Below are 54,487 nucleotides of genomic sequence, written 5' to 3' on the forward strand. Positions count from 1 at the left end.
AAAGTGCTCAAGTACACTGAACAGCTGGGAGAAGGTGTTCTGTCGGGGGAGCTTACGTTCGGGGGCAATGATGAGATCAGCAGACTCGGCCATTCACTTGATAAAAGCGCAGCCCAGATCAAGTCGCTGGTTTCCGGCATTGCGGACATTTCAGGCAACATCAATGCGGCCAGCTATGAGCTGATGGCATCAGCCCGTAATTCATCCGCAAGCGTGAATACCATACATACAACTTCATCGACCCTGGCGGAGGATGCCTTAAGCCTGCTGCATTCCACCCAGGAAGCTAACGTTTCTTTTGAACAGATTAATGAACAAAATCGTCTGCTGCTGGCGAATGCCGGATCGGCCTTAACCTCTGCGGATGAAATGGAAGATAGGGCGTCGCAGATGAGCCAGCGGGTGATAGCCTCGCTTGAGCAGGCCGACCAGACCTATAGGGAGAAGCAAGACAATATTCTAAAAGCCATTGAAGCCGGCGCAATCGTCGAGGAAATCAGCGTTATCTCCCACAGCGTCAAGGCAATTGCCTCACAGACCCATCTGCTGGCCCTAAATGCATCTATTGAAGCTGCCAGAGCGGGTGAGCAGGGCAGAGGGTTTGAGGTGGTGGCGGGAGAGGTGAAAAAGCTGGCCGACCAGTCCACCCAGGCGATCTCCGGAATTGAGGAGCTTGTGACGCAGGTGAGGGAGGTTTTTGACCATCTGTCGCGCAGCTCCCAGGATGTACTGGAGTACATTGACCATAATGTAAAAGCGGATTATGAGCTCCTGCTGCACACCGGCAGGCAATACCAGTCAGACGCAGCGCTGATCCACCGGATTTCCACGGAGGTGAACGGGTCTGCGGCCAAAATGAATGCCTCCATCAAGGAGATTACCAAGGTTATAGACACCGTAGTGGATACCTCCGGCAACACCTCTGCCTATACGGCAGAGATTAATGCCAGCCTGTCCGACATTAATGTGGTGATGAATGAGGCGGCAGTATCGATGGAACAGCAGTCTGCGCTGGCGTCACAGTTAATCGAGTCAGTAAAAAGGTTCACCTTTTAACAGGCCTCGGGCCGTACCCTTCGGACACTTTCAAAAGATGCCTTTCTGCCGCTATGCAGAGCGCCTTTTGGAGGTGTTTTTGATCTGACGGGAGCCCGCGGGTCTAAGTCCGCGCATCCCCGTAACATCATTTTCATCTAACGTTCAGTTTCAGTGTTTATAATGCGCTTATCACTACTCCGCAAGAGGAGGTTCTCATGGTCAAGGGTATTCACAAATCACTTTATATCATCCTTAGCTTGTTCATCGGACTGTTCATTGCTTCCTCGTTTTTTATCAGGGCAAAGTACAGTTATTTCGTATACGGAGACACACCGGTACTGGAAAAGCAGCAGCTCGGCCTGTTCATTCTGGTCATTGCGCTGGTGCTGGCCTTAAGTGCCGTACTCTATAAAATAAGCCTGAAGCTCAACCGGTTCAGCAGACGCATTGTCATTCCCGCCGTTCTGGCGGTTTCTTTTGCCATTCAGCTGGCTATTATTTTTCTGTTCCCCCGTCTGCCGACGGATGATTCCGAGACGGTGCTTAATCTTGCGCTGGATATGCTCTACCGCGGCGATTATTCTTCCTTTGAGACGGGCGGGTATCTGCATATGTTTCCGTTTAACTTTTCGACTGTCCTTTACCTGAAGACGCTGCTGTATCTTTTTCCGGATAATTATCTGACGATTAAGCTGTTTAATATCTTTTTCACACTGTTAACGACATTAATGATTTACCTGCTATATAAAGAGCTCAACGATAAATCCCAAGAGTGGGATTACGGGGTTCTGGTATTTGCGGCAATTTATTTACCTGCATTGTTTATGAGCAATTTTATTTATAATGATGTGATTGCTACAGCGTTTTTGACGAGCGCACTCTATTTTGCCGCGAAATTTATGAAAAGAAAATCCTTAAAGGACATTCTGTTTGCAGCAATCCTGCTGGCCCTCGGGAATTACTTCCGGAGCATTGGTGTCATTGTGCTGATTGCGGTGCTGCTTAGTCTGCTGCTGGGTCTTCGTAAGCTGGGTGTGCGTAAGACGCTGGCGGCGTTGTTCATTACGGGTGCGCTGTTTAATGTACCAGGCTGGACTCAGAATGCGGCGCTTCAGGCGGCGGGTGTGGTGGATGAATCCGTGAATACCAATTCTGCACCGGTCTACATGTGGCTGAACATGGGCATCAATCTGGAGACGTTCGGCTTCTGGGACAACCGGGAGAGCTATACGATCTACCAGCAGGATGCTGATTATAATAAGGCGGCAAGTACAGAATTGTTCAAGGAAGAGATCAGTAACAAACTGGCGGACGCAAGCGCAGGCGATCTGGTGAAAATGTATTATAAAAAGCTGATCTGGACCTGGACGGAAGGCACCTACCAGATGGAGCGTTACGGAATCGGCAATGACAGCTCCTCCGGTGACAGAGGCAGAATGGTTGGCATGGTCATGGACCGGTACAGCTATACAAACGCAGCCACTGATCTTTTTAAAGGAGACTCCGGCTTCAGAAGCGGGCTGCAATGGATGATGTATGTGCTGAATTTGCTGATGTACGGCGGCATCCTGGTCCGGCTGATCGGCAGCGTAAGGGCTAAACGTTTCGGGGAGACCCCGCTGGTGCTGGTTCTGCTTGGATTTATCGGATTTTATCTGCTGTGGGAGATTAAGGCGCGTTATATTTTCCCGGTGTATCCGCTGCTGATCGTGTTCTCGTACATGGGCTTTAAAGATGTGTATGATTATTTTGCCGGAAGGAAGGGATGAGGTATGCGAACCAGACGTTATGCCGCTCTGATCATAGCTGTACTCAGCTGCTCTATAGTGCTGACCTCTTGTGATGCTATTACCGCCCAAAAAATCTCCAGTGACGGCAGCAGCTCGGGCTCGCGGATGAACGGGGGACCAGGCTTTGGCGGCGGACGCGGTACAGATGGCGGGTTCCCCGGGATGAACGGCGGCATGAGACGAAACGGAGGGCAGGGCAGCGATAGAAGCGGCGGGCAAGGCGGGCAGAACTAAGCAATCCGCACCGGGGTGCCGGCCGGATTTTCCCCGCAATACACAAATTGAACATGCAGGTTCAATTTGTACATCAACCATACGCAGGGATCGTGCTATCATTGATAATGTACAAAAAGAGTAGCTGTACAAAAAGAACAATGAGGCAGGGGATCCCTATTGGCTTGGATGCGGGGAAAATTCACGCGGAGTGTAGCTTATCGCTTATTTGTATCTTATGCTGTGATTCTATGTATACCGGTCATACTCAGTCTTATCATATACGGCCAGACCCGTGAGATCGTCAAGCGTGAGATCGTGCTGGCCAGCGGGGCCATGCTTCAGCAGGTCAGGTACATTGTGGACGGGGAGCTGCTGCAGACGGAGAGTCTGGCTGCCCAGCTGGCGATTCATTCGGATGTGCGCAAATTAATCTCTTCTAAAACAGAAAGCGCTTACGGTGTATATGAGATGAAGCAGGAGCTGAACAAGCTGTTGTCGGCGAATGATTTTATACAGGGCATCTACTTGTACTCAAAGCCGCTACAGACTGTACTCTCAAGCGAAACCTATGTGAAGGAACAAGACTTCTATGAAATGAAGCTGCAGACGGACACGTTCAGCTATGACAGCTGGCAGGAGCTGATTAACGGGGAGCAGACGCGCGGATATGTGATGCTTCCTGTAGAGAATCAGGGGAATGTCGTCTACACTCCGGCGTATGTCCGGTCGCTGACGAAGCAGGGGAGCTCGGAAACGGCGGGGACGCTGATCATTGCACTCAACTCTGAGAAAATTATGACCATGCTGGGCAATATCGACTGGGTAGACCGCGGCCAGGTGTTCATTATGGATACGAACAATCAGGTGCTGATTCAGAATGCAGGCGGGAATACAATCGCTCCTCCTCTGTACCGGGAGTGGAGTGACCGCGGGACCGGGACGTTTACGGGTTCTTTTGAGGAAGTGGAATCGATGATTACCATTGAATCCTCAGACACCACGGGCTGGAAGTATATCAGTGTGTTTCCGACAAAAGTGTTCTGGGAACGGGTCGGCACCATCCGTAACCTGAACCTGCTCGGACTACTGCTGTGCTTTGTGATTGGGGGCGCGGTGATCACTTATTTTGCCCGGAAGAATTATGATCCGATCAGGCAGCTGGTAAGTGTCTTTTCCCGTAATACGATGCCGCGCAGCGGAGCGTATCTGGATGAATACACCTTTATCCGCAGCAGTGTGCTGGAGACGATCCGCGAGCGCGATGATATGAACAACAAGCAGGCCCAGCAGCTGCGGGTGCTGAAGGATTATTATCTGGTCAAGCTGCTGAAAGGGCAGACGGACCGCAATGTTCCGCTGACGGAGCTGGCGAAGGCTTATCATTTGCCCTGGACGGGGGACGCTTTTGCCGTAATGCTGTTTTATATTGAGAGCAGTGAGGACGGAGTAACCGATCTGGCCCTGTCCCAGTTTATCGTTTCGAATATTGTTGCGGATACGGCGGGTGACGGGGTGATGCTCCATTTTACAGATGTGGACGGTATGCTGGCAGCGGTGGTTAATGTACATCCCGAGTTCACAGAGCAGTGGAAGGATGATCTGGAGCAGGATTTGGCGAAGGCCGGGGAATTCATTCTCGAGCGGTATAAGCTCCGGTTCACCGCAGTGGGAAGTGAGCTGCAGAGCGGACTGGACGGGATTCATCAGGCCTTTGTGCAGGCGCTGGAGGCGCAGGAGCACCGGATTATGCTAGGGGAGCGGGCGCTGATCTGGTACGGGGATATCAAGCCCGGGGAGAGCAGCTATTTCTTCACTGTGAATGATCAGATGATCCTGATCAACTTCCTGAAGGCGGAGGAATTCGGCAAGGCGCAGCAGATGATCAGCAACGTGATCGGGCAGGCGTTCCAGTGCGAGGCTTCCCATGAGATGGCCAAATGCGTATTGCTGGATCTGGCGACGACGATGATCAAGACCATTCCCGACTCGGAGCAGGCCGGTATCGCCTGGGAGGAATGGCGTCCGCTCAAGCGGCTTCTATCGTGCTCCACCAAGGCGGAGTTTGAGCAGGAGCTGCTGGATATTTTTGAACGGGTATGCGGGCTGCTGAAGAGTAAGCAGAATAATCAGGCCAACACCGGCATCAGCGAGAAGATTATTGATTTTGTGCAGAAGAATTATAATGACAAAAACCTCAGTGTTGCTCTCATCGGCGATGAGTTCCGGCTGACTCCGCAGTACGTATCCCGCCTGTTTCGTGAGCAGACAGGAGAGACAGGACTGCACGACTATATTAACCATACCCGGGTGGAAGCAGCCAAGTCGCTGCTCGTGGAGGGAGTCAGTATCGACGAGACAGCGGCCAGGGTCGGATTCGCCAGCAGCCATGCGCTGATCCGGGTGTTCAAGAAATACGAGGGGATCACCCCCGGCAAGTACAGGACGATTCAGGAGCAGGCTTAAGTTTTTATATAGAAAAAAGATGGTCACCGAAGCAGACCGGGGCCATCTTTTTTTAGAATAAGAATGTATATGTTTCCGGGGTACCCACAAAGTACCTGAGTCAACTTCCATGTTAAGGCCCCACTTTGTGGGGTTATTTTGCGTTCGTACAAGTGCTATTCGTCAAAAAGTCCATCATATTCAAAATATCAACCGCCAAATCACGGGTTTCGTACATCATTTTGCTTAATGAACATTGTTGCATAGGGGGAGGACGGGTTACATTCGGAATGTAAACGGATTCAAATTGGACAGGATGAATTTCTATTAAGGAAGTGATCGCATAATGGCAGCTCAGCCGCAAATCACTAGGGCAGCCCGCAAGCAGCTTAAGACGAAGGGCCAGGTACCGCTGTGGAAACACGTTAAGCAGGAATGGAAGCTTTATTCGTTCCTGGTCATTCCCGTACTTTATTTTCTGATTTTTAAGTACGCTCCGATGCTGGGGAATATTATTGCGTTCCGCAAGTACAGAGGCGGGCCGAATATTTTGGGGACGGAATGGGTCGGCTTTACTTACTTTGAGATGTTTATGAAGGACCCGACCTTCTGGCGGGCGTTCTTCAACGATCTGACGCTAAGCGTGAGCTACCTGGTGGTTAAGTTCCCGCTGACTCTGCTGTTTGCGCTTCTGCTAAATGAAATCCGCAGGCTCAAATGGAAAAAGTTCGTCCAGACCGTATCCTATCTCCCGCATTTTATCTCCATGGTTATCGTGGCCGGAATGCTCAAGGAGATTCTGTCCTTAACGGGGCCGGTCAACAGTCTGTTAGCAGGAATCGGACTTGAGAAAATAGCCTTTATCTCCCTTCCGGAATGGTTCACACCGATTTATGTTACCTCCGGGGTGTGGCAGGGGCTGGGCTGGGGAACGATCCTCTATCTTGCGGCGATGACCAGCATCGACCCGGCTCTGTATGAAGCAGCCAAAATGGACGGGGCCAACCGGATGCACCTGGCTAAGCACGTTACGATTCCCGGCATTCTGCCGACGGTGATGGTGCTCCTGATTCTCGATATCGGCAGCATTTTAAGCTCTAACTTTGAAAAAATCCTGCTCCTCTACAATCCGCTCACCTATGAAACGGCAGATGTCGTCTCCACCTATGTGTACCGGATGGGGATCACCGGCGGCAATTTCAGCTACGCGACCGCGGTGGGGCTGTTCGAGGGCATTATCGGGCTGATTCTGGTAACGACGGCCAATGCGGTGTCCAGGCGGACTACGAAATCAAGCTTATGGTAGAAAGGAGCAAAGAATATGAAACGTAGCCCCACCTTCAGTTTGTTTAACATCATTAACAGTATTTTTATGATCTTGATCGTGATCTTTACCCTCTATCCGTTCGTCTATCTCGTGGCCCAGTCCTTCAGCTCGGAGGCGGCTATTTATGCAGGTAAGGTGTCGGTTTTTCCAGTGGAGTTCACTGCGAATACGTATAAGGTCATTTTGAGTAAGCCTGACTTCTTCTTATATTACTGGAACACGATTGTGTATTCTGTAACGGGTACTTTTATAGCTGTAGCTGCAACCGCTGTCATGTCTTACCCGCTCTCCAAAGATAAGCTGCGGCTGAATAAGTTTTTTATACCCTTCGTGCTGTTTACGATGTATTTCGGCGGCGGGCTGATCCCCAACTACATTCTGGTCGCCAAAACCTTAGGGATGAGAGACTCCATCTGGGCCATCGTCATTCCGGGTGCGATCAGCGCGTTCAATGTCATTCTGATGAAAACGTTCTTCGCCGGTCTGCCGGGTGAGCTGGAGGAAGCGGGGCGTGTAGACGGGCTGGGGGTATTCGGGATTTTTATGCGGATTATTCTGCCGCTGTCCAAGCCGATTTTGGTCACCATTATGCTGTTCGTAATGGTTGGGATGTGGAACAACTGGTTCGGACCGTCCCTGTACCTGCAGAGTAAGGAGAAGTGGCCGGTCGCGCTATATCTGAAACAAATAATTGATAATGCGATCAGTCCGACGGAAATTGGAGCGACCTCCGATCAGACCAGCCAGATTGCTGCAAGTGTAAAATCGACTGCCATGGTGCTTACGTCACTGCCAATTATTTGTATCTATCCTTTTGTCCAAAAATATTTCGTGCAGGGCATGATGATCGGGGCCGTCAAAGGATAACGGTATAACCGGAAGCGCGTGCTGCGTTTCCGTACTATACAAAGCTTGAACCATAAAGGGGAGGCACAATATGAAATTTACAAAAACAGTTGGCATGGGGATGATGGCACTGCTGCTTGTTGTTTCAACAGCCTGTTCATCCGGTAACAACGGCGCATCGAGTACAGAAAAGCCTGCGGGGACAACCGCTGCAAATGCAGGCTCGTCTAATGCGGAAGCGGGTGCGGCGGAGGATTATACTTTTGGCGCAGGCCAGACGTTCCATTCCAATGAGCCTGTCAGCTACTCGATGATGTACAGCGACCATGAGAACTATCCGTATAAAGCGGACTGGAGACTGTGGAGCGCGATTCAGGAGAAAACGAACGTAACCTTCGACCTGTCGATTACAGCCAGAACCGAATACGAAAATCAGAAATCCCTACTGGTTAACAGCGGTGACGCGCCATACATTATTCCTAAAACCTATGATGAATCCGCGTTTGTAGCATCCGGCCAGATCGTTCCGGTCAGTGACTGGGTCCAGTACATGCCGAACTATACCAAGGCGGTCAAGGACTGGGGCATGGAAGAGGATCTGAAGATGAAGCTGCGGGATGACGGCAAGTATTACCTGCTTCCGGGTATGTGGGAGATTGCGGGCGGAGGTTACTCGTATATTATCCGTAAGGATGTTTTTGAGGCAGCCGGAGTGGATGTAGAGGGTGAGCAGGGCAACTGGACGTATGAGGAGTTTGCTGCAGCCTTGAAAAAGGTAAAAGATTTCACGGGTTCCCAGTACGTCATTTCCGACCAGTTCAAAGGTGAGTCTGCCCTGAATATCGCAGCTGTACAATATGGCGTGACCGCTGGTTGGGGGATTTCCAACGGACTGACGTTTGATAACGACAAGCAGCAATTTGTTTTTGCCGATAACTCGGATGATTTCAAAAGCTTCGTCGGCTACTTCAGCAAGCTCGTGAGCGACGGCATTCTGGACCCTGAAACGTTCACCCAGGAGGACGATGCGGCGCAGGCGAAGTTCTTCAAAGGTGACACCTACGCGATCAGCGGCGTGTACCAGGTACTGGCCGACTTCAAGAGCAAGATGCAGGACCCGAATGCTGAATTGTATATGATTACTCAACCGGGCGGGCCGAAAGGCAAGCTGCAGATCGAGAACTCACGGCTGGAGAACGGGATCATGATCAGCCAGAATGCGCTGGATGACCTGGGTGAAGAGGAATTCATCAAAATGCTCCGTTTCATTGACTGGTTCTGGTATTCCAATGAAGGCCAGATGCTGAGCCTGTGGGGTGTGGAAGGCGAGACGTACACGCTTGATGCAGACGGCAATGTGGTGCTGAATCCGGATATTTACTATAACGGAATGAACGAAGGCGCTCCTAAGCAGCTGAACGTTGATTACGGCTTCGCCGGAGGGATGTTCGCTTACGGCGGCTCGGAGAAGCTCCGCTTGTCCAAAATGACCGAAGGCGAGCGCGACTTCATGACCCGCATCCAGGAGACGCGTGAGACGCGCAAGCTGATCCCGCCGATTATGGCGACGGCTGAGGAAAGCGAGCAGATGAAGCTGATCTCCACCCCGCTCATGGACTACGTCAAAACGATGACCCTGAAATTCGCCACCGGCCAGGAAAGCCTGGACAACTGGGATAACTACAAAGCCCAGGTAGAGGCTAACGGCAGCACGCGTTATACGGAGCTGGCGAACGAGATTTTTGTGAAGACTAAGAGTTTGTTGGGATATTAGAATTATTGGATTGTGAAAGGCCAGGCGCCGCTTCCCAAGGGAGGGGCGCTTGGCCTTTTTTTGATGGATATGTGGGGGAATAGAGGGAAAAGAGGATTAAAGGAATGGTTAAAAGGGGGAGGTATAGGATTGGCGTTTAGGTGGCGGGATTTGCGGAGTGAGGGGAGTGGGAGTAACAAGAGTAATAAGAATAGCGGGAAATGAGAGGCAAAAATGCCTTTGATTTGGGCGAAGTTGGCGGAATGTGTGAAATGAGAGGCAAAAATGCCTTTGATTTGGGCGCAGATGGCGGAATGTGAGAAATGAGAGGCAAAAATGCCTTTGATTTGGGCGTAGACGGCGGAATGTGAGAAATGAGAGGCAAAAATGCCCTTGATTTGGGCGCAGATGGTGGAATGTGCGAAATGAGAGGCAAAAATGTCTTTGATTTGAGCGCAGATGGCGGAATGTGTGAAATGAGAGGCAAAAATGCCTTTGATTTGGGCGCAGGTAGGCGCAAGCGAGCGAGCCGGTAACCGACTCAGTCCGTGCCGATCCCATCAGTATCGCCCCCCCCACGGATGCAAAAAAAAGCGGATACCCCCAAAAGGGGAGTATCCGCACTACCTACAAAGTAAACTCTAAGCTTCCATCTTCTGCGCCGTGTAGAGCCGGTGGTAAAGGCCCTTACGTGCAAGCAGCTCCTCATGCGAGCCGCTTTCGGCGATACCCTTGTTGGCCACGTACATAATGCGGTCGCAGTTCTTCACGGTCGACAGGCGGTGCGCGATGATGAACGAGGTGCGGCCTTTGAGCAGCTCGTTCAGTCCCTTTTGCAGCAGCCGCTCGGTCTTGGCATCGATCGAGGAGGTCGCCTCATCCAGAATAAGAATGCGCGGGTCAGCCAGCAGCGTTCTGGCGAACGAGATCAGCTGGCGCTGACCTTGCGAGAGCTTGGAGCCGCGCTCGTTGACCTCGGTCATATAGCCCTGTTCGAACTCGCGGATGAATTCATCGGCGCAGACGGTTTTGGCTGCGGCGATCACTTCCTCCTCGGTGGCATCCAGCTTACCGTAACGGATATTGTCCAGGATCGTTCCCGAGAAAATAAAGCTGTCCTGCAGCATGATGCCCATCTGGCTACGCAAGGACTTCATGGTTACCCCGGCAATGTCCTCGCCGTCGATCAGAATCCGGCCGCCTGTTAGGTTGTAGAACCGGGAAATCAGATTGACGACGGTGGTTTTACCGGCACCGGTTGGTCCAACCAGAGCCACACTTTCGCCGGCCTTGACGTCAAAGGAGATGTTCTCCAGAATGTTCAGCCCCGGATCATAGGCAAAGGTTACATCGTCGAAGGTCACCTGACCGCGGGCTGGCGGCAGCGCTTTTGCGCCCGGAAGGTCGCTGACCGTAACCGGCTCATCCAGCGTTTCGAAGATCCGCTCCAGATAAGCGACGGCGTTGATGAAGCTGTTGTACAAGTTGGATAAGTTAAGGATCGGCTGCCAGAAACGGGCCGCATAGCTGCTCATTGCGAGAATGACCCCGAAGGTGACATCCTGCGGGCTCAGCGTCAGTAGGCCGACCAGATAGATCAGCGTCATAACCGTTGTAGCCAGATTATCGACGGTGAACGGGATCAGCGAGTTATACCGCAAAGCCCGCATCCACTCCATCCGGAAATTGCCGGCGAGCTTGGTGAAGATGCCTTCATTGCGCTGCTCGCGCGAGAACATCTGGGTAACACCAATCCCGCTGATGCTCTCTTGCAGATAGGCATTTAGATTAGAGCTTTTATTGGAAACGGCTTGCCAGGCACGGCGCTGCTTGTTTTTGATCAGCAGCATGATGCCGAGGAACACAGGCAGCCCGGCCAGCGTAACGAACGAGAGCCGGACATCGACCGCGAACATGAAGGCGGCGATGAAGATCAGGTTCACAATCTCCAGAATAAAGTTGATAATCCCGTTGGACAGAACGTCGGAAACGGCGTTGACGTAGTTGACTACCCGGATCAGGATTTTACCCTGCGGACGGTCATCATAATACTTGAACGGCAGCTCCTGCAGATGCTTGAACAGATCCGTCCGGATATCAAAAATAATATCCTGCCCGACCTTGGTCATAATCCGTGAGCGGACCGTTGCCAGCACAACGCTGACCACAATCGTCAGCAGCATGAGTGCCGACCAGCCGATCAGCGCACCCTTGGCTTTGGCCGGGATCGTTACGTCAACCACATGCTGCATAATCAGCGGTGCTGAAAGGGAGATAGCCGCGGACACGGCGCTCAGGATGAATGCGATAATCATCGGTTTCTTTTTACGCCGGATATAGATCATGGCCCGCCGGAAATGCTTGATATTAAACGGCGACTCCAGATTCTCATCGACGTCGAATCTATTCCTTGCCACTCGGGCTCACCTGCCTTCCAATACCTTCGTTTTGCAGCATAAATACATCGTAGTAGTAACCCCGCTTCGCCAATAACTCGGCATGGGTGCCTTCTTCAATCAAACGGCCGCGGTCAATAATCAGGATACGGTCCGCTTCACAGGTAGTGGATACCCGCTGGGCGATGATGATCTTCGTGCAAGGGTAATCCAGTTCACGCAGACTGCGCTGGATATGCTCCTCTGTCTCCAGATCGACCGCAGAGGTTGTATCATCTAGAATCAGAATCGGACGGTGTACAGCGAGTGCCCGTGCCAGTGCAATACGCTGCTTCTGTCCGCCGGATAGGCCGACGCCGCGTTCACCGACTACCGTATCGTAGCCTTCCGGCATTTTGGTAATGAAATCGTGGGCGGCAGCTTTTCGTGCATACTCCATCGCATCCTCTTCAGGCAGATCAGGGTCGCCGTAAGCAATATTGCCGTCAATCGTATCCGAGAACAGCAGCACATCCTGGGTAGCCATTCCGATATTGCCCCGCAGCTCATCCAGCTCCAGATTGCGCACATCCACGCCGTCCACCAGCACTTTGCCAGAGGTTACGTCATAGAAACGGGGGATCAGATTGATGATCGTTGTCTTGCCCGCACCGGTTGAACCCATGATAGCGACAGTTTCACCAGGCTCAACAGTAAAGCTCACATCGTCCAGGACGAGAGCGCTGTCATATTTAAAACGGACGTTCTGAAATTCAATGCGTCCTTCGTACCGGCGCTTCTGCACAGGATTATGCTCATTGGCAATCGCCGGCTTGGCATAGTAGATGTCGACGATTTTAGACAAGCTGGCAAAAAACCGCTGAATATCATTAATAATAATACCGATATTGCGCATCGGGTTAGAGATCGCCCAGATCAGTGAAGTGAAGGCGGCAAACTCCCCGAAGGTAATTCTTCCATCCATAAGGAACAGTCCGCCTGCGACCATCAGAATGACATTGAACGCCTGGGCAAAGCTCTCCAGATAAGGAAAATAGTCAAGCCAGACGAGCGCAGCTTTTTTGTTGGCGGTGGAATAGTTAATGTTCTTGTCTGTGAACTTCTCAATCTCGAAGGCTTCGCGGGCGAACGCCTTGACGACACGGTTCCCGGAAATGTTCTCTTGTGTGGTCGTATTCAGCTGGGACAGCCGTTCGCGCAGGTCGATGTACATCGGGCGCACGCGCTTTGCAAATATGTAGGCCACAATAAAAATCGGCGGGGCAAGAATCAACATCCATAATGTCAGCTCCGCATCAATCGTGAAGAAGTAAATGACAGCGGCTGCAAAAATCGTCACCGACTCAATGATCGTCTTAAAAATCCACGCCATTGAGTGCCGCACCATGTCCAGGTCACCGGTCATTTTGGTCATAAGGTCGCCGGTACGGTTGCGGTCGTAGTACTCACGGTCCTGCCCCTGGATTTTGTTGTACAGATAAATACGGATGTTGTACATCATGTTCTGCGAGGAACGCTCATACTGCATCGTTGTCAGGTAAGCCAGACCGGTCCGCAGCAGGGAAAATCCGATCATGCCCAGACAAAGTGCAATCAGCAGCCCGCGCTTATCCGTCAGATTCTGAACGGCCTGATCACCGGCGATGAACGTGTCGACGATGCGCTGACTGATGTACGGGTTGACAATGGTAAGCGCGGAGCCTACCACCGAGAGGCACAGTGCCAGAATGTATCGGGTCCGGTTACCCTGCAGGTTCTGCCACAGCCACTTAAGCTCAAACATTTCATCACCTGTTTCTGTTTGTTCTGTTTGCGTTTGCATTTTTTTAAACCGAATAAATCAGAGTGATTATAACACAATAAACGGCCAGTGCCCGTTATCGGGAAAATTTGTTGTTACAATCAATTGAACGGGTTGAAATGCAACTTTATCATCGCAGAATTCCGGCCTGATCTCCATGTGCAGAATAGTTATATTCAACTTTTACCTTGCATTTTTGAATAAGCTTATCCACTATTAAAAGGGTAATATTACCAGTAATGATGCCTGCTTGATTCTAGGAGTGGGGCAGATAGGGGACGATGTTGGTTGGGAGATTGGATAATCCGGAATGTGGACGACGGTGACGAAGGGACCGTTGCGGCGTTTGGCTTTGCACTGCATATGCATTATCTGTATCATGGTGATTTTGAGCAGAAGAATATGTTTGTGGCTGTAAAAGATAACGAACCGCTCGCACTCGCCCATTTGACGTACCATGATACGTTCCACGCTGCCGGACATGATGATGACCCGGGATTTATACGCTATCTTACCGGTGAGATCAGCTTTGGCGGCGGGGAAGAGGATGAAGCGGTTAAGGATGCTCTGCTGGAGACGCTAATCGTCCGGTCAAGAGAGATTAAAGCACAGCATCCCGGGAAGCGGATTGTGCTGAACCAGTATCTTGATACCGACAATCTTGCAGAGCAGAACTATTACCTGAAACGCGGTTTTACCGTTTACGAAAGTATTGTTATTTTAAAATATGATCTCAGCCGGCCGGTTCCTCAGTATCCTCTGCCGGAAGATGTGCAGATTCGCCCGTTTCTGCTGAATAATGATGAGGCCCGCGAGAAGTATCATCTGGCAGAGCAAGCCTGCTTTGACGGGGCAGCCTGGAGTCTGAACCATCTGGCCTGGATGCAGGGGACTCCTGAAATGGTGAACTTCTGCGCATTCAGCGGAGACCAGTTTCTGGGCAACACCTCCACATGGAGAATAGGCGACGGCCATAGCGTAACGGAGAACGTATTTGTCATTCCGCCGTGGCGCAGCCGGGGCATCGCCCGGAATCTGCTCTGTACCGCCCTTTCGCACCTCAAGAAGCAGGGCAAATCCGTCGCCACTCTCGGCACCTACGGTACCAATAAAAAAGCCATCCGGCTCTACACTCAGCTCGGCTACGAGCTGGACGGCTTCCGGCTGACGCTGGGTTACGAGATTGATTAACCTTTTGGCAGGGAATGAAACGGTAAAATAAGCGTAATTAAAACAACAGGGACTGTGTCCTCCCAATGCGGGCGGCACAGTCCCTTCTTGTGCATAAAGCCATGAAAAATGATCAGTGCGAAGCCGAAGAAGCAGCAGCGGCGGAAGTGGCAGCAGCGACTGCGATCGCGGTCTGCTGGGCGATGACGATATTGGTCAGGCTGGTCGAGAGCGCCGAATTCAGTATCCCGCTCTGCACAGCCTCAATATGCTTATAGGATACCAGGGCAGTACTGAGCAACAGCAGCTCCTGCTTGGTGATAGACCAGCTGCCGAAGCCCTTTTGGGTCCGCAGATAGTCATGAGTATCGGAGATATCCTGTACAAGCATCCCGCCGTCCACCGGTAATAATGAGAGAACACCGAGGGAGGAGAGGGTATATTCCTTATCCATCCGGATGCCTCTGCTGCGGAAGGCATCACGCAGGGCAATTACACGGGCGGCAGCCTCAGGCGTCTCCTCGCCAAGCGCCAGTACCTGGGTCAACGCCTGTACGCTGTTGCCGGACACAAACTCCGGCTTCAGCTCGGCATAAAGCTGCTCCATCCGCGCTGCCCCGCGTTCCGGCTCAAGATCGGAAAGAGCCAGCATAGCAGCAAAAATATAGTCATCCTGCCCGGTCAGAAAACGGTGGTACTCCTTCATGCTGTCATAGAAATGGCGGGTTCTGTCTGCGATACGCTGATGCTGATCAGCCGGTGAGTTAGCGGCAATCTGATATGCCGCGACGACAAGATAATCTGAGGCCCGGAGCTTACGCTCTTTGAGCAGGTCGTAGACGGCGAGCGTATCAGCAAGCAGGGTCTCTTTGTTGCCGGATAGAGATAACAGCGCTGCGATGCAGACAGACAGGTTCCCCCGGAAGGTGGAGAACAGGCCGGTTGAGTTCTTAATTAGCTCATTGCTATCGCGGATGGCGTCAGTATCTATGGTTTTACTTTCTGCTGTATATAGCAAGGCAGCCAGCCGGTTGATCTGCCCGCTTTTCCAGGCAAAAGCTTTCTTAACCAGCTGGGTGTTGCTGACGAATAGATCAAGTCTGTTTACGAATGGCTCTTTCATGTTGGGCTCCCCTCATCTAGCACAGATATAATCTTATATGAAATATTTTACTATAATGGATGGGCAGATAGCGATGACTATTGGAAAAAAATCGGATCACGATTAGGGAGTTCTTTTGACCATGGTATGCTAGAATAAGAGGGATGCTGTTAAGCACAGCAAAGGAACCCAAACGGAATGGAGAAATGAAATAATGAATGAATTGCCGAATTGTCCGCAGTGCAGCTCAGTATACACCTATGAGGACGGGACGCAGCTCGTGTGCCCGGAATGCGGGCATGAGTGGACTGCCGGAGCAGAGAGCGGGAACAGCGAAGACGTTAAGGTAGTTAAGGATGCCAACGGAAATGTGCTGAACGACGGCGACTCTGTAACGGTTATTAAGGATCTGAAGGTTAAGGGAAGCTCCTCCGTACTGAAGATCGGCACAAAAGTAAAGAACATCCGGCTGGTGGAAGGCGATCACGACATAGATTGCAAAATCGACGGCTTCGGCGCGATGAAGCTGAAATCGGAGTTTGTGCGGAAGGCATAATGGATTGGAACGAATAGGGATCAAATAAGCAAGATATTCCATAAGCCCTGGAGGGCTGGACGGAGTATCTTCTTTTTATTTAGACAATTATTTTGTGATAAACTGGAATGTAAAAGATGGGCGTAGCAAGAAACAGGAGGATGCGGAATGAGCTTTGTTGCTGTGAAGAATGAATACAAGCGCTATAAAATGGGCGAGACGACGATTGTTGCCAACGACGGGATTGATTTTGAAATTAATAAAGGTGAATTTGCCGTCATTGTCGGTCCCAGCGGTGCAGGCAAATCGACGGTGCTTAATATTCTGGGCGGTATGGATTCGGCTGATGAAGGCCAGGTCATTGTGGACGGTACCGATATTGCCAAATTTAACAGCAAGGAGCTGACCGGCTACCGGCGTAATGATGTGGGGTTCGTGTTCCAGTTCTACAATCTCGTGCCTAATCTGACCACACTGGAAAATGTAGAACTGGCCTCGCAGATTTCCCCGCGTGCGCTGGATGCGCGCAAGGTGCTGGAGGATGTAGGCTTAGGTGAGCGGCTTAACAACTTTCCAGCCCAGCTGTCCGGCGGGGAGCAGCAGCGTGTAGCGATTGCCCGGGCGCTGGCGAAGCAGCCGAAGCTGCTGCTCTGCGACGAGCCGACAGGGGCGCTGGACTACAACACCGGCAAGCAGGTGCTGAAGCTTTTGCAGGATACCTGCCGGAATACCGGAACAACCGTCATCGTGATTACGCATAATCTGGCGATTGCACCGATGGCTGACCGGGTGATTGAGATCAATAACGCCAGGGTGCGGAAAATGGTTGTTAATCCTTCGCCGGTATCCGTTGACGATATCGAATGGTAAGGAGCAGACGACGATGAAAAAACAGGCCTTATGGAAGGATATCTTCCGGGAGATCGGGCATACCAAGGCCCGTTTTATTTCGATTTTTGCAATTATTATGCTGGGTGTCTGCTTCTTCTCGGGGATTAAGGCAGCCGGACCGGATATGCTGGATACCGCCGGTACTTTTTTCCAAGAAAAACAGCTGATGGACCTGAAGGTACAGAGTACACTTGGCCTGAGGGAAGATGAGCTTACACTGCTGAAGGATGTTCCGGGGGTTGCCGAACTGCAGCCTGGTTATAGTTCCGATGTGTTCGCCGGTGATAACGGTGCCATTCTTAAGGTATTCTCGTACAACCCGGACAATGCGCTCAATCAGTACCGCCTGATGGACGGCCATCTGCCGGAGCAATCCGGGGAGATTGTGCTGGATGATCTGCTGGCCGGAGAGTATGCCCTTGGCGACAAAATTACATTCAGCGGAAACGGTACGGATGCGGATCTGTCTGAAAGCTTCGGAACACTGGAGTATACGGTGGTTGGTTTCGCCCGCAGTCCCCAGTTCATTGAGAAAAACAACCGCGGCACCAGTACGATCGGCAAAGGCACGACAGATGCGTTCGCCATCATTGCCGAAGAGGACTTCAAGCTGCCGGTCTATACGGAAGCGTACCTGTCTTTCAAGGATACTTCCGGGGTAAAAGCTTACAGTGCGGAGTATGAGACGCTGCTGGAGCAGCACACGGAGGCCGTGGAGCAGGCGATGGCGGGCGTGCCCGAAGCGCGGCTCTCGGAGCTGCGCGCTGAAGGGGAAGCGGAGCTCGCCAAGGGCCGTGCGGAGCTGGAAGCCGCCGAGAAGCAGCTCGCGCAGGCGGCCGGCCAGCTGACGGAAGAGCAGCGGCAGGCCCAGGCGGGAGCAGGCAGCGAGGCTGCTGAACAGCTGGAGGCAGCCAGAGCGAAGCTGGCTGAAGGGGAGCAGCAGCTGGCGGCGCTTACGCTGCCGAAGATTTATGTTACGGACCGGAATGCCAATCCGGGATATTCCGAATACAAAGACAATGCCGACCGGCTGTCGGCGATTGCCAGCGTGTTTCCGGTGTTCTTTTTCCTGATTGCGGCGCTGGTCAGCCTGACAACCATGACGCGGATGGTCGAGGAGCACCGGCTGCAGATCGGGACACTGAAGGCGCTCGGCTACGGCAACCGTGACATTATGGCCAAGTTTCTGGTATACGGCACGCTTGCCAGCCTCGCGGGATCAGCCGTTGGTTTAGCGGTAGGGTTCACGCTGCTGCCGTCCATTATATTTGATGCTTACAGCTCGCTTTACAATCTGCCGGGTCTGATCAAGAGCTTCTATCCGTCCTTTTCCATTATTTCCATTATAGTAGCGCTGGTCTGCACTACCCTTACAGCCTGGTTCGCTGCCCGGGTGGAGCTGCGCGGAAATGCCTCTGTTCTGATGCGGCCTAAGGCGCCAAAGGGCGGCCAGCGGATACTGCTGGAACGGATCACTTTTATCTGGAGACGGCTGAGCTTTGTACAGAAGGTAACGGCCCGCAATCTGTTCCGCTACAAGCAGCGGATGTTCATGACCGTATTCGGGGTAGCAGGCTGTACAGCGCTGATCCTGACCGGCTTCGGGCTCAAGGATTCGATCGGCAGCATCGCACCGAAGCAGTTCGGCGTTATTATGAAATACGATGCACTGGTAGCGCTGCATACCGATGCCACAGCAGAAGCACAGCAGTCCTATGAGCAGCTGATCAGCGGCGAGACTGCTATTACCGGGGCACTGGATGTGGCCCAAGAGACGATGACTGCACGGGCAGCCGGTGTTAATGATCAGGATGTGTATTTGTTTATCCCGGAATCTGCGGATTCCCTGTCTGATTATGTGTCGCTGCAGGACCGCAGCACGGGCGAAGCCCGGGAGCTTACCGATGAAGGCGTGATGATCTCGGAGAAGCTGGCCAAACTGTACGGGCTTAAAGCGGGAGACACCCTGACCCTGGCGGACAGCAAAAATGAGCCGTTCGACCTTCAGATCACGGGAATCACCGAAAACTATGTAATGCATTATGCGTATATGACCCCGGCGTACTACACTTCCGTATTCGGGAAAGAGCCGGTATTCAACACCTCTTTGCTGAACTATAACGCACCAGACAGTACCTGGGAGGAGCAGTTCGGAGAAAAGCTGACCGCAAACGCACACGTAGCCGCAGTCAGCTTCTCCAGCAGCGTCGGAACGGCTTTTGACGATACGATGAAAAGCATGGACGTGGTCACACTGGTGCTGATCGTCTCTGCAGCAGCGCTGGCCTTCGTCGTACTGTATAATCTGACCAACATCAATGTGTCCGAACGGATCCGCGAGCTCTCGACGATCAAGGTGCTCGGATTCTATGACAATGAGGTTACAATGTACATCTACCGTGAAAATATCCTGCTGACCCTGCTCGGCATTATCGGCGGCTCAGGTCTTGGCATTGTGCTGCACAGCTTTGTCCTGCAGACGGCCGAGCTGGATGCGACGATGTTCGCCCCGGTTATCGAGTGGCCGAGTTATATTTATGCGGCTGTATTGACCATGCTGTTCTCGGGCATTGTTATGGCCTTCATGCACATCAAGCTCAAAAGGATTCATATGATCGAGGCGCTGAAGTCGGTGGAATAGCAGCTGCCTAGTGGAGACCCTTCCGGGATGCCGGAGGGGTCTTTTTGTTGCGGGCAGGTTTAGCGCAATTTCATATGCAGGATCGGAAACGGTTTGCCTTGCTCATCGAGTGCAGACCGTTCGGCCACATAAAATCCCATATGTTCATAAAAGCCGAGCGCCTGAGGATTCTGTTCGTTTACATCCACGCTGCTGACTTTAAGGGCATCGATGGCATGAGTAACGAGCTTTTTGCCGATACCCTGCCCCATGGCTTCAGGGCTTATGAACAGCATTTCGATTTTATGGTCTTGTATGCCTATGAAGCCGAGCGGCGTCTCACCTTCAGTGGAATAAACCAGTAGCTGGCTGATTCCGCTGAGCCCTTGCAGCACAAGTGGACGCAGGGCGGCAATGTCTTTTTCCGATAGAAAAAGATGTGTAGAGCGCACGGATTCTTCCCAGAGATGGAGCAGGTTATGGAGCAGGTTCTCGTTGCGGGTGGGTATGGACAGAGTGTGGACCATGAGGGGACTCCTTTTGTTTGAGTTTATGGTGTAGTTTTAATGGACACGATAAGCAGGCTGTTCCGTAAATGGGCTAACTTTAGTTTAAAGGATAACCATCGCGGTTACATTAAAAGAGTCGAAGGATTTAGTAGTTGTATAGCCCTAGTCACCAACGAGTGGAAATTCACAGAGGAGGAATGTACGATGAGCGATCAATTTACGGTTCAAGACCCTACCACACAATATCAGAAGGCCACAGAGGAATTCGAGCAGCAGCAGCCTGCCCCCGGACTAGAAACGGAGATGGTTCCGAAACCGGATGACGGCGCGCAAACTTATAAAGGCAGCGGACGGCTGACCGGACGCAAAGCGGTAGTGACCGGAGCGGACAGCGGAATCGGCAGGGCGACGGCGATTGCTTTTGCCCGTGAAGGTGCTGACGTTGTCCTTGCCTATATGCCGGAGGAAGAAGCGGATGCGCGCGAAGTGGTTAAGCTCGTAGAGGAAGCCGGACGCAAGGCGGTAGCCATGCCGGGTGATCTCAAGGATGAACAGTACTGTGAGCAGCTGATTGCTACTGCGGTAAAAGAGCTTGGCGGCATTGATATTCTGGCGAATATCGCCGGTATGCAGCAATTCGTAACCGATATTGCTGATCTGACGACAGAGCAATTTGATGCTACGTTTAAGACCAACGTCTACTCGCTGTTCTGGCTCTGCAAGGCAGCAATTAAGCATATGAAGCCAGGCAGCACAATTATCAACACATCTTCGATTCAGGCCTATACGCCTGCACCGATCCTGCTGGACTATGCAACAACGAAATCAGCGATTAATACCTTCAGTAAATCACTTGCCCAGCAGGTGGCTGAAAAAGGGATCCGCGTCAACGTTGTGGCCCCTGGCCCAGTATGGACCCCGCTGCAGATCAGCGGCGGCCAGCCGGTAGAAGCGCTGAAGGACTTCGGCGCCAAGACACCGCTTGCCCGTCCGGGACAGCCGGCCGAAATGGCACCAGCGTACGTGTTCCTGGCCAGCCAGGAATCCAGCTATGTCAGCGGTGAGACGCTGAATGCGAACGGCGGTATGCCAACACCGTAAGCTAACCATTAAGCCAGGCATCCGGCAGGTTCCGATGGGGAACCTGCCGGATGCTTTTTTTTATGCCATTTTAAATTTTGGATACCTAGGATTCGAAAGCCGGACGATACACAAGCCAAGCTGTGATCAGCCAGGCCACTCAACCCCGCTCAACCCCGCTCTACTCCAGCTCATCAAAGAAAGAAAAGCTATCCAAGCTCCGCAGAACTTTCTCTACATCTACAGCACCAAGATCCTCCGGTTTGATTTGCGCAAACTGCTTGAAGGCCCCATCAAAATCAGCCAGCCGGTTTACCAGTCCCGCAGCAGTGCCTACTACTTTGTGATATCCGAATAGCCTGTACTCCTTCCAAGCCTCGCCGAACAGCTTGCCGGAGTCGTGGGCTTTGTTGACCTTATATACCCACTGGTACACGGCAGCAAAGGTATCATTGGAGGCCACGTGATACGGTGCCGTATCAAGGGAGTACGGTCTGGATGCAAGCAGCTGTGCTGCTGCTTCCCCGCTCCGCTTCGGCATAAGTGCTACCATCAGGAGCTGCCGCTTAAGCTGCAGCAATTCTTCCTCTTCTCCCGGATCTGCAGCCTGCGTCGGATCAAAGGCTGCAGATCCGAAGTAGACAGCAGCCTCTTTAAGCTTGTCCCTTACATAGGCTTTCAGCATCACTTCCGCGATGAAGATAATGGTCAGATAGAGTGCTGCACGCCCTTCACGGGCTGAATCGTAATCATCCATCTCTTCCTCAATATCGTTATAATTCAAGCCATGTTTAGCTGGCTCATGGCCGAAATTAAACGGAAGTCTGCCCGGTTCCGGGACCAGGGCGTCAAATAACAGAATGCGCAGCTCGGGGTCTTTTACCAGAGTAATCAGAGCTGTCAGTTTGACAATGGCATTACCTTTCTTTTTATGCCCGGTCCGCTTCAGGATTTTGCGGGCTTCTATTTTGGCGCTGGCATAATGCGTATAGGCAGTGTGAAGTTCACTTTCATAGGTACGCAGATCCTGGGCGATGTCCTGGCTACCAGCAATATCTTTTAGAACGGTAAGATACATTTCATACTGCTTAAGTATTCTTGCTCTCCGGTTGTTCGTAAGCAGGTCATTAGGATGCGGGTGAAGGAAGTGTTCCCGCTTCAGAATATTTTTGAAGAAGTAATAAGCTGCGCCCGATTTGCCTCCGTACTCACTCCAGCCTTGTCTGATCTCTTCTATAGCCTGGAGAGGGGCATCATCAGTAGGGTCAAAAGTAAGCAGGCTGCTACCAAACAATTGCTTAAGCACCCGGACCTGTTCGTTCTCGGACAGCGAAGAGGCAGAGACGGTGCCTTTGTCTGCCGCCAGCTCATCATGAAGATAGAGGATGGAATTTTCAAAAGACTGTAGCCAGGCTAGCGGATCAAGGTAGGTCAGCTCTTCCAGCAATTCCCCAAGGGTATGGCCGAGCACAGTGTGATCATGATATTGATTCATCAGCTCAATCTGCCGATATGACAAACTGCGCTGTTCTTCAAGTAGGCGCTCCAGGGCATAATGTTTTACCCGGCTCTCGATCAACTCTGTATTCAGCCCCAAATGCAGGCAGGCATCCTCCAGCAGACGTCCCGTATCAATAGCCTGCAACAGGCTGTCGTGTGACCATTCCCGGTATAGCGGAGCAAAATGAAAGTCGAAATCACATTCCTTGTATAGAAATCTCTTCAACGTGCGGCTTCTATTCATGACTTTCTCCTTTTATATTTTTTGGAATCAGATATGTCTATTATGTAGCGGATTTTTTTGACGTTCCGTGAGAGATTTGTCCGATTTGTGACGCCGGCTTGGAAAGGCGCGGCAAAAACCCGGTGTTTTCGCGTTCGGATGATTGCGGCAGGCTCTTACAAAACATTGACGGCTTCCGCCAAGAATCCGGCAGCAGCCATGATACATTACCTCCTGACAGAAGAGTAAAGAGGATAGTGACTATGATCCTCCTGAAAACCGTTTATCTTCTGTGGGGAATTTAATCTTTCTGTTCTATGATCGGGAGAGCAGAGCCAGATGAGGTGGTGAGGAGGATGAGCGAGCAGCGTGAAGCGCATATGGGAGAGAAGATACGTAGGCTGCGCAAACAATTGGGCTGGACGCAGGAGGAGCTGGCGTACAGGGCGGGGATTGATACTTCTTATCTGGGGCAGATCGAACGGGGGAAGCGGCGTTCGCCCACACTGGGGATGATCGGAAAAATAGCCGATTCGCTTTCGGTAGACAGCAGTTTACTTTTGGAGCAGCCTGAGGCTGAAGCGGCAGACAAGGGAGGGATACCCTGGTCTGATATACCGGAACGAGTTGCACTTGAACTAAGGCAGAGAAGCCCAAATGAGCAACTGATGTTCTACCGGATTCTTCAGATTATCCAGCAGTTTTTGAAATAGTGTGGATGTACATAACTAATAAAAGGAGCAGTGATTAGAATGTCAGTCGTATTGATTTTATTAATTGTGGCCTGTGTCGTCTCGATCTTTGCGGGTTTGGTGAAGCCTGAGGCTGTAATCCGCTGGGGGAAGCCGGAGAAAAGAGGCAGAGGCAAGGTCATTTTATATTACGGATTAGCACTGATCATTCTGTTCTTTGTCATCGGCAGCACTGCTGAAGAGACGGACTCGGTGCAGCAGGCAGCTTCAAAAGCGGAGACAAACCTTACATCCACCGGATAGCGATACCGGCAAAGTCGGTGTTGCATCTGATATTGTAATTGAGAGCGACGACGGGACCATCTTTGAATTTCTGAGTATGGTTCCAAGTAGAGCACTGCAAGTAGGAGATTACGTAAGTATTACCGGCTACCCGATTGGCCGGACTGAAGTGGAGAATGCAATGGGCGGTAGCTACACACATCTGATTGCCGTTACGAACAGATTATAGGATAAAAGGGGAGGGGCAATCTTTTGTAGAGTCCCTCCCCTTTATATCGTCTCTATGCTTACAAAGCTCGTAATTTCGACATTTACAGACATTTCTAATTCCTATAAGATAATAGTACAATATACCCAAAATTATAAATAAATATTAATGAAATAGTGATACTTAAGGTGGGTTACCGAAGAGATAATCGTATCGCAGCAAGCAGTGACCATTGCCAAACTACCATAAAGGAATGAGTAGCGTTATGAATGTAGCTGTGCCAGCGGCTTTTGAAGAGCAGATGCTTGCGTTAGTGGAGAAATTTGAAGCTTTGAACCTGAATGTAGCGGCCTCCGGAGGTTATTACAAAGATAGGGCCGATCGGATTGCCAAGCAATTGTCAGAGAAGGAATTCCGGATTACGGTAGTCGGGGATTTTAGTGCCGGCAAATCTACCTTTTTGAATGCGCTGATCGGCAAGGATATTCTGCCTCATGCGGTAACGGAGACGACAGCTACAGTCACCTATATCCGTAATGTTCCTTTGGATCATCCCTCCGCCGATACCATTGTGGTGCATTTTAACGATAACAAGCGGCCTGATACAGTGCTTAATCTGAAAGAGAATCCCGATGCCCTCAAAATGTATACGACCACACAGTCGAGTCTGAATGTAGCGTCCGATATCTCGCATGTAGACATCTACGTTAACTTCAAGAATACGGACGAGAAGGTTGTCTTTATTGATACACCGGGCTTGAATGGTCTTGCCAAGGGCCACCGCGATTTAACGATGCATGAAATCAAGCAGGCGCATGCCAGCATCTGTCTGTTCCATCTCCGCAGCCTGGCCCAGAACAATCTGGAATTTCTGCAGGTTCTCCGGAAGCATCAGAGCTCTTTTTTGTTTGTGCTGAATTTTATTGATGAGATCAAAAGCTCGGAGGGAGATACGGTCGAGCAGAAGCTGCAGTGGCTGCAGGAGCAGTTGCAGGTGAATCTGCCGGAGGACCGTACCGGAGCGGATGTGCGCATAAGAGCGTTCGGGGTGTCTGCGCTTAAGGCGATTGTGTCCAAGGATCATTCCATTCCCAGGCTGTACAGCACGGACCTGGTGAATCTGACTCCAGAAGACCGGGAACGGCTAATGCAGGAATCGCTGTTTCAGGAATTTGAGGACTATTTATGGAAGGAGGTTCTGTATGGGGAGAAGGACCGGGTCTTCCGGCATTCCTTATACAGTGCTTTTCAGAGCCTGCTGGAGGAAATTTCAGAGGAAATGGCCAAGGCAATCTCCTTCAATCAGCTGCAGCTGAACGAACAGGAGACGCTTGATATCGAGCGGAGACTGGTTCAGATTGATGAATTCTCCGTCAGAAACTGGGAGAAGCTTAGTCACTATATGAACAGCCGCCATTCCGGTCTGGAGAAGCTGGTAAAAGAGAAGATTGCTGAGGATGTCGCGTTTATTCTGACACAGATCCGGGAGAAAGTGAGCGGCGATGATTTCGAAGCGTTTGAACTGGCGATACAGCACAATACATACAGCAACCTGGTGGAGAACAAGATCAGTAGCGCGTCCTATGAATACCAGTATTATTTAAATGAGATTTTGGAAGAAGTCTATCAGACCTCTATTCTAAAAGCGCAGGAATACGCACCTTCGGTGGAGATTAATACGGAAGGCAACTTGGTTATTAAGGCCGTACAGTTTGATGGCAGCCAGTATAAATTTGAGAAGCAAATGGACAAGCTGCAGCTCAAAAAAAGCGATTATGCAGCCGAGACTATGAAAATTACGGTTGAACAGGAAGACATGGTCAAGGAGCTTAAGCAGATCGAGCTGAGGGAGAAAAAGGCCAAGAGCGGAATCCTTGAGGCAGCAACCAATGAGACTACGGAGCAAAACCGTCTCGGCAGGGAGCCGGAGGTGCAGCAATACACAGAAACCCGCTACCGGACAGTGGAAAGACATAGATTTAGTCCAGCCCGTTTGTTTGGCAGCAGTACATATGAGGAGGCCTATACAGCGACCGTAACGGATACATCGGCGCGGGATCAGTGGCAGAGGAATAAACGGCAGATTCAGGATAAATATGCCAAGATCACGGATGAGCTGCAGCAGGAAAGTATCGAATTGCGGATCAGAAAAAAGCAGTTTGAGACCAAGGCTGTTCAGCATAAGGATATGCTGGCCAGACTGCAGACGAAGCTGCTGCAGGTGGACGAAGACATCAGACGCAAGCAGATTGAACATGAGGAGATCATGCTGAAGGCGCGGAATGAATTTCTGCGCTCCGAGAAGCGCCGCCTGCTCGAGCAGATTGAGAAGTTTCTCAATGAGCGGATCTATTATGCCCTTCTGGATTCAACTAAGCACAATGTAGAAGAGAATATGACTAGCATCCGCGGGCAGGTTCAGGTGTATTACGAGAGGAATCAGGAGCAGGCCAGACAAAGACTGCAGATGATGCTGCAGAGCAGCCGGGACGAGATGCAGCAGCAGCTTGCTCCTTATGAAGCCTTGCAGCAGACCGTATCTCAGTTATATGAAGAGTTAAAGGATATTCAACTTCCGAGGACTGCAGTTATTAACGATTAAATGGAGGCGGATTTCGTGGAGACCGAATGGATGAAGGAGCAGTACGAGGACAGGAAACAGGGTGTTCTGGCACTGCTGCAGCAAACACAGGAGTACTATACAGGAATAGGGATGGAGGATGAGGCACTGGCATTTGAAACCCTGCACGATCATCTGGAAAAAGGTCTCTTTTCTATAGTTGTGGTAGGAGAGTTCAGTGCGGGGAAATCCACTTTTCTGAATGCGCTTATGGGGGACAAGTACCTTCCCTCGTTTACCAATGAAACTACAGCTACGGTTAATTTTTTGCGGCATAAGAACGCAGGGCAGGAAGGTTATGGATCAGCGGTCTATTACAAAGACCGTAACCGGGAACCGCAATTTTCTGATGCAGCGCCCGAGACCATTGAACGGTTTGTAAGCACAAAGAGCGATCTGCATGTCGCAGATGAAATCGACCGGGTCGAGCTTTTTCTGGATTCAAAGTTTCTGGGTGATGGGGTCATGCTCGTTGACAGTCCAGGACTGAACGGGGTAGCTGAAGGGCACAAAGAGATTACCGAAACACAAATCGAGAAGTCCCATGCCTGTATCTTCATGTTCTCTGCAGAGCAGCCTGGTCGCAAGACGGATTTTGAATTCCTGACCCATCTAAGATCCAAGGTGGATACGGTCATTCTGGTTCTGAATAAAATTGATGTAGTGAAGCCTAATGAACAGTCGGTAGAGGACGTGATGGACAATTTGCGGGCGAACTACCACAGCTTTTTCCCGGACCAGCCGTTTCCAGAGATTTTTCCGGTTGCGGCCTATCCCGGACTGGTCGCCAGAAGCACTAAACAGCTGAGCTATCAGGGAAAGGACCACCATTCAACGGAAGAGAAGCAGCAATACCTCACCCTTTCAAGGATGGAAGGTTTCGAGCAGCGTTTGTGGAAGTTCCTCACTCAGGGAGAGAAGACACGCCAGCAGTTGTATGCGCCGGTCGACAGGGTGAAGAAGCTTCTTGCCATCCGGCTGAAGGAGGTCAACGGGCTTAAGCAGGATCTGTCGGAGTCTGCTGACACGAACAGCATTGTGCTGGAGCTTGCACTGCTCGAGGAAGAAATCCGCCAAGTGGAAGAGAGCATTGCTGAGAAGAAGCAGAGCCTGTTCCAGGAGATTAATCAGATTGTAAAGGATACCCGTGTTCTGCTTAGCAGCCGTACCCGTGATATGAAGCAGCGTCTGATTAAGGATGTCCATGAATGGACGGACCTGGATCAGGTGCAGCAGGATGTGGAGCAGTTTAACAGTAAAATTGTTAAGCAGTATAACCTGCTTGCCCAAAGCGTATATCACTCGTTCATGGATGAATTCACTGAATTACTTCACGGCCAGTATCGGGAGTATCAGCAGGAGATTGAACGTGAGATGTCAGAACGGCATGAAGGAGCCAGATTCCAGCTGCAGGGGCAGCTTGAAACGGATTCATTTGATTTCTACTTCGGCCTGGACGAGTATCGTACACAAAAAGAAAGTTTTGAGCAGGAGCTGGAAAAGATTGAGGGCCAGAGCAATCAGGCTATGGATGAAAGACTTCAGGCCGACGGGCTGCGGTCCCGGAAACTTGAGCTGGAGGAGAAGCTGGATGTTCTCAAGCAACGGGAACAGGCCTATCTGGCTGCCCTCGGGCCCCGGCCTGTAGCCGGCCGGATTGCCGAGGAATACACACAGAAAGTAGGAAGGGGCGGGCTTTTAGGTTCAATCGGAGATCTGCTGATCGGCAAGAAGGAAGTTACAAGAATAGATTACAGAACAGACGATCAGGCCCGCCGCGATCACGATATCCTGATAGCGAAGGCCGAGCAGAAGTTTAATCAGGAAGCCGATGAGCTGAATTTAAGATTGCAGTCCACGGCTGATCCGCAGAAGAGTCCGGAGCAATACCGCCAAACCTTGGCGCAACTGGAGAAGCTCACCGTGAAGAAACGGATGGAACAGGAAAAGTTCGAAAAGGATTTCAAAGAGCAGTTTCAGCGGAAACATGCGACTGCCTTGCGCAAGGTTCGCAACGAAATCGAAGAATTTATTGATAACATGGAGAAGGAGATTGATGAGCTGTTTGTCAAGGAGCTCCGCAGCCAGCGGAGCCAGTTATGCGACATTGCCGCTGATATTATCCAGACCAACCTTCAGCAGCTGATTCAACAGAAGCAGAAACAGTTAATGCTGCGCAAGCAGCAGCTGGAATCTTCAGTGGATGAGAAGGAAATCCTGGTTCAGCAATGTGAACAGGAGATAGAATCCATTCAACGCCTGCTGGAGAATGCGGTCTCTCTGATAACAGAGCTTGATACGATGGAGATCGATATGATATCTGCTGAAACTTTGCAGTATACAGCCCATTAGGAGGGTGGCATGGAAGCCATGAAAGAATTAATGTCAGCCTATCAGGAAATCGCCTCCTATCTGGGAGATGAGAACAGCCTCTATATGCTTGAAGATTTGGCCGCCAGACAGAAGTCCGGTGAGTTTTATCTGCCTGTCATCGGACAATACTCGGCTGGAAAGTCCAAATTGATTAATACCCTGCTTGGTATGAATCATTTGCCTACCCGGGGAACAGAAACGACTGCCTTTCCTACATTTATTGCGTACGGAGAGGAGGAATATGCTTTCGTAGAGTACAGGGACGGCTCCATTTTACCCATATCTCCTGAAGATCTGGAAGCTTACCGGCACACAGGTAATGCTATAGGTGATATAAAGGCGCTTCATTTAAAGATTCGCCATTCTTTACTGGAGCAGGGTTTAGTCATTGTCGACACACCGGGATTTAATACACTGGTCCGCTCACATGAAGAAGTGACGCTTTCGGTAATTCCGCAAGCCCAATTTCTTATTTATGTCATGGGCAAACCGCTGACGGATTATGATACGCAGTTACTCCGTAATATCGGATCGATGGGTATTGAGCTGATCTTTGTGAGAACGAAGCTTGATGAGGTCAAACGCTCGGAGGAGTCACTTGAGGAGGTGCTTCAGGTGGAAAGTGCCAGAATGCAGTCCTTTTTGGAGCGGAAACGTCCTTTTTTTGCAATAACCAGTGATAGTGAGCTGCTTAAACAGGCAGAATGGAAGCGCCGGATCGAAGCTGTACAGGAATATATCTCTGGTCAAATGAATCCCCGCTTGCAGGATTTATGGAAACAGAGCCTGAATGGACGGCTTCTCAGGTTAGGCAGGGATTTCATGAACAATCTGAGAGAGCGGGAGCTACTGCTGAAATCTGCGGGTCAGGTGGACGCAGGCCGGCTGCAAGAGCAGCTGGTATACCTGGAACAGCAAATGGCCGTGATGAATACATCGCATTCCGCGAGCAGTCTGCAGATACAATCTGAGCTTGCCGCTTATCAGTGGAAGATCAGAAGTTCGGCCAATGAATGGAAGGATGCCTGTGCCTTGAAATTCCAGCAGGAAATTGAAAGACAGTCCGATATCAACAATATGCAGAAACAGGCTCTAACCATCGCTAACCGGCAGATTGAACTGCACATGCAGCAGATTCAATTGATGCTTACCGGCTATCTGCAGCAGATGACTGAACAAGGCTTTAAGGGAGCACAGCACCGGATTGAGGCCCTATCACAGCAGCTGGAGAATAACCTGAAGCTGGAGATTCCGTTTGAGCTGAGTCTTCCGGATGCGGAGCGGCTCTACCAGACCCGGCATTATGTAATGGATCAGCTGCAGGAGGAGCTCGAGGCATTAGCTGAATTGCTGCAGCGAAGTGACGCCGAGCTGAGTGAATACAATCTCAGCAAAGAGAACATTCAGGAGATGCTGCAGGAGATGGTGCTGCGGACCTCTGAGGCCAGAAATGAAGTGGAGGGTATCGGAGCCTATGCCCCTCAGATGAAATGGGTAGAAGGAGATGAACGCGCTTCAGAGTTCATGGGGCAGATGGGCAATCTTGCCGACTGGCTGACTATGTTTATTCCCGCCAAAGGGGCTGTAACCGTTGCCGCCAAAGCGGAGAAGATCGGCAAGGTTACCCAGCTTGTCCAGAAATTTAATGGTTCAGCCAAGGTTCTGCAAGCTGCAACGAAGACAGCGGAAGCAGCTTCTAAAGGGACTGAGCTGCTCAAAAGTCTGGATAAAGCTGTCGATATGATAGGCAAGGCCCGGGGAGTCCAGGAGATCATCCGGCAGAAAATTCCTAAGGAGCAATCAGGTCTGCTGGATGCGATTACGCTGGAGTACTGGTTCAGTAAAGCTGGCTCCCTCTTTGACACTCCGGCACATTATGAACTGGATAAAGTGGCGGAAGCTGCTTACCTGAACCGGAAGCGTGAACTAGAGCATCGCCAGCAGCAGGCTGTTCAAAAGGAATTGAATCAGCTGGAGGAGCTGCAGCTGATTCGCCGCAAAGAGGAGCGGGTCCAGAAGGAGAAAGAGCTGTTGCTCAAGAATCACAAATCGCTTGAACGGCAGCTGGAGATGGAGCGGGACAAAGCGAACAGAGAGGCAGCGTCGTTGTATGCCCGTCAATTGGGCGGACTTTTTGAAGAAGAGCTGTCCAAGGTCCATGACCTGCTATTAAACCAGCTTGATCAGGCCTATCATCAGCAGGTGCAGGCCATTGTAATCTCGGCTACATTTGAGAGCAGGCAACGCGTGGAGTCAGTGCAGAGTCATTTGCAGCAGCTGCTGGACGAGAAGCAGCGTTATGCCATGGGGCAGGAACAGTCAGTGGTTCAAGTACAGAAGTATCTGGAATGGCTGGAGGCAACTGCGGCAGAAATGGGTGATCCGGTATGAATCTAATGAAAAGGTCCCTGCAGGCACATCGTCCTGTGTTCGTTGCCGGAATGCCGGGCATGATGGAAAGATATCAATTATTCCGCGGACTGGTAGGTACGGAGTTCAGGGGTTTCCTTCCGGTCCGGGAATCCGATGTGGGTACGGAAATCCCATTGTTCTTCTTCCCGGGCGGAGAGAACAGGGTATGGGCTGAACTGGACTCTGGTGATTATGTACCTTTCCCGCTTCAGACCAGCAGCTCCCCGCACGTGACCGGTATATATTTTTCCGTCTCACAGGAGCTTCTTCCAAGCGGATTTATATTTATTATGCTGCCTTTTTATAAACGGTCATTTGACTGGGATTTCTCATTCGAAGAGCGGTACCGGGACTGGATGAAGCCGGATTCGAGGCTGTTATGGTTCGATTGCTTCCCTTATGCAGAGGAGAACCAGCTGGTGACGATGAGTGAATTGCGATCAAAGCTTAATCCTTTGAATACGACAGTTGGTCTCCTCCGTTCCGGGCGCCGCTTCGGGTATTCGGATTTGACCGGAGAAGAGATTGCGTTGATTCAGGCCAATCAGAATTGGATCACCCAGGGGAGCTGCGACGGGACAGCGGTAATTGAATCAGAACTCAGCCGGGAGCTGTTCACTTCTATTCTTTACAGAAAACGTGTATATTCTCTTCCGATTCATTCTATTATTAAAGCTGATATCGGGATGAAGCATAGGATATTCCGTAAGAACTATACTATTGATTTCGAGGAGCAGATTCTGGAGGAATTGACAGCGGGCTTTATCGAGCCTATTTTTGGGTACAAGGGTTGGATCAAGGAATCCGCTGATTTAGTTGCCGGATGGAACAAGCAAGCCCGCAAGCTGCTGCTTCCCCACTTGAATGAGCTGTTAATGGCGCTGGCCGCCAACAATCTGTACGGGACGGAAGTGTATGACTGGGACAAGCTGATGAAGGCCAAGCTGGAATCAGCCTGGAAAAAAGGCTTTAAATATATCAGCAGTAATTGTGATCAGGACTGCCTGCTGTTGAAAGGAATCGGCGAGCTTCAATACATGGCTGCCATTAAAAAAGTGAAAGGCCAGTATATAGAAGCTATGCAGTTTGTGCTGAGTGAGATCATTTGCAGTACGGTGGAGGAGCTGCTTGAGCAGCATTATGACCTGTGGAACAGGCTTGCTTAAAGGAATTATAGGGGGATGGATTAGAACATGAAGCTTAAAACACTGGCAGGCTGCGGGATTTTTGTTCTGGCTGCGGCACTGTTACTTCCTTTATACGCCGGATATGGCGTTCTAGGTTATGTCCTCACTGTAATCGTATCATTAATCATTGCCGGTATCAGCTATGTTATAGCTGGAGCTGCAGAAGGCCGGCATTCAGAGATACATGATGCAACAATCCAGGCGCAAAAGGATATTGCGGCGGGCTGCCGGCAGCTTGCTGAACAGCATGGAAGTTTTGTCCATTACTCAGAGGTTATTCAGCAGAAGCTGCTAAAAGGAAGCGAAAATATGAGCTCCTTTCAACAGGAGTCATTACAGCAACTGGAGCGTACAAGCCAAGTAATGATATCCATTGCTTCTGGTCAGCATGAGCAGGTCAGACTCGTAACCGAGCAACTGGGTGAATTCACCTCCCGGATCATTCAATTGTTTGAAGGCCGGCTCAAAGAAGAGTTTGAAGCCATCCAAGCCGCCAACCAGATGATCGGGCAGACATTAGCCGAGCTGAAATTGGTGACTGTGAATTCAGCGGATAGTCAGTCAGAATACCAGACCAGGCTGGAGACAACCTACAGAGGTATAGCAGAGCATTTGAATAACAGCCAGAAGGACTGGATGAAGCACTTGAAGCAGCATATGACTGAGATGAAGCTGGCTGTCGAGGATGCGGCAGAGGATACAGGCAGAGGTGTGAAGGATATACTGAAATCGCAGAAAAGAGATGTTAGTGAAGCTATTGAAGAGATGCGGGCAATCCAGGATAAGACGATGCAGAAGCTTGAGGAACAAGGCGAGTATCAGAAGGAAAGTGTAGAGATACTTAAAAAACTGCAGAGTGAAATTCTTAGTTTGAACCAGCAGGACATTAATTTAATCAGCAAGCTGATGGAGAGGGTATAGTATGGACCGGGAACAGGAGCATCCATCCCTGCAGATGTGTCTCAAAACACTGATATTGAAGCTGCTGCAGACGGAGATTGAAGCTTTCTATTTTAATGCTGAAACCCAGTATAAAATGAGTCTGCTTGCCCTGCATCCTTCAGATCAGGCCCGGCAGATTGAAGCGGGACTTACGATTATTGACGAGCTGATCATTAGTATCGAACGCAATATGGGCTGCGGAAACCTGAAACGCGCGCTCCATTTTGTCGTCATTTTGCAGAAGCAAATAAATCAGATCCAGACAAAGCTGGAACAGCTCAATTTCCTGGAACTGGTCCGCTAATACGAAGATAGACCGCACAGCTGATAGTATAATTGTGTGGTCTTTTTTGTCTCCTGTTACACGCTTGGAATGAAGGATGCAGCATCAGTAGACCATCTCCCGGGGATCCATGCTATAGTTAACCCTGACAGCCTTTGCGCTGATTTTTACGATAAAAGAGGTTGACCATGCAGATTCAAATCGGAGACCAGACCCTGAAGCTGAACATTCAGTACAGCAAACGAAAAAAAATATCCCTTCAGATAGATGGGGCCGGCCGGCTTAATGTAAAGGCGCCAAAAGGCACGGCTGATGAGGTGATCCTCAGCGCAGTCCAAGGCCATAGTGCCCTGATCACAGAGCAACTTCGCAGCCTGGAGGCAGCCAGACAGGTTCCGCAGCCGAAGAAGTACCAGGAGGAGGGAAGCTTCCTCTATTTAGGCAAGGAGTATCCGCTGCATAAGCTGATTGCAGTTGGGGAGCAGGATGCGGAGACGCTGAAGCTGGAGCTTAAGAAGTTCTATTTTAACAGTCTGAAAAAAGTGATTGCCGGACGGATGCCGGAGTACCAGAACCAGCTGAAGGTAAAGCCGAAGTCGTTCGAGATCGTGGAGTCCCGCACCAAATGGGGGAGCTGCAGCGCGGACAAGAAGCTGACCTTCAACTACCGGCTGGCCATGGCCCCGCCCGAGGTGATTGATTATGTAATCATTCATGAGCTGTGCCATCTGCTGCATATGAATCATGACCGCTCGTTCTGGCGGCGGCTCGGCAGCATTATGCCGGACTATAAGGAGAAGGAAGCATTCCTTGCCCGTTTCGGCGGGTTTATGACGCTGTAATTTAAGCAATAGAAGTAGCAGGATGCTTCATGTTTCCGGCAAAAGAAAACCCGCTGCCTGCTTTTACGAATAAGCCGCTGTCATAAGGAGCGTTGCTAATGTCAAGGCCGCTGTAATCAGGCGTATAGTGAAAAACAATTTGTATAGTGCTGCTATCCGTAAGCTTGGACAATATAGAATGAATGTCAGGCGCCCGGCGGCCGATAATATCAAAAAGATGCAGCTGATCACCCTCCTGCCGGTGGTAACCGGGATGGGTCATCACCGTGCCGAGCTGAACGGCTTGTACCGTGCTCCCGTCAATGACAGGTCCAGCAGATTAACCGATACGTTGGCCACAATCTGACCTCCCGCCGCATAGGAAAAGGGGATATAACGTCCGTCCCAAAAACCCTCCTGATACCAGCGGTCCAGCTCCAGGCCGAAGGTATCTGACGCAAGCGCGAAGAAGCTGGTCCGCAGCTGTTCCTTTTGTCTGTAGTCTTTAACGAATTGCAGATTGCGCATAGCCGATGCCTCCTAAAAAATTCCTTCTATTAATATAGCTAATATTCCACACCCCGTACCCTGGAAAAAATCATCGTATCCCGCAGCAGACCGTCCACATCGCATTTGTCATTGCGGAGTATGCCTTCGAGTGTGAAGCCGCAGCGTTCAGCCACCCGTGCGCTTTGCACGTTGCGTGAGTCACAGCGGATCTCAATCCGGTTCGCCTGCAGCTCTTTTACCGCATAGTCTGTTATCGCTCGCACTGCCTCCGTTATATATCCCTGTCTGCCGTATGACGTGCGGACCCAATAACCGATTTCGAATTTCCGGGTCTGCCAGTCAATCCTGTGCAGTCCGCTGCTCCCTATAAGAACGTCAGTGTCCTTATGGAACAGGAGCAGTCTAAGGTCGGTGCGCTCCAGGAACTCCAGCCGGGATCTGCGGATGCTGGCTTCCGACTGCTCAATTGTAGGCAGTTGACTGGCCCAGGGCATCCATAGGCGCAATTCCCCGAAACTCTCTAGCACAGCTTCATTCACTGCTGCCCCGTCTCCCCATAACGCCGAACGGATGATGAGCCGCTTGCTTTCGAACCGGTCCGGAATGGATAACAGAACCGGTTCATTTGCTTTATTTTCCATTGTGCTGCCTCCAGATATACATTTATAGGGAAAATATCCCATCCATCTACCACCTAAGTATACTAAGAAGGATACGCTAAAGGATAATGATTTTTCCTCCTTTGTGTAATTCACAATCCAGGCCGGGAAAGGTATCTTATATAGTAAGAAATGTTCTTTATTAAGAACCCGCAAAGAAGTCAGTAAGTGGAGGCTTTCCTATGAGTGCGATCGCTGGTATCTATCATCTGCAGCAGCATAGTCTGAACCCGGAATGGGGCGTGAGCCTGATGAAGGAGCTTAACCGTTACCCGGCAGATGATGCGAGAGGCTGGCAGAACCGGGATATCTTTCTCGGATGCCATTCACAGTGGATCACTCCGCAATCGGTAAATGAACAGTTGCCATACTATGATCCTGAGCGGAGGCTTGCTATTACGGCTGATGCGATCATCGACAATAGAAGTGAACTGTTTGGTTTGCTGCGTGTCCCTCATGAGGACCGGGAAGCTATTCCGGATAGCCTGCTAATCCTGCTTGCCTATGAGAAATGGGGCGAAGAAACGCCTGCACATCTGATTGGCGATTTTGCCTTCATGATCTGGGATGAACGGCAGCATAAGCTGTTTGGCGCAAGAGATTTCTCAGGTAACCGTACGTTGTATTTTCATCAGTCGGGTACTCATTTCGCTTTCTGTACGGTCATTCATCCGCTGCTGTCGCTGCCGGGTGCAGGACAGAGGCTGAATGAACAATGGGTAGCTGAGTTTCTGGCCATTCAGGACAGAGTGGATGCTGCGGACTGTTTCTTAACCGTATATGACTCGGTCGGACAGCTTCCTCCCGCTCACTCCGTCTCCATAACCGGCGGGAATATTGTCTTCTCCCGCTACTTAACAATCCAGGCTCCCCCGAAGCTGCGGCTCGGCTCCAACTGGGAATATGAGGAGGCATTCCGGGAAGTGTTTGGAAGGGCAGTGAAGGATCGGCTCCGTACATACCGCGCGGCGGGGGCTAACCTCAGTGGAGGATTAGATTCCGGATCAGTTGTCAGCTTTGCGGCAGAGGAGCTGCGCCGGCGCGGCCAGCCGCTCCATACGTTCAGTTCGTATCCGGTAGACGGCTTCACCGGCTTCAAGCTCGGCAACCGGGTTGCAGATGAACGCCCTTATATTCAGGAAACGATCGATTATGTGGGGAATATTCAGCCAACCCTGCTTAATTTTCCGGAACGCAACTCCTATAACGATATTGATGACTGGCTGGGCATTATGGAAATGCCCTATAAATTTATCGAGAATTCGTATTGGCTGAAAGGTATTTATGAGCAGGCCCAGCAGCAGGATATCGGTATCCTGCTCAGTGGACAGAGGGGGAACTGGAGTGTTTCCTGGGGGCCGGCGCTGGATTATCAGGCCAAGCTGCTCCGTGAATTCCGCCTGCTCTCCTTCTACCGGGAGCATAAAGGCTATAACCAGTCCATGCAGGCGAACCGCAGGCTGGTTATGAAGATTGTAGGCAGGAAGGCTTTTCCTGAGATACGCGGTCTGTTGTCCCGCAGACAGAGCCAGGAGGAGCTGCCTGAGCTGATTAACCCCGGATTTGCGAAACGTACAGAGGTGTATGAGCGGCTGGAGCGGTTTAATATAGCCGGGGACCCGTCCGCACAGAGCATTTATGATTTCCGCAAAAGACATTTCGAGCAGCCGCACATCTGGAATGTGAACGGTACGGTTGCTACGAAGCTGTCGCTGAAATACCGGGTGTGGGACCGTGACCCGACAAATGACCTGCGTGTGATCAGGTTCTGCCTCTCTGTTCCCGAAGAACAGTATGTCCAGAAAGGCGTAGACCGCTCGCTGATCCGCCGCGCAATGGCCGGGCGCCTGCCGGACAATGTCCGGCTGAACCGCAAGCGGCGCGGGGTACAGGGGGCAGACGGCATTCAGCGGATGCTGCCGGAATGGGGAGCGTTTCTGGGTGAGCTGCGGGAGATGACCCGTGACCCGCAGGCTGCGGTATATCTGAACAGCCCGGGGCTCGCCGGATGCTTGGACCGGCTGGGTAGTGAGCCCGAACCTCATCTGATTTTTAATACAGATTTCCGCCTGCTGGCACGCGGACTTGTCTTTTACAGGTTCCTGAAGCGCCTGTCATGAGGAAATCCCTTGAAAGGAGGTGACAAACATGAAAAAGGAATACAGCAAGCCTGCTTTGGAAGTACTCGACGTTAAGATGACTATGGCTGGACCGGGACTGGCAATCGCCGACTCCTTCCAAAGTGATCCGGATGAGATCGTACATCACTCCTAAGAGCATTTGGTACGAGGAGCCCTCATCCCCCTGAGCTTGCTGGAGGGGGATAAGGGCTATTTCCATCATTTTAGGCAAGGGAGGAACGGGTATGGCAAGCACAGTCCAAGGTCTGGCGTATCAAGCTTTCGGCCTGCAGATATTCAGCGAATTTCCTTTACCGGAGCTTCCTTTGGCAGAGGAGCCGGGATTAAACGGCAGCGTGGCAGTCATCCGGGGAGAGCTTGCAGCGCGCTGGGAGGCCATTCCCAAGATTACTCCGAGCGTTGGTGTTCTGGGAAGAGAGGTCATGTTCGAGGTGAAGGGTAAGGCAGTCTTTTCCGTTCAGGACGGGATCCGGATTACGGTCGATCCTGCAGCGGGAGCCGATATGGACAGTGTCCGGCTGTACATCCTGGGGAGCTGCATGGGAGTTCTGCTCATGCAAAAACAGATCTTGCCGCTGCACGGCAGTGCACTTGTCCTTAATAACCGGGCTTATGCGCTTGTCGGCCAATCCGGAGCGGGCAAATCTACGCTTGCCTCCTACTTGATGGAGCAGGGTCATCTGATGCTCAGTGACGACGTTATTCCCGTTATCGTGCAGGACGGCCAGCCGTTTGCAGTTCCAGGCTATCCCCAGCAGAAGCTGTGGCAGCAGAGTCTGGACTATATGGGAATGAATTCGTCCGGCTACCGCCCGCTGTTTGAGCGGGAGACCAAATTTGCTGTTCCGGTGCATGACCGTTTTCAAAAGGAACCGCTGCCGCTTGCCGGTATTTTCGAGCTGGCGGTATCTGCTGAGAACGGGCCTGTAACCGTAGAGCCAATAAACGGAATGGAAAGGTTCCACACCTTATACAATCACACCTATCAGAAGGCGATGATTGACCGGACCGGTATCCGGGAATGGCATTTCGGCATGCTGGCTTCCTTTATGAACAGACTGCCGGTCTACCGGATCACCCGGCCGCAGCAGGGGTTTAGCGCTCCGCAGCAGAGTGCGCTGATTTACGACACGATTAAACCAAAGACAGAGGAGGGTTAAGAATGAGTACTGCAAATGTGTTGTCCCTTGAAACGGTGCTTGTTCAGCAGCCGGGGAATATCGCCAGCGACATGGACGGCGAGAAGGTGATGCTGAATATCAAGAACGGCAAGTATTACAATCTGGGCGAGGTTGGCGGAGAAATCTGGTCGGCGATAGCACAGCCGGCGCCGGTAAGCCGGATCGTGGAGGTTATTCAGCAGACTTTCGATGTTCCGGCGGAGACAGCAGAGCGGGATGTACTCGAATTTGTACATAGCCTGCTGACCGAGGATCTGGTCGCCATTGATTCTGCATCATGAAGGGCATCCGGAGGCTGCAGCGGCTGATCATCCAGGACCGGGCTGTCCTGGCCCTTCTTCCCGAAGCGCTGTGGCGCCTGTTTCTGGCGAGAATCCTGCTTCTGTTTCCTTTTGCCAGAACGGCACCGCAGCTTGGCCTGAAATCTCAGGAAACTGCGGCGGAAGTAAAGGCTGCCGATGTGCAGAGCATTCAGCAGATTACCCGGGCGATCCGGGGCGGGAGCAAGCTTACCCCCTGGAAAAGCACCTGCATGGTGCGGGCAGTTGCCGCTCTGAACATGCTCGAAAAGCGCGGAATTGAGAGCACTTTGTACATGGGAGTCGCCAGAGATAAGCAGGGGCAGATGATTGCCCATGCCTGGCTGCGCAGCGGACCGTATTATGTGTCCGGTGATGACGCGATGCGGGGATTTGTTGTGGTCGAGAAATTTGCCAAGGTGATACAAGCCGGGTAATCGAGGTGGGATCATGCAAGCTATTATCTATTATGTCCGGCAGCTTCAGCAGCTGTCCGGAGTCAAGCTGTATTTGAATTTGCTCGGCATGGTCATCAGCGGCCTGCTGGAGAGCTCGGCTATTCTGCTGCTGGTGCCGATGCTCGGGATGGCCGGACTGCAGCTTGGCGGGGCAGGAGCGGGAGCCGCTTTTAATCTTCCTATGCTCGGCTTTATATCAGAGCTGCCGCAGACAACGGCGCTTATGCTGGTGCTGGGCTCCTATATCGGCATTGTCCTCTGCCAGAATCTGATCGCACGTTTTGTGGCGGTCCGCAATGTGGAGATTCAGCAGACCTACGGCCGGCAGCTGCGATATGAAGTATACAGTGCCCTGCTGCGGGCAGAGTGGTCTTTTTTTCTGAAAAAAAGAACCTCCGACCTCGTTAATCTCATGACTACAGAAATCGCCCGGGTGCTTGCAGGTATCAGCTGCTTCCTGCAGTTTCTTACCTCGCTGCTGTTCACGCTGGTGCAGATCACCTTTGCCTTCTGGCTGTCGCCGCAGATGACGCTCGCTGTGATTGTCTGTGCGGTCCTGCTGTCTTTGTTCTCGCGCAGATTTATCCGTAAAGCCAAAAAATTGGGCAGCCGCAGCACCCAGCTCGGCAAAACATACCTTGCCGGTATCACCGACCAGCTGAACGGAATTAAGGACATTAAGAGCAATAATCTGGAGCAGTCGCGGCTGGAATGGCTGCACGGATTTACTGGTGAGGTAAAAAATGAACAGCTGGAGTATACCCGTCTGCGTTCGAATTCCCAGCTGCTCTACAAAATGTCCTCGACTCTGCTGATTGCCCTCTTTATCTTCGTTTCCTTCCGGTTCCTTCATGTGGAGGGTCCGAATCTGCTGCTGGTTATATTGGTGTTCGCCAGACTGTGGCCGACCTTCTCCTCTTTGCAATCCTTGATGGAACAGCTTGCTTCTGTTCTTCCTTCCTTTAAGCAGCTTAAGGAAATGGAAGAGGCATGCCTGCAGGCTGCGGAAGAAGGCCCGGCGGCAGGAAACGGGAAGACGCCTGCACCTATGGTGCTCAAGGAAGGCCTGGAAGCGCGTGATGTCCATTTCCGCTATGATCCGCAGAAGCCTGAATATTCGATGCAGGCTGTGAATGTTACGATTCCGGCTAACCGCATGACGGCCATAGTCGGACGCTCCGGTGCAGGCAAAAGCACACTCGTTGACCTGCTTATGGGTCTGATGCAGCCTGAGTCAGGGGTTATTCTGGCTGATGGTGCACCGATTACGGGAGACAGGCTGCTATCCTACCGCCGCTCTATCGGCTATGTAGCCCAGGACCCGTTTCTCTATAACGCTACGATCCGCGATAATCTGACGATGATCAAGCCGGACGCCAGTGAAGAAGAGCTGTGGGAAGCGCTGGAGTTCGCCTCCTCAGCCGAGTTCGTGCGCAGGCTGCCTGAAGGGCTGGATACGCTGATCGGCGACCGCGGCATCCGCTTGTCCGGCGGCGAACGGCAGCGGCTGGTACTGGCCCGGGCGATCATCCGCAAGCCGTCGATCCTGGTGCTGGACGAAGCGACGAGTGCGCTCGATACCGAGAATGAGCAGAAGATCCAGGAGGCACTGGACCGGCTGAAACACTCGGTCACGCTGATTGTCATTGCCCACCGCCTGTCCACCATTCGCGGGGCTGATCAGATCCTGGTGATTGACCAGGGCCGGGTCATTCAGCAGGGTGTATACGGCAGGCTCGCCTCGGAAACAGGCGGCATGTTCAGCCGGCTGCTCAGCAGCCAGGAAGCTATGTAGCTGTTAACGGGAAGGAACGTATATCAACAAAGCCCCAGTCTCTACTCACTGTAGATGCTGGGGCTTTGTTGAGGTTATTGTATATCTTATCTAACAGTAACAGTAACGCTAACGGTAGCTTTCCGCAGCCTGCCTGGTGAGTTGTGCTCCAAGCAGTGGGGAAAATCCTTGCTCAGCCCTTGCCTAGTTGGATTTTTGCTACTTAATTCAAGTATTTTTCGGCTTTTACGACTATTAGTTGGAAAAACGGCATTTATTTTGAGCTGTTTATCGCTCAGGGAGCCATTTCGGCGATATTAAGTATCGTTTTTCCAACTAGTTACCCGGAGGAGGCGATCAGCTAAGAAATAAATGCCTATTTTCCAACTAAATATACAGCTCACGCTTCCGCCCGGCCAGTCACCTTACGCCAGCTCCAGAGGAACGGACGCAGCGGAAAATACAGCACATGCAGCGGCTTCGGCAGCGGCAGCGTCCGGGCATCTACTGCATAGGGATACAGGAAGCCTGCTGCCCGCAGCATACGGTTCCGGGTAGTCAGAATCGCCGGCTGGTATGCCTTAAAGTGCTGCTCAACTTCCGGCTCCAGCGGAGGGTCATTCAAATTGACCATCCGTGCTACATAAAAGATAGCATCTTGCGCCAGTCGCTGCGCCTTAGGCTTGTCGGTCAAGGCTGCCAGCCTGGAATCGAGCGGAGTATCGAGCAGGCCAGCAGCCAGAATGAGCGTCTGGCCGGCAATCGCTTCACAGTTATACTGCTTCAGCAGCTGGAGCAGTCGCTGGGTGTCAGGCTGCTGGAGCAGCAGCTTGTTGATATCGAGCAGCCATCTCAGCCGGGACCAGGCATGGCGCGCACCATGCGAGACCAGGAAGAGGAACAAGTCCTCGCGGCCCAGATAACGTACATCTGATCCGAGCAGCGTACTTGTCCGCGCATTCTTCCACAGCTCCGCAAAATCCGGCTCGGCGGAAGGGCCGGGGCCCAACCGCCAGTGGACCTCCAGCTTTATTTTGCTATGCGGATGATTGAAGGTTAAGTGATGCTCCCGCCATTTCCAGTCCCCCAGAATACTCTCATACACCTCGATCTTCTCATACCCCTGCTGCAGCAGGAATGCCTCTGTCTCTGCCAGCCGGTCAATGGGCACCATGAAATCAAGGTCGCGCGAGGTGCGCAGGGAGAAATCGCCGTATAAATCCTCAGCAAGCACAGGCCCTTTGAGAAAAATCGAAGAGATTCCCAGCTTGTTTAGCTCAGCCCCAATCCGGGCCATCTCCCCGCTAAGCTGAAGCATCCGGACAGTGTTACTGCGGTACTCCTGCTGCAGCCGTTCGCTGACATGGACAGGGATTAGGGTGGTTTTCATGCGGCTGAGCTTGGGATACAGGTATGGGAATACACGATGATGCAGAGTGAGCCGGATGAACAGCTTCCAGTCGATATCTGTGAATTGCTGCGGATTTTGTTCTGCCAGCTCATCAACAGAGCCTGCGTTAAGCAAGTGAAGAAGAAGCGATATTTCCTTGGATAAGCTCCCCTTGTCAAGGGTATACCGGTCAGTCATAGGGACTCTCCTTACTGGGGATTTTGGTAGGTTTGGAGCGGTTTTGTTCGGTTTAGAGAACGCACAGAGAGCGTACCACCGGCGACAGAATAATGTCAATTTAAAAATGGAAATAAATATATGTAATTAATAAATAATAGAATTACCCGGATTAAAATACGCCTAAACTCTTATAACGCATTTATAGGTCGAATGTAACAGGGTATTCCGATATAATATGACAATCAAGCATATACGGAGGAACTGACAATGACAGATATCGGCATGCTCGGCATTCCCGGTGCAGACACTTGGCGGAGGATTGAGCCGGTGTTAAAGGGCTGGTCTGGCGACAAGAAATATTATATAGAAGATAATGCAGGGACGAAGCTGCTGCTCCGGCTGTCGGAGGCCAGTACCCTGGAACGGAAAACAGCAGAATTTGCAGTCATCCGGAAGTTTAACCGTCTGAACTTTCCTATGTCGCAGGCTCTCCGTATGGGTACCTGCGCCGATGGGCAGGTATATATGCTGCTGACCTGGGTTGAGGGGATTCCGCTGGAGGATTGTCTGACCGGACTACCTGACCAGGAACAATACAGGCTGGGAGCAGAGGCGGGCGGATTTCTCCGCGAAATCCACGGCATCCGCAGCGATAAGGATCTGTCCGGCTGGGAAGCAGCCATGCAGGCCAAGATCCTGAGAAGGATTAAGGAATACGAGGATTGTCCTTACAGACTGGAGAACGATTCTGTTGCTATCGGTTATGTACAGGAGAATATCGGACTTATTCATAACGTGGAGAAGGTATATCATCACGGGGATTTCCATGCCGGCAATCTGCTGTACACCCCGGCAGGCGGGATTGGCGTCATTGACTTCAACCGCTGGGATATTGCCGATTACGCCGAGGAATTCTATAAGGTCCAGTTTTTTGACCGGAAGCTGAGCATTCCCTTTGCCAAAGGCAAGCTGGAAGGCTACTTTGCAGGTCCGCCGCCGGAGTCTTTCTGGCAGAGACAGGTACTGTATGTGGCATACAGCTCGCTTTTTTCAATCAAATGGGCGATTCCCTTCGGGGAAGCAGAGGTTCAGGGGATGATCGCTATCGCCAGGCAGGCTTTTCAGGATTACGATGATTTCCACAGACTGATTCCGCGCTGGTATGCAGAGTAATTTCGGTGCCAGAGATTGAAATTAAGCAGCGCAAACGGTAGAATTGCACTACCAACAGATTTAACCAAGAAAGGGATTGTATCTTTTGACTAATGAAGAACTGAACCAAGAGCTGCCGGAGAACTATTCGGAGCTGAAGAAGGCGGCAGGCCGGACTGCGGACTGGAGAGCGCGCCTTGCGGCTGTTGAGGAGCTGGGCAACTGGAATCACAAGCAAGTTATTGATATTCTGAATCGCCTGATGACCAGCGATCCTGTATATACCGTTCAAGAAGCTGCGTACCGGAAGCTGAGTGCTTTCGGTGAAGAAGTAACCGCACCGTCCAAGAGCAAGCCTGAGCTGTTCAAAGGGATCGGCAAGATTATGCTGCGCATCAAGAAGAGTCTTCCGCGTGAGCACACCTACGAAGACTTCAAGGAGAAGCTGCAGAAGATGCGGATCGACATCTACGATGCATATGAAGGCGAGAAGGGCGAAGAATTCGACAAGTGGCTGGAGCAGCAGTGGCAGTCAGCGAAATAGTAAAGGGTGACAATAATCAATATGCATAACGATTCCTATGAATCCCTGCTATCTGCGCAGTTTCAGGAGTACCTGGAGCTCTCTGCCGGATTCCGGCCTGATTATATTGCCAGTCTGGGGAAGAACGCGGAAGGAAGCAAGGCAATTACGGACACTGCTCCGGATGCTCCCGGGCTGCTGAAGGCCATTTACGGCCAGGTCGCCGGGACAAGCAGTGGAGAAGAAGAGCCGAGCCTGATCGAATTTATTCCCGGCTACCGTCTGATCCATATTACCGAGTATGCGCAGGAGATGCAGGTGCTGGCCGGCATTCTGAAAGAGAAGGGACACAGCGCGGGCGGCAGCGTTTTTCCTATTCTGACGAACTACGGCAGTGACTTTATCTGTCTGTGGCAGCGGGAAGATGGTTCGGAAGTGATTTGTGACCTGCTGAACGACTTTGGTGATCTGGTTGTGATGTACAACTCCCCGGAGAAGTTCCTGGAGACGCTGTGTGAATTCTATAAGCAGGAAGCCTATTTCCTGGATGAAGACGGGTTCCTCGACTGTGATCTGATCAAAGAAGGCGAGATCGGTACAGAGCTGAATCCGGGAGCGCAGTATTGGTCAGAATAAAAAACAAAGCCCCATGCTCCGCTGTAAGCGGAACACGGGGCTTTTTGATGTCTACGGGTTATTGCTGGGCCTCACGTTTTTCCTGCTCACGCAGCTCTACGCGGCGGATCTTGCCGGAGGTTGTTTTCGGCAAGTCGCTGATGAATTCGATTTTACGCGGATATTTGTAAGGCGCCGTCATTTCCTTGACGTGACTCTGCAGCTCCTTAACCAGCTCAGGTGAACCTGCATTGCCGTCTTTCAGGACAATGAAGGCCTTGACGACAGAGCCGCGGATCTCATCGGGACTGGCGACAACGGCGCATTCCTTAACCAGTGCATGCTTCATCAGCGCATCCTCAACCTCGAACGGGCCGATGGTGTAGCCGGAGCTGATGATAATATCGTCACCGCGGCCCTCGAACCAGAAATAACCGTCTTCATCCTTGCGCGCCCGGTCCCCGGTTACGAAATACTCGCCATGCGTGGCATTGGCTTTGCGGTCCGGATCCTTGTAGTAAGTCTTGAACAGGGCAGGCATGCTGAGATGCACCGCAATATCGCCCACAACATTTGGAGGAACCGGATTTCCGTCCTCGTCAATGACTTCGGCAATTCCGGGAGCAATCGACTTGCCCATAGAACCGATCCGGATCGGATCATCCTTGAGGGCAGCGATAATCAGCGTGCTCTCTGTCTGACCGTAGCCGTCGCGGATCGTAATATCGAAATGCTGCTGGAAGGTGTTGATGACCTCCTGGTTCAGCGGCTCGCCTGCAGATACGGCACAGCGCAGCTTGGACAGATCATACCGTGACAGTCCTTCAGTCTTCGCCATCAGGCGGTATTCCGTAGGGGTGCAGCATAAGACCTGAATGCCCTCATCCTGCAGCAGCTGCAGATAACGGTCTGGATGGAAGGAACCGTTGTAGACAAAGCCGGTAGCCCCATTGCCGAGCACTGTCAGGAACGGGCTCCAGATCCATTTCTGCCAGCCCGGCGCTGCAGTAGCCCAGACGGTGTCTGATTCACGGATTTCCAGCCACTGCGGAGAAGTAATCCGCAGATGGGCATAACCCCAGCCGTGGGAATGCACGACTGCCTTGGGGTTGCCGGTGGTACCGGAGGTATAGGCCAGGATAGCAATATCGTCGCGGCTGGTGACGGGTGTCTCCAGGAAATCAGGTTGTCCTTCCATCAGGCTCTCCAGATCCCTCCAGCCTTCTTCAAGCTCGTCCTTATTTCCTGATACCGACAGGCGATAGTCGAGCGCTGGCAGATCATCAGTGATCTTGTTAACTTCGCCGGTCACCTCTGACCAGACAATAACGGCTCTGGCCTCCGAGTGGCGCAGGCGGTAGGACAAATCCTTGGCCCGCAGCATTTCAGAAGAAGGGATAACGGCAAGGCCAAGCTTGAGGCAGGCCAGATAAATAACGTAAGCGATAATGCGGCGCGGTACCATGACCAGCACACGGTCGCCTTTATGAAGTCCCAGTCCGGCAAGTCCGCCGGCAAGCCGGTTGGCCTGCTTACGCAGTTCCCCGTAGGTGATTTGCTCGCAGCTTCCATTTTCATGTAGCCATTTAAGTGCAATCTTATCCGGCGGATGCTGTTCCATTTCCGAAGTCAGATTGTAGATTTCAGGTGCGATGAAGCGCTGATTGTCCAAATGAACCTCTCCTAATAAACGTGATGGTGCAGCTATTATAGTATACCATGTTCCTTTAGGACCAGATGCTAAACAGTGGCAATAACTTTCAAGAGGTTTTGTGACTCTTTTGTTAACTGCTTTCTTTGAGGGGGCTGTGGAATATTTATCATAGTAGCGAATGTTATAATCAGGGCAGAGTCTTATTTCAAGGAACAGGCGGTTGAGACCCATGCAGGCGAATAAACTAGAACAATTGCAGGACATGCTTAGTGTAATCCAGCAGACGTATCCGGAAGATGCGGCTGTGGTGCTGGCTGATACAGACAAGGTGCTGGCGTATCTTCCGGGTCAGCAGATTGACTTGAAGGTTCCGGTCGGGGCTCCGATAGAAAAATTCAAAGGAACCGTTTCCTACAGAGCCATGGAGACAGCAGCTGTTCAGCGGGAGGAGCGGGGAGCGGAAGCTTTCGGTGTCTCTTATCTTTCTTCGGCGGTGCCCGTTATCGAGAACGGAACCGTAATCGGCGTTATTGCCGCGATGGTTTCAACCCACCGTGCAGCATCGCTTCAGGATGGGGCGCAGGAGCTGTCCTCCCTGGTTCAGGAGATGACCGCCACCTCGGAAGAAGTGAACCGTTCGGCGCAGGGGGTTACGGAGCGGCTGGATGAGCTGGCGGGCCATTCGCGTGACATGGTGCGTGATATTGAGAACAGCTTTGAAATTCTGTCTACTGTCAAAAGAATAGCCGACCAGTCGCATATGCTCGGACTGAACGCGGCAATTGAAGCGGCACGGGCGGGAGAGCAGGGCAGGGGCTTCGGCGTAGTGGCGACTGAGATCCGCAAGCTGGCTGGTGACAGCCATTCGCTCGTGCAGAATATCCATTCCCAGCTGGCCGGCATGAAGCAGGCCATCCTGCAGATGGACCGGTCGATACAGGAGATTAAAGGCTTTTCCCAGCACCAGGGCCAGTCGATGCAGGAGCTGAGCCGGGCGTATGAGCATGTTGCCCGTACAGCAACTGACTTATCAAATCTGTAGTTACCCTGGCAACTTGCCGGAAAGAGAGGAATACATATGAAGCCTTCACACTTTGATGAGATTTTCACCATTATGGAAGCCTCGTTTCCTGTAAGCGAGATAAGAACCTATAGCGGCCAAAAGGCTTTGCTGGACAACCCTCATTACCGGATTTACACCGAACAGGATGAGGGCGGCCGGCTTATTGCTTTTTTGGCAGCCTGGGAGTTTCTGGAACTTCGATTTGTTGAACATATTGCCGTAAGTCCGGACGTCCGCAGCGGGGGAACCGGCCGCAGGCTGATGAATAGCTATCTTGCGCGTTCCCCCAAACCGGTGCTGCTTGAGGTAGAGCCGCCGCAAGGTGAACTGGAACAGCGTAGAATCGGCTTTTACGAACGGCTTGGGTTTCATCTTAATCCTTATGATTATGTGCAGCCCCCGCTGCGCTCCGGACAGCAGGAGCTGCCGCTGCACATTATGACGTATCCACGTCCTGTAAGCGCAGAGGAGTTCCGGCTGTACCGGAATATACTGTATACACAGGTCTATCAAGAGGCTGCCCCTGGCAGCGAATAACGATCCGTTCCAGCGCAGCAGCCCGCGTAATCCATGTGATTGCGCGGGCTGTTCTATTTTGCCGAGAACGCGTCTTGAAATCCTTCTTTACAATCCGGATACAAGTTCGAAACAAGTTCATGGTTAAATGAATTCATAGCCAAGAACAACACAAACTACTAACTTACCTATAAAGGAGACGATATTCAATGAAAAGCAAAAAAATGATCATAGCAACTATGGTGTTCGGGATGGCCGTTACAGGCTCAGCAGGTGTCTATGCAGGAACGAATCTGCAGAAGATCAGTGCCTATCTCAATCACAGCATCGGTTTTAAAGTAAACGGATCGGCTTATACGCCTGTTGACGGAAACGGCAAGACGCTTGCGCCCATTACTTACAACAACACAACTTATCTTCCGGTACGTGCGCTGGCCGATGCCTTGAAGGTTCCGGTAACCTTTGACGCTTCTGCCAACCAGGTAGTGCTGGGTAATTCATCAGGAACGACAACACCGGACAGCGGCTCGACCATCACTCTGGCGGCAGTTAATTACAGCGCGGCACAGAAAGAGCAGATTACAAAAGCTTTTGCAAACTACCAGGGCTTTGAAACAGCGTATGCTCCGGCCCAGATGATCAGCGGGGACAGCTTTGTCAGTGTCGGCGGCGGTGAGGATGGCGTGAGCTTCCTGTTCAAGCATATGCGTGTTAACATTTCGCCGCGTGATTACTCTTATGACTACGACGGAACTACAGTGAAGCTGCCTGATGGAACAAGTGCCAAATGGTACACACCTTCCGATATTCCAATGCTGACGTTCAAGCTGGATGACCGTTTTGTAACAATCAGCTCGCCGGATCAGTCGCTCAGCAAAGCGAAGCTGGAGAAGGTAGCCGCTAATGTTGCGAAACTTAAGTAAATAAATTAAGGCTCCAAGGCCTGTGAGGTGAAAATAGAAAGCAGCAGCCTGCTCTGTGCACACAGAAGCGGCTGCTGCTTTTTTAAGTAAAAGAGTGAATCCGGCCTTACTTATTGGTGCTGTGGGTCTTGTTGGCCAGTCTGGCCTGCGGGGATCCCTGCCCCCGGCGTTTGTTCTTCTCCGCCTTGCGCTGGTTCTCCTGAAATTTTGCTACAAATTCATGGGTGTTCATTCTTATCGGCCTCCTATCGGGATGTAAGTATAGTCTGTGCAGAACTCCCGTTACTATGCCCGTTCAAAGGAGGCTTAATATATGGCGGGGCGCTTATTCCTCCGGCGGCTCAAGCGCCCCGTAGAGGGCGAGCGCCTTTAAGGCCGAGTCACGCATCCGCTTCTTGAGCAGGTTGTTTTCGGTCACTCGCACTCTTTTGCCCAGAAAACGGAGCTTGGACAATACATATTCGCCCTCGTTGCCGGGATAGGTTAGGGTAATGGAGTAGGTACCGGTCTGCCCGTCATAATGTACCTCTTTCTCAAAGCAGGAAAAAGCGTACAGGATCCGCGACAGCTCCCGGTTATATTCCGGCTGTACCTGTATAACGGCCCGCTGCTTCCTGCTTTCCAGAAAGCCATGGATTTCCTCCAGCGCAGCAGCATAAGCATCCGCCTGAACCGGAACCGGGGAGATGGAAGCTATTTTGGACAGCCTGACGCTCAGGAAGTTACGCCGCTTCCAGCTGTACCAGAGCAGATACCACTCCCGTTTGACCATGGAATATTCCAGGCGGTAAGGCAGACCGGACTGTTTGGGGCTGATCAGGCCATTTTTCAAAATGAATGTCAGCCAGACCCCTTGCTTCTGCTGGATGCATTGCCGCAGCGTCCTCAGGAGCGGATGAAAGACCTGACGCTCTTTGCTTGAAGCCTTGTGGGACAGATGCTCATGCATATTGACCGTCTCGTCCTGCTGCAGCAGATCACGGAGCTTATCAAGAGTGGAAGCAGAGAAGGCGGATGCGGATGAAGGGTGTGCCAGCATCAGCTTCAGCCAGGAGCGTTCATGGGAAGTGGACAGAAAGGCTCCGGAATCCTCAAGTCTGGACAGTACCCTGTAATTAAAAATCTTTTCAAAAGGATTCATAATAATCCAGCAGCTCCTTCCATTCCTGAATCAGTTCCTTGCGCAGCTGCAGGGGCTCAAGAATCTCACAGCTGGATCCGAAGCTGCGCAGCCAGGGCTTGATTTCCGTTATCCCGTTGACCGTTATCTCATATATAAAAGAATGCTCGTCCTCCCCGGTGATAGTTCCCCATTGTCCCTGAAGCAGCACCCGTTCCTTTACAAAATTGTTCCCGGTACCCGGCAGCGGATGAATAAATTTGGCGCGGACCGTTACGGGAGAACCTGTATCAATCATCCAGCTCTGGGACAGCCGCTGCTCCAGCAGCTTTTTTTCAGCCTGTACAAGCTCTTTAGCAACCTGTTCCGATTCTGTTATTTGGGTGATACCCTCCAGCCGGTATTTGCGGATGCTTTTGCGTTTATCACTTGCGAGCAGATACCATCGTCCGTACTGATGATCATAGATGATCTTGAGCGGCAGCGCCTGCTCCAGCTTGCCCTCCGATTCCCGTCCGAACAGCGGGTTGGTCGGCTTGGCAGCATAGCTCTTGCCTTCTTTGGGGGAGAAGTAGAGAAACTGCACCTTGCGGTGTTCCCGCATAGCCGATACCAGCGGATAGAGGTGGGCTTCATCCAGAATCCGCGAATAGTAATGATATTTATATAAAAAAGGATCGGCCGCCATATCCGTCAGATCCCGCCGGTTCAGCTGCTTTTTGAGGCTGTCGCGCAGCAGGTAGCCCTGGACAGAAGGAACCTGTGTATTGGCCATCACATCAACAAAATCAAACAGCTCGCACAGCTCGTCATCGGACAGCTGCCGGATCAGGTCATCATACAGCCGGTACCGGTAGGGACGCGGCCCGGGCTGCTTCGTGATGACTCCGACCTCCTCAAGATACTTCAGGTCTCCGCGCAGCGTTTTCTCATCGGGAAAAAACCTTCAAGATCTTCTCCGCTGCAGCATAGCTCCAGCAGCTCTTTCAGTGTCATTGGCTGCCCGTTCAACCCGGCAAGAATGAGGGAAAGCCGCAGAGACTCGGATTCCTTAAGTGATTTGGCCCGGAACAGAAACAGCAGGACCGGTTCGGCGGAATCATAATAGTTGAACCTGAAAGTATCGGTGAAGTCTTTATTCTGATCTACCGGCAGATCCTCCTGCATCGTTTGAACGACTTCCTTCAGTTTCTTAACGGTTTTATCAAAGGTGTGGACTGAAATGCCGAGTCGCTCAGCAAACTGCTGGCGGCTGTAAGCCCCGCTGGTCAATACAAGCATGCGCAGAAATTGGATTTCCTTATCAAAGCTCTCTTTGGCCATGTGATCCTCCGGTTTATTAATGTATTCTTATTGTAACTTTGCCATTCCTGGATTACCCCGGTTAAAGTAGCGTAGCGCAGCTGTCGATCATGCATTGTTTTGATGGAGATCACCCCGTTATTACAGAATATAAAAGGATGTCTAACAAATGCTGCATATATTGACGTTAGAGCTGTGATCAAGTTGCAGGCTGCAGTAAAGAAATCAGAAGGTCAAATTAAATAAAAAAAGCTTGCATAGTTTTTCTCAACATGGTATATTCTAATTCCGGCCAAGAAATGCTGAAAAGCATCGACGCCAAGCTCGAAAAAAGAAATTAAAAAAGAGCTTGCATCGAACGGTTGGATGTGATATAGTATAAGAGTTGCTGATGACGAGAACATGGAAGTCAACAACGAGCTTGATCTTTGAAAACTGAACAACGAGTGAGTATCGGAAATCACTTCGGTGAGATCCAAAAATTGATGATTTTCACAGCGTCTTGTGCGCTTTTGAAATTCATCGTGAGAATGTAAATTCTCGTCAGATGTTTCAAAATGAGCAATCGCTCTTTTCGATAGTTTTCGGATGGTTATTTCCTCGGAGTCATTCGGGTGAAGTGGCCGCTCGGAAAAACCTTATTGGAGAGTTTGATCCTGGCTCAGGACGAACGCTGGCGGCGTGCCTAATACATGCAAGTCGAGCGGAGCTTATCCTTCGGGGTAAGCTTAGCGGCGGACGGGTGAGTAACACGTAGGCAACCTGCCCCTTAGTCTGGGATAACTACCGGAAACGGTAGCTAATACCGGATAATTTCTCTTTTCGCATGAGAAGAGAATGAAAGGCGGAGCAATCTGCTGGTAAGGGATGGGCCTGCGGCGCATTAGCTAGTTGGTGGGGTAACGGCTCACCAAGGCGACGATGCGTAGCCGACCTGAGAGGGTGAACGGCCACACTGGGACTGAGACACGGCCCAGACTCCTACGGGAGGCAGCAGTAGGGAATCTTCCGCAATGGGCGAAAGCCTGACGGAGCAACGCCGCGTGAGTGATGAAGGTTTTCGGATCGTAAAGCTCTGTTGCCAGGGAAGAACGTCCGGTAGAGTAACTGCTACCGGAGTGACGGTACCTGAGAAGAAAGCCCCGGCTAACTACGTGCCAGCAGCCGCGGTAATACGTAGGGGGCAAGCGTTGTCCGGAATTATTGGGCGTAAAGCGCGCGCAGGCGGCTATTTAAGTCTGGTGTTTAAACCTTGGGCTCAACCTGAGGTCGCACTGGAAACTGGGTGGCTTGAGTACAGAAGAGGAAAGTGGAATTCCACGTGTAGCGGTGAAATGCGTAGAGATGTGGAGGAACACCAGTGGCGAAGGCGACTTTCTGGGCTGTAACTGACGCTGAGGCGCGAAAGCGTGGGGAGCAAACAGGATTAGATACCCTGGTAGTCCACGCCGTAAACGATGAGTGCTAGGTGTTAGGGGTTTCGATACCCTTGGTGCCGAAGTTAACACAGTAAGCACTCCGCCTGGGGAGTACGGTCGCAAGACTGAAACTCAAAGGAATTGACGGGGACCCGCACAAGCAGTGGAGTATGTGGTTTAATTCGAAGCAACGCGAAGAACCTTACCAGGTCTTGACATCCCGATGTAAGCATTAGAGATAGTGCCCCTCTTCGGAGCATCGGAGACAGGTGGTGCATGGTTGTCGTCAGCTCGTGTCGTGAGATGTTGGGTTAAGTCCCGCAACGAGCGCAACCCTTGACTTTAGTTGCCAGCAGGTTAAGCTGGGCACTCTAGAGTGACTGCCGGTGACAAACCGGAGGAAGGTGGGGATGACGTCAAATCATCATGCCCCTTATGACCTGGGCTACACACGTACTACAATGGCCAGTACAACGGGAAGCGAAGCCGCGAGGTGGAGCCAATCCCAGCAAAGCTGGTCTCAGTTCGGATTGCAGGCTGCAACTCGCCT

General features: G+C 51.5%; 46 protein-coding genes, 1 rRNA gene and 1 pseudogene (2 of these 48 only partly in view). 35 read left to right on the forward strand and 13 right to left on the reverse strand.

The annotated features are described in order from the left end of the window. The 7 genes from NST84_RS03585 to NST84_RS03615 form a co-directional block, all read left to right on the forward strand. Positions 1 to 1,056, forward strand: the 3' portion of a protein-coding gene (locus NST84_RS03585; protein ID WP_342564289.1) for a methyl-accepting chemotaxis protein. The gene continues 276 nt to the left of window position 1, outside the view; 1,056 of the gene's 1,332 nt are visible here — the last part of the coding sequence; the start codon falls outside the window, past its left edge; its stop codon occupies positions 1,054 to 1,056. Between the two features lie 197 nt (positions 1,057 to 1,253). After that, a complete protein-coding gene (locus tag NST84_RS03590; protein WP_342564290.1) occupies positions 1,254 to 2,807 on the forward strand; it encodes a glycosyltransferase family 39 protein in 1,554 nt (517 codons plus the stop codon). Between the two features lie 3 nt (positions 2,808 to 2,810). Then, the gene (locus NST84_RS03595; RefSeq protein WP_342564291.1) at positions 2,811 to 3,062 is read left to right on the forward strand and encodes a hypothetical protein; all 252 of its coding nucleotides are present in this window, start codon (positions 2,811 to 2,813) and stop codon (positions 3,060 to 3,062) included. Positions 3,063 to 3,284: 222 nt separating this feature from the next. After that, positions 3,285 to 5,507 (forward strand): AraC family transcriptional regulator, encoded by a 2,223-nt coding sequence (locus NST84_RS03600; protein ID WP_342564292.1) that lies wholly within the window; start codon positions 3,285 to 3,287, stop codon positions 5,505 to 5,507. 325 nt (positions 5,508 to 5,832) lie between these two features. Next, the gene (locus NST84_RS03605) at positions 5,833 to 6,792 is read left to right on the forward strand and encodes an ABC transporter permease subunit (protein WP_342564293.1); all 960 of its coding nucleotides are present in this window, start codon (positions 5,833 to 5,835) and stop codon (positions 6,790 to 6,792) included. A gap of 15 nt (positions 6,793 to 6,807) precedes the next feature. Further along, positions 6,808 to 7,680: a carbohydrate ABC transporter permease gene (locus NST84_RS03610; protein WP_342564294.1), complete on the forward strand. Its 873-nt coding sequence runs from the start codon at positions 6,808 to 6,810 to the stop codon at positions 7,678 to 7,680. Positions 7,681 to 7,750: 70 nt separating this feature from the next. Next, complete coding sequence (locus tag NST84_RS03615) at positions 7,751 to 9,433, forward strand: sugar ABC transporter substrate-binding protein (RefSeq protein ID WP_342564295.1); 1,683 nt, start codon at positions 7,751 to 7,753, stop codon at positions 9,431 to 9,433. A 620-nt stretch (positions 9,434 to 10,053) separates the two neighbouring features. Here the strand turns inward: NST84_RS03615 and NST84_RS03620 are convergent. Both NST84_RS03620 and NST84_RS03625 read right to left on the reverse strand, forming a co-directional pair. Then, positions 10,054 to 11,829 (reverse strand): ABC transporter ATP-binding protein, encoded by a 1,776-nt coding sequence (locus NST84_RS03620; protein WP_342564296.1) that lies wholly within the window; start codon positions 11,827 to 11,829, stop codon positions 10,054 to 10,056. Beyond that, positions 11,816 to 13,591, reverse strand: a complete 1,776-nt coding sequence (locus NST84_RS03625; protein ID WP_342564297.1) for an ABC transporter ATP-binding protein — start codon at positions 13,589 to 13,591, stop codon at positions 11,816 to 11,818. The genes NST84_RS03620 and NST84_RS03625 overlap by 14 nt, the downstream gene beginning before the upstream one ends. 306 nt (positions 13,592 to 13,897) lie before the next feature. On the opposite strand from NST84_RS03625, the gene NST84_RS03630 reads away from it, so the two are divergent. Continuing rightward, positions 13,898 to 14,800, forward strand: a complete 903-nt coding sequence (locus NST84_RS03630) for a GNAT family N-acetyltransferase (protein ID WP_342564298.1) — start codon at positions 13,898 to 13,900, stop codon at positions 14,798 to 14,800. Positions 14,801 to 14,912: 112 nt separating this feature from the next. On the opposite strand, the gene NST84_RS03635 is transcribed toward NST84_RS03630, so the two are convergent. Further along, entirely contained in the window at positions 14,913 to 15,902 is a 990-nt protein-coding gene (locus tag NST84_RS03635; RefSeq protein WP_342564299.1) for a DUF4003 family protein, read from the reverse strand. Between the two features lie 193 nt (positions 15,903 to 16,095). Here NST84_RS03635 and NST84_RS03640 point away from each other — a divergent pair, with 193 nt between their 5' ends. The 3 genes from NST84_RS03640 to NST84_RS03650 all read left to right on the forward strand — a co-directional run bounded on the left by NST84_RS03640 (position 16,096) and on the right by NST84_RS03650 (position 19,948). Beyond that, positions 16,096 to 16,437, forward strand: a complete 342-nt coding sequence (locus NST84_RS03640) for a zinc ribbon domain-containing protein YjdM (RefSeq protein ID WP_342564300.1) — start codon at positions 16,096 to 16,098, stop codon at positions 16,435 to 16,437. A 147-nt stretch (positions 16,438 to 16,584) separates the two neighbouring features. Next, positions 16,585 to 17,286 (forward strand): ABC transporter ATP-binding protein, encoded by a 702-nt coding sequence (locus NST84_RS03645; protein ID WP_342564301.1) that lies wholly within the window; start codon positions 16,585 to 16,587, stop codon positions 17,284 to 17,286. A 13-nt stretch (positions 17,287 to 17,299) separates the two neighbouring features. Next, positions 17,300 to 19,948, forward strand: a complete 2,649-nt coding sequence (locus NST84_RS03650; RefSeq protein ID WP_342566339.1) for an FtsX-like permease family protein — start codon at positions 17,300 to 17,302, stop codon at positions 19,946 to 19,948. Between the two features lie 59 nt (positions 19,949 to 20,007). Here NST84_RS03650 and NST84_RS03655 read toward each other — a convergent pair whose 3' ends face one another. Continuing rightward, positions 20,008 to 20,454 (reverse strand): GNAT family N-acetyltransferase, encoded by a 447-nt coding sequence (locus NST84_RS03655; RefSeq protein ID WP_342564302.1) that lies wholly within the window; start codon positions 20,452 to 20,454, stop codon positions 20,008 to 20,010. 186 nt (positions 20,455 to 20,640) lie between these two features. On the opposite strand from NST84_RS03655, the gene NST84_RS03660 reads away from it, so the two are divergent. Next, positions 20,641 to 21,537, forward strand: a complete 897-nt coding sequence (locus NST84_RS03660) for an SDR family oxidoreductase (protein WP_342564303.1) — start codon at positions 20,641 to 20,643, stop codon at positions 21,535 to 21,537. Between the two features lie 160 nt (positions 21,538 to 21,697). On the opposite strand, the gene NST84_RS03665 is transcribed toward NST84_RS03660, so the two are convergent. Further along, positions 21,698 to 23,260 (reverse strand): hypothetical protein, encoded by a 1,563-nt coding sequence (locus tag NST84_RS03665; RefSeq protein WP_342564304.1) that lies wholly within the window; start codon positions 23,258 to 23,260, stop codon positions 21,698 to 21,700. Positions 23,261 to 23,595: 335 nt separating this feature from the next. On the opposite strand from NST84_RS03665, the gene NST84_RS03670 reads away from it, so the two are divergent. From NST84_RS03670 to NST84_RS03715, 10 genes are all read left to right on the forward strand, one after another. Beyond that, positions 23,596 to 23,952 carry a helix-turn-helix transcriptional regulator gene (locus tag NST84_RS03670; protein ID WP_342564305.1) on the forward strand — a complete coding sequence of 119 codons (357 nt, stop codon included), beginning with the start codon at positions 23,596 to 23,598 and terminating at the stop codon, positions 23,950 to 23,952. 39 nt (positions 23,953 to 23,991) lie between these two features. Further along, the gene (locus NST84_RS03675) at positions 23,992 to 24,234 is read left to right on the forward strand and encodes a hypothetical protein (RefSeq protein WP_342564306.1); all 243 of its coding nucleotides are present in this window, start codon (positions 23,992 to 23,994) and stop codon (positions 24,232 to 24,234) included. Positions 24,235 to 24,310: 76 nt separating this feature from the next. After that, entirely contained in the window at positions 24,311 to 24,442 is a 132-nt protein-coding gene (locus tag NST84_RS03680) for a hypothetical protein (RefSeq protein WP_342564307.1), read from the forward strand. Between the two features lie 232 nt (positions 24,443 to 24,674). Then, positions 24,675 to 27,023 carry a dynamin family protein gene (locus NST84_RS03685; protein ID WP_342564308.1) on the forward strand — a complete coding sequence of 783 codons (2,349 nt, stop codon included), beginning with the start codon at positions 24,675 to 24,677 and terminating at the stop codon, positions 27,021 to 27,023. A gap of 15 nt (positions 27,024 to 27,038) precedes the next feature. Then, positions 27,039 to 29,393, forward strand: a complete 2,355-nt coding sequence (locus NST84_RS03690; protein WP_342564309.1) for a dynamin family protein — start codon at positions 27,039 to 27,041, stop codon at positions 29,391 to 29,393. A 9-nt stretch (positions 29,394 to 29,402) separates the two neighbouring features. Next, a complete protein-coding gene (locus tag NST84_RS03695; RefSeq protein WP_342564310.1) occupies positions 29,403 to 31,805 on the forward strand; it encodes a dynamin family protein in 2,403 nt (800 codons plus the stop codon). Then, entirely contained in the window at positions 31,802 to 32,992 is a 1,191-nt protein-coding gene (locus NST84_RS03700) for a hypothetical protein (protein WP_342564311.1), read from the forward strand. Before NST84_RS03695 ends, NST84_RS03700 begins: the two co-directional genes overlap by 4 nt. A 27-nt stretch (positions 32,993 to 33,019) precedes the next feature. Continuing rightward, the gene (locus NST84_RS03705) at positions 33,020 to 33,934 is read left to right on the forward strand and encodes a hypothetical protein (protein ID WP_342564312.1); all 915 of its coding nucleotides are present in this window, start codon (positions 33,020 to 33,022) and stop codon (positions 33,932 to 33,934) included. Between the two features lies 1 nt (position 33,935). Next, a complete protein-coding gene (locus NST84_RS03710; protein WP_342564313.1) occupies positions 33,936 to 34,259 on the forward strand; it encodes a hypothetical protein in 324 nt (107 codons plus the stop codon). A gap of 167 nt (positions 34,260 to 34,426) precedes the next feature. Next, the gene (locus NST84_RS03715) at positions 34,427 to 35,080 is read left to right on the forward strand and encodes a SprT family zinc-dependent metalloprotease (protein WP_342564314.1); all 654 of its coding nucleotides are present in this window, start codon (positions 34,427 to 34,429) and stop codon (positions 35,078 to 35,080) included. A gap of 1 nt (position 35,081) precedes the next feature. On the opposite strand, the gene NST84_RS03720 is transcribed toward NST84_RS03715, so the two are convergent. From NST84_RS03720 to NST84_RS03730, 3 genes are read right to left on the reverse strand one after another with little or no spacing between them, the layout of a single operon-like run. Beyond that, positions 35,082 to 35,342 (reverse strand): hypothetical protein, encoded by a 261-nt coding sequence (locus NST84_RS03720; protein ID WP_342564315.1) that lies wholly within the window; start codon positions 35,340 to 35,342, stop codon positions 35,082 to 35,084. Then, the gene (locus NST84_RS03725) at positions 35,342 to 35,587 is read right to left on the reverse strand and encodes a hypothetical protein (RefSeq protein WP_342564316.1); all 246 of its coding nucleotides are present in this window, start codon (positions 35,585 to 35,587) and stop codon (positions 35,342 to 35,344) included. Before NST84_RS03725 ends, NST84_RS03720 begins: the two co-directional genes overlap by 1 nt. 38 nt (positions 35,588 to 35,625) lie before the next feature. After that, positions 35,626 to 36,210: a GNAT family N-acetyltransferase gene (locus tag NST84_RS03730; RefSeq protein WP_342564317.1), complete on the reverse strand. Its 585-nt coding sequence runs from the start codon at positions 36,208 to 36,210 to the stop codon at positions 35,626 to 35,628. A 200-nt stretch (positions 36,211 to 36,410) separates the two neighbouring features. On the opposite strand from NST84_RS03730, the gene NST84_RS03735 reads away from it, so the two are divergent. The 6 genes from NST84_RS03735 (at position 36,411) to NST84_RS03760 (ending at position 42,102) form a co-directional block, all read left to right on the forward strand. Continuing rightward, positions 36,411 to 38,348 (forward strand): asparagine synthase-related protein, encoded by a 1,938-nt coding sequence (locus NST84_RS03735; protein WP_342564318.1) that lies wholly within the window; start codon positions 36,411 to 36,413, stop codon positions 38,346 to 38,348. Between the two features lie 28 nt (positions 38,349 to 38,376). After that, positions 38,377 to 38,502 (forward strand): paeninodin family lasso peptide, encoded by a 126-nt coding sequence (locus tag NST84_RS03740; protein ID WP_039869839.1) that lies wholly within the window; start codon positions 38,377 to 38,379, stop codon positions 38,500 to 38,502. 91 nt (positions 38,503 to 38,593) lie between these two features. After that, positions 38,594 to 39,529 (forward strand): aldolase, encoded by a 936-nt coding sequence (locus NST84_RS03745; protein ID WP_342564319.1) that lies wholly within the window; start codon positions 38,594 to 38,596, stop codon positions 39,527 to 39,529. 2 nt (positions 39,530 to 39,531) lie between these two features. Continuing rightward, the gene (locus NST84_RS03750) at positions 39,532 to 39,831 is read left to right on the forward strand and encodes a lasso peptide biosynthesis PqqD family chaperone (RefSeq protein ID WP_342564320.1); all 300 of its coding nucleotides are present in this window, start codon (positions 39,532 to 39,534) and stop codon (positions 39,829 to 39,831) included. Continuing rightward, complete coding sequence (locus tag NST84_RS03755) at positions 39,828 to 40,286, forward strand: lasso peptide biosynthesis B2 protein (RefSeq protein ID WP_342564321.1); 459 nt, start codon at positions 39,828 to 39,830, stop codon at positions 40,284 to 40,286. The genes NST84_RS03750 and NST84_RS03755 overlap by 4 nt, the downstream gene beginning before the upstream one ends. Before the next feature lie 13 nt (positions 40,287 to 40,299). Beyond that, positions 40,300 to 42,102 carry an ABC transporter ATP-binding protein gene (locus tag NST84_RS03760; protein WP_342564322.1) on the forward strand — a complete coding sequence of 601 codons (1,803 nt, stop codon included), beginning with the start codon at positions 40,300 to 40,302 and terminating at the stop codon, positions 42,100 to 42,102. Positions 42,103 to 42,481: 379 nt separating this feature from the next. Here NST84_RS03760 and NST84_RS03765 read toward each other — a convergent pair whose 3' ends face one another. Then, positions 42,482 to 43,669 (reverse strand): nucleotidyltransferase family protein, encoded by a 1,188-nt coding sequence (locus tag NST84_RS03765; protein ID WP_342564323.1) that lies wholly within the window; start codon positions 43,667 to 43,669, stop codon positions 42,482 to 42,484. Between the two features lie 249 nt (positions 43,670 to 43,918). Between NST84_RS03765 and NST84_RS03770 the strand changes: the two genes are divergently transcribed. The 3 genes from NST84_RS03770 to NST84_RS03780 all read left to right on the forward strand — a co-directional run bounded on the left by NST84_RS03770 (position 43,919) and on the right by NST84_RS03780 (position 45,962). Then, positions 43,919 to 44,824, forward strand: a complete 906-nt coding sequence (locus NST84_RS03770) for a phosphotransferase (RefSeq protein WP_342564324.1) — start codon at positions 43,919 to 43,921, stop codon at positions 44,822 to 44,824. Between the two features lie 85 nt (positions 44,825 to 44,909). After that, positions 44,910 to 45,347: a HEAT repeat domain-containing protein gene (locus tag NST84_RS03775; protein ID WP_342564325.1), complete on the forward strand. Its 438-nt coding sequence runs from the start codon at positions 44,910 to 44,912 to the stop codon at positions 45,345 to 45,347. A gap of 6 nt (positions 45,348 to 45,353) precedes the next feature. Further along, positions 45,354 to 45,962 (forward strand): hypothetical protein, encoded by a 609-nt coding sequence (locus NST84_RS03780; protein ID WP_342564326.1) that lies wholly within the window; start codon positions 45,354 to 45,356, stop codon positions 45,960 to 45,962. A gap of 58 nt (positions 45,963 to 46,020) precedes the next feature. Here NST84_RS03780 and NST84_RS03785 read toward each other — a convergent pair whose 3' ends face one another. Further along, positions 46,021 to 47,562 (reverse strand): AMP-binding protein, encoded by a 1,542-nt coding sequence (locus NST84_RS03785; RefSeq protein ID WP_342566340.1) that lies wholly within the window; start codon positions 47,560 to 47,562, stop codon positions 46,021 to 46,023. Between the two features lie 262 nt (positions 47,563 to 47,824). On the opposite strand from NST84_RS03785, the gene NST84_RS03790 reads away from it, so the two are divergent. The 3 genes from NST84_RS03790 to NST84_RS03800 all read left to right on the forward strand — a co-directional run bounded on the left by NST84_RS03790 (position 47,825) and on the right by NST84_RS03800 (position 50,097). Beyond that, on the forward strand, positions 47,825 to 48,637 hold the full coding sequence (locus NST84_RS03790) for a methyl-accepting chemotaxis protein (RefSeq protein ID WP_342564327.1): 813 nt from the start codon (positions 47,825 to 47,827) through the stop codon (positions 48,635 to 48,637). Between the two features lie 36 nt (positions 48,638 to 48,673). Then, complete coding sequence (locus tag NST84_RS03795; RefSeq protein ID WP_342564328.1) at positions 48,674 to 49,195, forward strand: GNAT family N-acetyltransferase; 522 nt, start codon at positions 48,674 to 48,676, stop codon at positions 49,193 to 49,195. A gap of 188 nt (positions 49,196 to 49,383) precedes the next feature. After that, positions 49,384 to 50,097 carry a hypothetical protein gene (locus NST84_RS03800; RefSeq protein WP_342564329.1) on the forward strand — a complete coding sequence of 238 codons (714 nt, stop codon included), beginning with the start codon at positions 49,384 to 49,386 and terminating at the stop codon, positions 50,095 to 50,097. Positions 50,098 to 50,203: 106 nt separating this feature from the next. Here NST84_RS03800 and NST84_RS03805 read toward each other — a convergent pair whose 3' ends face one another. From NST84_RS03805 to NST84_RS03815, 3 genes and pseudogenes are all read right to left on the reverse strand, one after another. After that, entirely contained in the window at positions 50,204 to 50,329 is a 126-nt protein-coding gene (locus NST84_RS03805; protein WP_081947453.1) for a DUF4023 family protein, read from the reverse strand. Positions 50,330 to 50,422: 93 nt separating this feature from the next. Next, on the reverse strand, positions 50,423 to 51,238 hold the full coding sequence (locus tag NST84_RS03810) for a WYL domain-containing protein (protein ID WP_342564330.1): 816 nt from the start codon (positions 51,236 to 51,238) through the stop codon (positions 50,423 to 50,425). Next, positions 51,225 to 52,540, reverse strand: a pseudogene (locus NST84_RS03815) (WYL domain-containing protein). The gene NST84_RS03810 and the pseudogene NST84_RS03815 overlap by 14 nt, the downstream one beginning before the upstream one ends. A gap of 617 nt (positions 52,541 to 53,157) precedes the next feature. Here NST84_RS03815 and NST84_RS03820 point away from each other — a divergent pair. Beyond that, a 16S ribosomal RNA gene (locus tag NST84_RS03820) occupies positions 53,158 to 54,487 on the forward strand; it runs 218 nt beyond the window's last position.

Origin of the sequence: Paenibacillus sp. FSL R7-0345 (genome assembly GCF_038595055.1) — a bacterium.
Classification (GTDB): Bacteria; Bacillota; Bacilli; order Paenibacillales; family Paenibacillaceae; genus Paenibacillus_AQ.

Bases quoted from the DNA above. Each gene is read 5' to 3' on its own strand.
- NST84_RS03590 (WP_342564290.1), top strand. From the start codon at position 1,254: ATGGTCAAGGGTATTCACAAATCACTTTATATCATCCTTAGCTTGTTC.
- NST84_RS03595 (WP_342564291.1), top strand. From the start codon at position 2,811: ATGCGAACCAGACGTTATGCCGCTCTGATCATAGCTGTACTCAGCTGC.
- NST84_RS03605 (WP_342564293.1), top strand. From the start codon at position 5,833: ATGGCAGCTCAGCCGCAAATCACTAGGGCAGCCCGCAAGCAGCTTAAG.
- NST84_RS03610 (WP_342564294.1), top strand. From the start codon at position 6,808: ATGAAACGTAGCCCCACCTTCAGTTTGTTTAACATCATTAACAGTATT.
- NST84_RS03615 (WP_342564295.1), top strand. From the start codon at position 7,751: ATGAAATTTACAAAAACAGTTGGCATGGGGATGATGGCACTGCTGCTT.
- NST84_RS03625 (WP_342564297.1), bottom strand. From the start codon at position 13,591: ATGTTTGAGCTTAAGTGGCTGTGGCAGAACCTGCAGGGTAACCGGACC.
- NST84_RS03635 (WP_342564299.1), bottom strand. From the start codon at position 15,902: ATGAAAGAGCCATTCGTAAACAGACTTGATCTATTCGTCAGCAACACC.
- NST84_RS03640 (WP_342564300.1), top strand. From the start codon at position 16,096: ATGAATGAATTGCCGAATTGTCCGCAGTGCAGCTCAGTATACACCTAT.
- NST84_RS03645 (WP_342564301.1), top strand. From the start codon at position 16,585: ATGAGCTTTGTTGCTGTGAAGAATGAATACAAGCGCTATAAAATGGGC.
- NST84_RS03650 (WP_342566339.1), top strand. From the start codon at position 17,300: ATGAAAAAACAGGCCTTATGGAAGGATATCTTCCGGGAGATCGGGCAT.
- NST84_RS03655 (WP_342564302.1), bottom strand. From the start codon at position 20,454: ATGGTCCACACTCTGTCCATACCCACCCGCAACGAGAACCTGCTCCAT.
- NST84_RS03660 (WP_342564303.1), top strand. From the start codon at position 20,641: ATGAGCGATCAATTTACGGTTCAAGACCCTACCACACAATATCAGAAG.
- NST84_RS03665 (WP_342564304.1), bottom strand. From the start codon at position 23,260: ATGAATAGAAGCCGCACGTTGAAGAGATTTCTATACAAGGAATGTGAT.
- NST84_RS03670 (WP_342564305.1), top strand. From the start codon at position 23,596: ATGAGCGAGCAGCGTGAAGCGCATATGGGAGAGAAGATACGTAGGCTG.
- NST84_RS03675 (WP_342564306.1), top strand. From the start codon at position 23,992: ATGTCAGTCGTATTGATTTTATTAATTGTGGCCTGTGTCGTCTCGATC.
- NST84_RS03680 (WP_342564307.1), top strand. From the start codon at position 24,311: ATGGTTCCAAGTAGAGCACTGCAAGTAGGAGATTACGTAAGTATTACC.
- NST84_RS03685 (WP_342564308.1), top strand. From the start codon at position 24,675: ATGAGTAGCGTTATGAATGTAGCTGTGCCAGCGGCTTTTGAAGAGCAG.
- NST84_RS03695 (WP_342564310.1), top strand. From the start codon at position 29,403: ATGGAAGCCATGAAAGAATTAATGTCAGCCTATCAGGAAATCGCCTCC.
- NST84_RS03700 (WP_342564311.1), top strand. From the start codon at position 31,802: ATGAATCTAATGAAAAGGTCCCTGCAGGCACATCGTCCTGTGTTCGTT.
- NST84_RS03705 (WP_342564312.1), top strand. From the start codon at position 33,020: ATGAAGCTTAAAACACTGGCAGGCTGCGGGATTTTTGTTCTGGCTGCG.
- NST84_RS03710 (WP_342564313.1), top strand. From the start codon at position 33,936: ATGGACCGGGAACAGGAGCATCCATCCCTGCAGATGTGTCTCAAAACA.
- NST84_RS03715 (WP_342564314.1), top strand. From the start codon at position 34,427: ATGCAGATTCAAATCGGAGACCAGACCCTGAAGCTGAACATTCAGTAC.
- NST84_RS03720 (WP_342564315.1), bottom strand. From the start codon at position 35,342: ATGACCCATCCCGGTTACCACCGGCAGGAGGGTGATCAGCTGCATCTT.
- NST84_RS03725 (WP_342564316.1), bottom strand. From the start codon at position 35,587: ATGCGCAATCTGCAATTCGTTAAAGACTACAGACAAAAGGAACAGCTG.
- NST84_RS03730 (WP_342564317.1), bottom strand. From the start codon at position 36,210: ATGGAAAATAAAGCAAATGAACCGGTTCTGTTATCCATTCCGGACCGG.
- NST84_RS03735 (WP_342564318.1), top strand. From the start codon at position 36,411: ATGAGTGCGATCGCTGGTATCTATCATCTGCAGCAGCATAGTCTGAAC.
- NST84_RS03740 (WP_039869839.1), top strand. From the start codon at position 38,377: ATGAAAAAGGAATACAGCAAGCCTGCTTTGGAAGTACTCGACGTTAAG.
- NST84_RS03745 (WP_342564319.1), top strand. From the start codon at position 38,594: ATGGCAAGCACAGTCCAAGGTCTGGCGTATCAAGCTTTCGGCCTGCAG.
- NST84_RS03750 (WP_342564320.1), top strand. From the start codon at position 39,532: ATGAGTACTGCAAATGTGTTGTCCCTTGAAACGGTGCTTGTTCAGCAG.
- NST84_RS03755 (WP_342564321.1), top strand. From the start codon at position 39,828: ATGAAGGGCATCCGGAGGCTGCAGCGGCTGATCATCCAGGACCGGGCT.
- NST84_RS03760 (WP_342564322.1), top strand. From the start codon at position 40,300: ATGCAAGCTATTATCTATTATGTCCGGCAGCTTCAGCAGCTGTCCGGA.
- NST84_RS03765 (WP_342564323.1), bottom strand. From the start codon at position 43,669: ATGACTGACCGGTATACCCTTGACAAGGGGAGCTTATCCAAGGAAATA.
- NST84_RS03770 (WP_342564324.1), top strand. From the start codon at position 43,919: ATGACAGATATCGGCATGCTCGGCATTCCCGGTGCAGACACTTGGCGG.
- NST84_RS03785 (WP_342566340.1), bottom strand. From the start codon at position 47,562: ATGGAACAGCATCCGCCGGATAAGATTGCACTTAAATGGCTACATGAA.
- NST84_RS03790 (WP_342564327.1), top strand. From the start codon at position 47,825: ATGCAGGCGAATAAACTAGAACAATTGCAGGACATGCTTAGTGTAATC.
- NST84_RS03795 (WP_342564328.1), top strand. From the start codon at position 48,674: ATGAAGCCTTCACACTTTGATGAGATTTTCACCATTATGGAAGCCTCG.
- NST84_RS03800 (WP_342564329.1), top strand. From the start codon at position 49,384: ATGAAAAGCAAAAAAATGATCATAGCAACTATGGTGTTCGGGATGGCC.
- NST84_RS03805 (WP_081947453.1), bottom strand. From the start codon at position 50,329: ATGAACACCCATGAATTTGTAGCAAAATTTCAGGAGAACCAGCGCAAG.
- NST84_RS03810 (WP_342564330.1), bottom strand. From the start codon at position 51,238: ATGAATCCTTTTGAAAAGATTTTTAATTACAGGGTACTGTCCAGACTT.